At 54.4% G+C, this 57,671-nt stretch carries 47 protein-coding genes (1 of these 47 running past the window's edge); 21 read left to right on the plus strand and 26 right to left on the minus strand.

The genetic code is table 11. The features are described 5' to 3' along the window. Positions 1-209 precede the first annotated feature (209 nt). Both ACIQUI_RS18710 and ACIQUI_RS18715 read right to left on the minus strand, forming a co-directional pair. The gene (locus ACIQUI_RS18710; RefSeq protein WP_403201375.1) at positions 210-1,016 is read right to left on the minus strand and encodes a hypothetical protein; all 807 of its coding nucleotides are present in this window, start codon (positions 1,014-1,016) and stop codon (positions 210-212) included. A 126-nt stretch (positions 1,017-1,142) separates the two neighbouring features. Further along, a complete protein-coding gene (locus ACIQUI_RS18715; RefSeq protein ID WP_403201376.1) occupies positions 1,143-1,634 on the minus strand; it encodes a hypothetical protein in 492 nt (163 codons plus the stop codon). Positions 1,635-2,077: 443 nt separating this feature from the next. Between ACIQUI_RS18715 and ACIQUI_RS18720 the strand changes: the two genes are divergently transcribed. Genes ACIQUI_RS18720 through ACIQUI_RS18730 form a run of 3 tightly spaced genes read left to right on the plus strand, consistent with a single transcriptional unit; the run spans position 2,078 to position 7,685 of the window. After that, complete coding sequence (locus tag ACIQUI_RS18720) at positions 2,078-4,084, plus strand: ABC-three component system protein (RefSeq protein ID WP_403201378.1); 2,007 nt, start codon at positions 2,078-2,080, stop codon at positions 4,082-4,084. A 2-nt stretch (positions 4,085-4,086) separates the two neighbouring features. Then, entirely contained in the window at positions 4,087-4,674 is a 588-nt protein-coding gene (locus ACIQUI_RS18725; RefSeq protein WP_403201381.1) for an ABC-three component system middle component 1, read from the plus strand. Further along, positions 4,671-7,685 (plus strand): AAA family ATPase, encoded by a 3,015-nt coding sequence (locus ACIQUI_RS18730; protein WP_403201384.1) that lies wholly within the window; start codon positions 4,671-4,673, stop codon positions 7,683-7,685. Before ACIQUI_RS18725 ends, ACIQUI_RS18730 begins: the two co-directional genes overlap by 4 nt. 203 nt (positions 7,686-7,888) lie before the next feature. On the opposite strand, the gene ACIQUI_RS18735 is transcribed toward ACIQUI_RS18730, so the two are convergent. Beyond that, positions 7,889-8,467, minus strand: coding sequence for a hypothetical protein (locus ACIQUI_RS18735; protein ID WP_403201386.1), 579 nt, complete (start codon positions 8,465-8,467; stop codon positions 7,889-7,891). Positions 8,468-8,536: 69 nt separating this feature from the next. Beyond that, positions 8,537-9,166, minus strand: coding sequence for a hypothetical protein (locus ACIQUI_RS18740; protein ID WP_403201389.1), 630 nt, complete (start codon positions 9,164-9,166; stop codon positions 8,537-8,539). 592 nt (positions 9,167-9,758) lie between these two features. On the opposite strand from ACIQUI_RS18740, the gene ACIQUI_RS18745 reads away from it, so the two are divergent. After that, on the plus strand, positions 9,759-10,127 hold the full coding sequence (locus tag ACIQUI_RS18745) for a histone-like nucleoid-structuring protein, MvaT/MvaU family (protein ID WP_403201391.1): 369 nt from the start codon (positions 9,759-9,761) through the stop codon (positions 10,125-10,127). Positions 10,128-10,251: 124 nt separating this feature from the next. Here ACIQUI_RS18745 and ACIQUI_RS18750 read toward each other — a convergent pair whose 3' ends face one another. From ACIQUI_RS18750 to ACIQUI_RS18760, 3 genes are all read right to left on the minus strand, one after another. Then, positions 10,252-10,944, minus strand: coding sequence for an ImmA/IrrE family metallo-endopeptidase (locus tag ACIQUI_RS18750; protein ID WP_403201393.1), 693 nt, complete (start codon positions 10,942-10,944; stop codon positions 10,252-10,254). A gap of 182 nt (positions 10,945-11,126) precedes the next feature. Next, positions 11,127-12,470 carry an RES family NAD+ phosphorylase gene (locus ACIQUI_RS18755; RefSeq protein ID WP_403201396.1) on the minus strand — a complete coding sequence of 448 codons (1,344 nt, stop codon included), beginning with the start codon at positions 12,468-12,470 and terminating at the stop codon, positions 11,127-11,129. Between the two features lie 127 nt (positions 12,471-12,597). Then, positions 12,598-13,563: an ATPase gene (locus tag ACIQUI_RS18760; RefSeq protein WP_403201398.1), complete on the minus strand. Its 966-nt coding sequence runs from the start codon at positions 13,561-13,563 to the stop codon at positions 12,598-12,600. A gap of 327 nt (positions 13,564-13,890) precedes the next feature. On the opposite strand from ACIQUI_RS18760, the gene ACIQUI_RS18765 reads away from it, so the two are divergent. Continuing rightward, complete coding sequence (locus tag ACIQUI_RS18765) at positions 13,891-15,624, plus strand: hypothetical protein (protein ID WP_060483638.1); 1,734 nt, start codon at positions 13,891-13,893, stop codon at positions 15,622-15,624. Further along, complete coding sequence (locus ACIQUI_RS18770) at positions 15,621-17,321, plus strand: chemotaxis protein (protein ID WP_403201400.1); 1,701 nt, start codon at positions 15,621-15,623, stop codon at positions 17,319-17,321. Before ACIQUI_RS18765 ends, ACIQUI_RS18770 begins: the two co-directional genes overlap by 4 nt. Positions 17,322-17,326: 5 nt before the next feature. On the opposite strand, the gene ACIQUI_RS18775 is transcribed toward ACIQUI_RS18770, so the two are convergent. After that, positions 17,327-19,252 (minus strand): DUF4209 domain-containing protein, encoded by a 1,926-nt coding sequence (locus ACIQUI_RS18775; RefSeq protein WP_403201402.1) that lies wholly within the window; start codon positions 19,250-19,252, stop codon positions 17,327-17,329. A gap of 770 nt (positions 19,253-20,022) precedes the next feature. On the opposite strand from ACIQUI_RS18775, the gene ACIQUI_RS18780 reads away from it, so the two are divergent. The 3 genes from ACIQUI_RS18780 to ACIQUI_RS18790 all read left to right on the plus strand — a co-directional run bounded on the left by ACIQUI_RS18780 (position 20,023) and on the right by ACIQUI_RS18790 (position 21,500). Then, positions 20,023-20,424 (plus strand): helix-turn-helix domain-containing protein, encoded by a 402-nt coding sequence (locus ACIQUI_RS18780; RefSeq protein WP_403201405.1) that lies wholly within the window; start codon positions 20,023-20,025, stop codon positions 20,422-20,424. Positions 20,425-20,886: 462 nt separating this feature from the next. Beyond that, positions 20,887-21,054, plus strand: a complete 168-nt coding sequence (locus ACIQUI_RS18785) for a hypothetical protein (protein ID WP_403201408.1) — start codon at positions 20,887-20,889, stop codon at positions 21,052-21,054. 206 nt (positions 21,055-21,260) lie between these two features. After that, entirely contained in the window at positions 21,261-21,500 is a 240-nt protein-coding gene (locus ACIQUI_RS18790; RefSeq protein ID WP_403201411.1) for an aldo/keto reductase, read from the plus strand. 648 nt (positions 21,501-22,148) lie between these two features. On the opposite strand, the gene ACIQUI_RS18795 is transcribed toward ACIQUI_RS18790, so the two are convergent. Further along, entirely contained in the window at positions 22,149-22,970 is an 822-nt protein-coding gene (locus tag ACIQUI_RS18795) for a ubiquinol-cytochrome C chaperone family protein (protein WP_060483630.1), read from the minus strand. Continuing rightward, positions 22,960-23,568, minus strand: coding sequence for a helix-turn-helix transcriptional regulator (locus ACIQUI_RS18800; protein ID WP_339470258.1), 609 nt, complete (start codon positions 23,566-23,568; stop codon positions 22,960-22,962). The genes ACIQUI_RS18795 and ACIQUI_RS18800 overlap by 11 nt, the downstream gene beginning before the upstream one ends. A 169-nt stretch (positions 23,569-23,737) precedes the next feature. Between ACIQUI_RS18800 and ACIQUI_RS18805 the strand changes: the two genes are divergently transcribed. Further along, positions 23,738-24,115: a hypothetical protein gene (locus tag ACIQUI_RS18805; RefSeq protein WP_403201414.1), complete on the plus strand. Its 378-nt coding sequence runs from the start codon at positions 23,738-23,740 to the stop codon at positions 24,113-24,115. Between the two features lie 288 nt (positions 24,116-24,403). Here the strand turns inward: ACIQUI_RS18805 and ACIQUI_RS18810 are convergent, their stop codons facing one another. Further along, on the minus strand, positions 24,404-24,814 hold the full coding sequence (locus ACIQUI_RS18810; RefSeq protein WP_060483628.1) for a hypothetical protein: 411 nt from the start codon (positions 24,812-24,814) through the stop codon (positions 24,404-24,406). Positions 24,815-25,315: 501 nt separating this feature from the next. Here ACIQUI_RS18810 and ACIQUI_RS18815 point away from each other — a divergent pair. The 5 genes from ACIQUI_RS18815 (at position 25,316) to ACIQUI_RS18835 (ending at position 31,854) form a co-directional block, all read left to right on the plus strand. Continuing rightward, positions 25,316-27,133, plus strand: coding sequence for a hypothetical protein (locus ACIQUI_RS18815; protein WP_403201417.1), 1,818 nt, complete (start codon positions 25,316-25,318; stop codon positions 27,131-27,133). Between the two features lie 312 nt (positions 27,134-27,445). After that, on the plus strand, positions 27,446-28,096 hold the full coding sequence (locus tag ACIQUI_RS18820; RefSeq protein ID WP_403201420.1) for a hypothetical protein: 651 nt from the start codon (positions 27,446-27,448) through the stop codon (positions 28,094-28,096). Between the two features lie 228 nt (positions 28,097-28,324). Next, positions 28,325-29,536, plus strand: coding sequence for a hypothetical protein (locus tag ACIQUI_RS18825; protein WP_403201422.1), 1,212 nt, complete (start codon positions 28,325-28,327; stop codon positions 29,534-29,536). 192 nt (positions 29,537-29,728) lie between these two features. Then, a complete protein-coding gene (locus tag ACIQUI_RS18830) occupies positions 29,729-31,081 on the plus strand; it encodes an ImmA/IrrE family metallo-endopeptidase (RefSeq protein WP_403201426.1) in 1,353 nt (450 codons plus the stop codon). A 143-nt stretch (positions 31,082-31,224) separates the two neighbouring features. Then, positions 31,225-31,854, plus strand: a complete 630-nt coding sequence (locus tag ACIQUI_RS18835; protein ID WP_403201428.1) for a hypothetical protein — start codon at positions 31,225-31,227, stop codon at positions 31,852-31,854. Between the two features lie 51 nt (positions 31,855-31,905). Here ACIQUI_RS18835 and ACIQUI_RS18840 read toward each other — a convergent pair whose 3' ends face one another. The 5 genes from ACIQUI_RS18840 to ACIQUI_RS18860 all read right to left on the minus strand — a co-directional run bounded on the left by ACIQUI_RS18840 (position 31,906) and on the right by ACIQUI_RS18860 (position 34,704). Next, entirely contained in the window at positions 31,906-32,172 is a 267-nt protein-coding gene (locus tag ACIQUI_RS18840; protein WP_403201430.1) for an antitoxin Xre/MbcA/ParS toxin-binding domain-containing protein, read from the minus strand. Positions 32,173-32,290: 118 nt separating this feature from the next. After that, entirely contained in the window at positions 32,291-32,917 is a 627-nt protein-coding gene (locus tag ACIQUI_RS18845) for an HAD family hydrolase (RefSeq protein WP_403201432.1), read from the minus strand. A gap of 55 nt (positions 32,918-32,972) precedes the next feature. Next, positions 32,973-33,470, minus strand: coding sequence for a hypothetical protein (locus ACIQUI_RS18850; protein ID WP_403201435.1), 498 nt, complete (start codon positions 33,468-33,470; stop codon positions 32,973-32,975). A 152-nt stretch (positions 33,471-33,622) separates the two neighbouring features. Beyond that, positions 33,623-33,970 carry a hypothetical protein gene (locus ACIQUI_RS18855; protein ID WP_403201437.1) on the minus strand — a complete coding sequence of 116 codons (348 nt, stop codon included), beginning with the start codon at positions 33,968-33,970 and terminating at the stop codon, positions 33,623-33,625. Next, a complete protein-coding gene (locus tag ACIQUI_RS18860) occupies positions 33,970-34,704 on the minus strand; it encodes a metallophosphoesterase (protein ID WP_403201439.1) in 735 nt (244 codons plus the stop codon). Before ACIQUI_RS18860 ends, ACIQUI_RS18855 begins: the two co-directional genes overlap by 1 nt. A gap of 216 nt (positions 34,705-34,920) precedes the next feature. Between ACIQUI_RS18860 and ACIQUI_RS18865 the strand changes: the two genes are divergently transcribed. Next, positions 34,921-35,409 carry a helix-turn-helix domain-containing protein gene (locus ACIQUI_RS18865; protein WP_403201441.1) on the plus strand — a complete coding sequence of 163 codons (489 nt, stop codon included), beginning with the start codon at positions 34,921-34,923 and terminating at the stop codon, positions 35,407-35,409. A gap of 123 nt (positions 35,410-35,532) precedes the next feature. On the opposite strand, the gene ACIQUI_RS18870 is transcribed toward ACIQUI_RS18865, so the two are convergent. The 8 genes from ACIQUI_RS18870 to ACIQUI_RS18905 all read right to left on the minus strand — a co-directional run bounded on the left by ACIQUI_RS18870 (position 35,533) and on the right by ACIQUI_RS18905 (position 48,260). After that, positions 35,533-35,931 (minus strand): hypothetical protein, encoded by a 399-nt coding sequence (locus ACIQUI_RS18870; RefSeq protein ID WP_403201443.1) that lies wholly within the window; start codon positions 35,929-35,931, stop codon positions 35,533-35,535. A 118-nt stretch (positions 35,932-36,049) separates the two neighbouring features. Further along, the gene (locus tag ACIQUI_RS18875; protein WP_403201446.1) at positions 36,050-37,051 is read right to left on the minus strand and encodes a hypothetical protein; all 1,002 of its coding nucleotides are present in this window, start codon (positions 37,049-37,051) and stop codon (positions 36,050-36,052) included. After that, positions 37,026-37,892, minus strand: a complete 867-nt coding sequence (locus ACIQUI_RS18880) for a hypothetical protein (RefSeq protein WP_403201448.1) — start codon at positions 37,890-37,892, stop codon at positions 37,026-37,028. The genes ACIQUI_RS18875 and ACIQUI_RS18880 overlap by 26 nt, the downstream gene beginning before the upstream one ends. Continuing rightward, complete coding sequence (locus tag ACIQUI_RS18885; protein WP_403201450.1) at positions 37,892-38,794, minus strand: TniB family NTP-binding protein; 903 nt, start codon at positions 38,792-38,794, stop codon at positions 37,892-37,894. The genes ACIQUI_RS18880 and ACIQUI_RS18885 overlap by 1 nt, the downstream gene beginning before the upstream one ends. Before the next feature lie 429 nt (positions 38,795-39,223). Further along, on the minus strand, positions 39,224-41,152 hold the full coding sequence (locus ACIQUI_RS18890) for a Mu transposase C-terminal domain-containing protein (protein ID WP_403201453.1): 1,929 nt from the start codon (positions 41,150-41,152) through the stop codon (positions 39,224-39,226). Between the two features lie 740 nt (positions 41,153-41,892). Beyond that, complete coding sequence (locus ACIQUI_RS18895) at positions 41,893-43,977, minus strand: hypothetical protein (protein WP_403201454.1); 2,085 nt, start codon at positions 43,975-43,977, stop codon at positions 41,893-41,895. Next, the gene (locus ACIQUI_RS18900; protein WP_403201457.1) at positions 43,974-47,891 is read right to left on the minus strand and encodes a hypothetical protein; all 3,918 of its coding nucleotides are present in this window, start codon (positions 47,889-47,891) and stop codon (positions 43,974-43,976) included. The genes ACIQUI_RS18895 and ACIQUI_RS18900 overlap by 4 nt, the downstream gene beginning before the upstream one ends. 108 nt (positions 47,892-47,999) lie before the next feature. After that, positions 48,000-48,260: a hypothetical protein gene (locus tag ACIQUI_RS18905; protein WP_403201460.1), complete on the minus strand. Its 261-nt coding sequence runs from the start codon at positions 48,258-48,260 to the stop codon at positions 48,000-48,002. A 248-nt stretch (positions 48,261-48,508) separates the two neighbouring features. Here ACIQUI_RS18905 and ACIQUI_RS18910 point away from each other — a divergent pair, with 248 nt between their 5' ends. The 4 genes from ACIQUI_RS18910 (at position 48,509) to ACIQUI_RS18925 (ending at position 54,862) form a co-directional block, all read left to right on the plus strand. Then, the gene (locus ACIQUI_RS18910) at positions 48,509-50,926 is read left to right on the plus strand and encodes a TerB N-terminal domain-containing protein (RefSeq protein WP_403201462.1); all 2,418 of its coding nucleotides are present in this window, start codon (positions 48,509-48,511) and stop codon (positions 50,924-50,926) included. Beyond that, positions 50,923-52,218 (plus strand): ATP-binding protein, encoded by a 1,296-nt coding sequence (locus tag ACIQUI_RS18915; protein WP_403201465.1) that lies wholly within the window; start codon positions 50,923-50,925, stop codon positions 52,216-52,218. The genes ACIQUI_RS18910 and ACIQUI_RS18915 overlap by 4 nt, the downstream gene beginning before the upstream one ends. Then, complete coding sequence (locus tag ACIQUI_RS18920; RefSeq protein WP_403201467.1) at positions 52,193-54,457, plus strand: DEAD/DEAH box helicase; 2,265 nt, start codon at positions 52,193-52,195, stop codon at positions 54,455-54,457. The genes ACIQUI_RS18915 and ACIQUI_RS18920 overlap by 26 nt, the downstream gene beginning before the upstream one ends. A 72-nt stretch (positions 54,458-54,529) precedes the next feature. Beyond that, on the plus strand, positions 54,530-54,862 hold the full coding sequence (locus tag ACIQUI_RS18925) for a hypothetical protein (RefSeq protein WP_403201470.1): 333 nt from the start codon (positions 54,530-54,532) through the stop codon (positions 54,860-54,862). Positions 54,863-54,914: 52 nt separating this feature from the next. On the opposite strand, the gene ACIQUI_RS18930 is transcribed toward ACIQUI_RS18925, so the two are convergent. Then, positions 54,915-55,055, minus strand: coding sequence for a hypothetical protein (locus tag ACIQUI_RS18930; protein WP_403201472.1), 141 nt, complete (start codon positions 55,053-55,055; stop codon positions 54,915-54,917). 321 nt (positions 55,056-55,376) lie between these two features. Between ACIQUI_RS18930 and ACIQUI_RS18935 the strand changes: the two genes are divergently transcribed. Then, positions 55,377-56,816, plus strand: coding sequence for a PucR family transcriptional regulator (locus ACIQUI_RS18935; RefSeq protein WP_403201475.1), 1,440 nt, complete (start codon positions 55,377-55,379; stop codon positions 56,814-56,816). Positions 56,817-56,880: 64 nt separating this feature from the next. On the opposite strand, the gene ACIQUI_RS18940 is transcribed toward ACIQUI_RS18935, so the two are convergent. Continuing rightward, a protein-coding gene (locus ACIQUI_RS18940) for a CoA-acylating methylmalonate-semialdehyde dehydrogenase (RefSeq protein WP_403201478.1) crosses the window boundary here: on the minus strand, positions 56,881-57,671 show its 3' portion. 721 nt of this gene lie beyond the right edge of the window; 791 of the gene's 1,512 nt are visible here — the last part of the coding sequence; its start codon lies off the right edge, out of view; its stop codon occupies positions 56,881-56,883.

Here is a 57,671-nt window from a genome sequence, read left to right on the forward strand (position 1 = left end):
ACAGAATTCCTTTCCGTAGATGGCGGGCACTCTACAAAATCTCAGCTCCCGAGGCGCGGCGATCGGGTTTCTCGGGATTTCGTACAGAGCCTAGGCTGTGGGCTGCCCAACAGAATGCGTACGAGGCCCCAGAGCTCAACATTCGCTCGGTCTCGAGGAGCCCTTCAAGACCGCAGCTGAAGCCCAAGGCCCAAACGACATGTACCCACCTACCCTCGCTTGCGAAGGATGCGCTTCGCGGCTGGCTCATTTCTGACGATGAGCAGCTCGGAGTCCAGGACTGTGCGCGAAATAAATGCGAGCGTGCGTAGCGTGGGCTGGCCATCGATTGCCCGCGCGACTTCATCTGGATTGACCGACTTGTGCCCGATGAGGCGCCGGCTTCTGCTTTTACGAAGCGCGTCGACGATCAATTGGCCAAGTTGGCGAATCCCGCCCTCATCCAGATCCCGGATGGCTCGTTGATCCCGGGAGGTATCGAGAAGATCACCCATCATGTGGGTTTTGACTTGCGATGGGTCATCCGAGCATCGGTAGGCCACAGGGCGGCTATTGAACACAACGTAGTGCTCATCGTCGTCAGGCAGCACACCGATATCATTGGGGCGGAACCCGAACGAGTTGTCGACGATCTGCTTCGACAGGTAATGCGTATTGAGCTCGGCGCTTAGATGGAACGCAGGGGCCACGTAGTAGACTTCACTGCCCAGGCTTTCGAGCTCAAGTAGCAAATCATGCTGCGCGGAATGCCGTAACGCATGCAGGTGCCAACGGTAGTAGGCGCCCCCCATCAGCGTGTATTCCTTGCAGTTTGTGCGCTCCAAGCGATGGCTCAGCTTGAACTGCAGGAACAGTGGCGATCCGAAAGGAATCTTGACGTCGTAGCCACCACCCGGCTTTCCCTCCTTCTGCAGTGAAGGAAACTCGGGAGCAGCCACCACATGAGCACCGGGCGCTGTTATCAGCTCGTTGGTGAAGGCGAAGCCGTAGGAGAATTCTGACATCTCGGGTTTCATTGTTGCGGCGTCCTTGCTGTTGGTCGTTCATGGCAAAGCATCGGGTTTTACTGTTCGCATACTGGAGGTCGGTGACTAAGGGGCAGGTGCTGACGCTGCAAGCTCCAGAATCGACCAGCCAGCTTTCTAAAGAGCAGCTCTGTGCTTAACACCTGTAGCGCCCTCCCCCAATGAACTCTGGCGTATGGCCAAGCACAGCATGTGCGACGGACAGGTCATCCCGACGTACATCAGCATCATGTCTTTCTTCGCTGTTTCCTGAGGCCTCTTGGTAGCTGCTTTTTTGCCCTCAAGACATGGCATGAGTTTCTGGATGAAGTGACTGTCCCTGAAGGTCTCCAAGATCATCGTCGCTGCGTGTGTCTTGCCCTTTTCCGAGTGAATGGATGACATCCGGATATCGACGCCGGCGGAGATATCCTGGAAACGGTAGGTGTTTACAAGGGATCCCCTAGTCTCTCCGGCTTCGGTGACAACCGGAGCAGGCTCATAGGCAAGGTATTGGCGGCCCAGAAGTTCAGCTGCAACACCCTCAGAATCATAGAGCGCGGCAGCCAGCACCATGAGCTTCGGTGCGATGACCTTGACCCAGTCCTGCTGCGCGATTTCGGATGGCACAAACAGCATCTGCTGGAGGCACTCGCGGTACCGAGTGAAGGCTTCGGGCTTGGTCGTGAATTTCTCATGTACAGCGGGTTGGTGCCGACCTCGCATCTGAACCAGGCTACGAGGGAAAGCCACCTCACCGCGGTTGATCAGGCACGAGGCCAGTACCTCAACGGCCGCATTGGCCGTGGCTCCTTTAAAGATTTCTTGGTTTGGGCCGCCAACGCGGGCCCAGCCGGGAAAGCTAGCTATGGGTTCTCGCCTCTCGCACGTCGAATTCCGCCTATAGAAACGGTTTCATGTCCGAACCCCTAGGCGTGCCAAGTATCACGTTGAAGCAGAATCCGCTATGGCATCGGTTTACGTAAACCCGGTTCCTTGGGCGAAGCCGTCTCGCTATTATATGGCCAACTGCCAGTGGTGTCCGATGCACCGAGCGCTTGAAGGGATTCTCAATGATAAAAAGGTTCCGGCTTGAGCAAAAAGGCCGCTACGAAAAGCTGGTAATTGCTCGGCGTCTATCCGATATGTTGGACAAGTACCTGGACGGGCGTCCTGCCCCGATGTTCATAGGTGCCGAACAGGGCGGAATCCCTCAGTGGGACGACGTAGTCGTTCAGCACACTGAGGAGCACTGGGAACACTTACAAATCAAGAGGCAGACCACTTGCTTCAGCGATAAACACGTCGACAAAGACGCCTTCCTGAAGTCCCGCAAGAAAAGTGCAAAGGACGATAAGGCTGGTAAGGTCGCCAAGCCGTCTAATCCAGTTGTTGATGCCGAGGAGGCTGTCGATACCGAGGCAGCCAAGGAGCCTGCTGACGACGACTTCGATTCGGAGCTCGAAAAGGTAATGAAGAGCCTAGCGTCCTGGCAGGCGCCAGCGAGCGGCACAAAACCTTCGAAACGTACCTTCACGCTGCACCTCCCCGGCCTTGATGTAGCGATCAAAGGGCATAGCAAGGCACATATCACTACCATAAATCATCTGCGTGAGTTTTGGGACTCATGCAACAAAGACGGGCTCAGCGTCGGCGATTTATCCCAGCGTGATGACAATCCAACCCAGAGGGTTTACACCTGGCTTACGACCTGGTGCGGATTCAGGGACTGGTTGCACGTCGTTGAAAAAATGCAGATTCTCAGCATCGAATCTCTGGGGGATGAGACCGAGCTGGAAAGGGATGCGCTTGCTTCTCTTGACAGACATTTTCTAGATTCGCGCACGACTCTAAGCCTTCTTATCGACTACATCTCTGATAACACCACTGACACTAACGTGATCAGCTGCTACTCAGCTGCAAAGCAGCTACAGAAAATGCTTCGTCCCAGCTTCCAAACCTGGACTCAATACCTACTTGACCCTCTCGGTCATGATTGGACAGTCACGGGCACGCATGACCTCAACGGCCCTGTTATAGGTAGCTCTGTAAATCCTGCCAGCCAGGTAGTGGGTCATCATTGGAAGGAGGGTGCATTCAACAGGCAGTTTCGGGTGCACGCCAGCTACTGCTCTCCCTCCCCCGGGGTCAACGCCCTACCCTCCGCCATCCTTCGGTTGGCTCTGCACCTAAAAGCCGGCAGCCACGGTCTGCTGCTCGGCGAGCCTGTATGGCGTCAGGGCGTAGATCAAGAGCTAGGCAGCACACTCGGAATCGGGGAAACCGACCTCGATGACCTACCGTGGCTCCAAAATACTGAGTCACTCTCCTGCGGTCTAGGTCGGCCCATTACATCGCAACTAGACAATCGCCGAGAATCAGCGGCACTCCATGACGCGATGAACGAAGTGGTTTGGCAGCAGTTGCAGAACCGTGTCGATCAGAAAATGGCCAAGATCGTTGACCTGGATTTACTCGCTGCCATGGAAGCCATGTGGCGGGAATGGAATGTCGAGCTATCGGCAGACCAAACGGCCCGGCAATCCCTTTTCGAGCAACTGATGTATCCACAAACAGAGGGGTTGGATGCAAAGCATGCATTGCGCATCGGCCCTCGTACGCTGGAACTCCTTGAAATCGCAATCCTGATGCTGATGCTGACATGCGTGGGGCTTGGTGGCGCTGATGCGCACTGGCGCGCTATTCCACCAATAGGAGAAATTCTTAGCATCGCTTTGCGCCATTGGTCTGGCGGCGCTACAGACCGAGGCGGCCCGAGACTATTGAGTGAGGACAGTCTGCGGGTAGTGCTAGGTCAGTCGCCCGCTCCCGTGGTCATTTTGTCTGGAGTTGAGGCCTCTGCTACCTGTTTACGTGATTCAGGAATGGCTGACGATAGAGCAGCAGAAAATAGTATGGCAGCGGAGCGTCAGCCCCGCCTACTGATTACGCGTTTCCAGGTCTATAGCCAACTGCAAAGAGGCACGCTGACGTCGTTGCAAGACTATTTCAAAAAACAATGGAATGAATGGCGTATTGAGCGCGATGCGGCAATTAACGCTTGTGGGAAGGGGCAGTGATTATGATGACGCTTGAAGATTTAACGACGGCAATAAGCCAGCGCGCGCAGAACAGATACCAGGTGCAGGTTGCTGACGCATTCGAACTGCCGGCGGCCGACTATCCTTCAACCATTTTACGGCTCAAACGCCAACGGAGTACGAATGCCGGCTGGCGTACCGTTTTGTTGATTGAATTACCTTCAAGCTCTCTTCAAGCGGCCTACCAATGGTCTGCTGATGTCCGGGATGTTTTACCAGAGCCTGAGACATCTGATCTTTATATGTTCATGTTGATCGGAGACATCTCTGATAACGAGGCAGCTCGCATTGAGACCGATGATCGTTTCTGTCGCAAAGTCGTGCCGCGTCAGTCAGAGATTGCTCCGGATTTCCTTGATCGCACTTTCTTGGCCGCGCTAGATCCGCCTGGCAATGTAGAAACCTTGAGTGATCCTCTGGTTTCAGCATTCAAGGCAATGGTCAAATCCCACCCTTGGACAGGTCGGCACATGGTTGCTTGGAAGGCAGAACTGCTGTCTACAGCCAGCGGCGGTGATGTGGTGCAAATCATGAGCGATTCGGTGACCACCAGCGAGAACCCGCAATGAGCAAACTTGAATCCATCACCCTAACGAACCTGCGCAAATTTGGCCCTAATGTCACCATCGAATTGAGTCCTGGAGCGACCATTTTGCTCGCCCCCAATGGCACCGGAAAAACCACCGTTTTCGAAGCTATAGAACTCGGGCTCACTGGCAACATTTCTCGACTGGGAGACAATTTTCTCCATGCCGTGCGTGATAGCGAGTCGTGTGCCGAGGTTAGCTTGAATTTCGCTGGGCTGACGGTGAGTTCTCGTATCAGTGAGTCGGGTGAGGTCAGCCAAGATGGTGATCTCAGCACCATATTTCCTAACATCCCGCCTACTGATATACCTTTTCTCCTCCGATTAACTCACCTGCTAGACCAGCGAGAAAACGGTTGGATTGTACAGGCAGAGGAGAAGGAAGCAGGCTCGCAGCTGGCTCGTCTGCCACTTGGCCGGGACGGTGCAATGGCTCGCACCTCCCTTCCGGCGGTGCGTCGATCACTGACAGAGCAGAAAAACCGTGAAGAGGAGAACCTGCGTCTTTTTGAACAAAAGCTGATCGAATGGAATGGCGTTATCCAGGCGCGTGATGTAGCCACGGTTGGCGCAGTGGGCGCCTTACGGCCTCGCGATGATCTGGCAAGAGTCATTGCTCAAGTGGTGGAAAAGACTGAAAGTCATGATCAGCTCCCCTCAGGTTTACTAGTCCTGCCGGCGAATCAGGATAATTTGGCAGTCGCTCACTCTGCGCTCATCGAGGTTTTGCGTCAAAAGGTAGAGCGTACACAAGGACAGATCGCCGGCTTAGCAGAGACTGGTAATCTGGTCGAAAACTTTGGCTTGATGCAAGCTCGCTTGGCAGCACTCAATGAAGAGCTCAAATCCTCCGAGCTGGCCTTGGAGGGACACTCTAAACTCCGCTCTGATAATGCCATTCTTCTCCAAGAGCATCAGGCTGGCATGCTGGTTGCGCAGCAGGAGCGAATCAGAGTTGACCAAGCTCTGGAGCGCCTGGTCAATGAAGCAAGCGCACGCCAACAGATAGAGCATCGCAATGAAGCGTTGACCCAGGCCGGTAATGCCGTAGCTGCGGCGGAACTGCAATGTCGGACATTGCGTGAGCGCCACGAAAGCAACCAAATGGTTCGCAACCAACATAGCCAATTCGATAGCCAGCTTGTATCGCTCGATCAGGCAGAGCGACACCTCCGTGACGGTGAGCGACTTGTTGTCGAGTGGGAGCTGTCGGAACAGTGTTTGAGGGCAAATCGCAACGAGGCAGACCAAGTAGAAGAAGACTTGGAGCGTCTGGGCACAGAGCTGGCTGAGAAACGAGCTGCGCTGGAAGAGTTCAAGGCAATAGAGTTGACCGCCAGGGCGCAGTATCAAGCCTTGAGCTCTTCTGCCGACGCGATTCGTCAGGCAGTGGCCTCGATTGCCCAGCATCTGCCTCCCGACCTAGAAGATTGTCCGCTTTGCTTGGAGCATCATGGGGCCGCGAAGCTGCAAGATCAGGTTGCCAAGGCGTTGAAGGCTATCGATCCTAGTCTGAAGGTCGCAGAACAGAAGTTACGAGCCGCCGCGCAGGATGTAAATTCCAACGAATCCGTGGTAAAAACTGCGCTTGAGGCATTTCAGGCCTGTCAAGCTGCACTTGCCCACCTGGAAGAAAGCCGCCAAGAGTTTGAGAGGGAAATCCAAGCGTTCCGTATTGATCCGATTCTCGCCAGCGATTCGATTCCCTTGGCCAAAGAGTCCTTGAGGGTGCAGTTGGAAGGTGTCGCTGCGAGTCGACGTAGCCTCGTGGGGCGCCGCGCTGACCTTGCGCTTTTGATCCCGCAAGAAGAGTTTGACCGGGCTCGCGCCGAATTCGAAGGTTCAGTCCATGCGCTTGATCAAGCACGCATCCAGTACAGCGACGCTCTGACCCGACGCGATCAGGCAGTCGCCACGCTTTCTAATTTGACAGCAGGTGCTCCTCTCGTTCGCACGCTAGAAGAGCTCACCGTTGAAAAAAACGAGCTAGATCTCCGTGTTAGCGATCTCAACGGCAAAGCGGGCACACTTCAATCGATACTCGAGACCCAGCAAAACCAAGTGCTTGAATTAAGTAGCGCGGTTCGACTGACTGAGGAAGCCATACGGCAAGTCCAGAGTCAGCTCACGTCGGTTCGCGCCAGCTGGCAAGCGCTGGCACTTGAAGGCGATCCCCTGATTGAGGCAGCTCAAGCTAAGGGGGACAGATTGCGATCCGCGATCAGTGAGCTTCACGGTCACATCGCCGAGCTGGAAATTGTCGGCATTGAAATCGCATCATGGGCCAAATTAAATGACTCGCAGATCGCGCAGCGTTTTATTGATCGCCTACGCCTGGATCGTACGGAGGAGGCATACGAGGCCTATCTCAAAGGGGCTATTGAAAATGCTCAGAGAGCCTTCAACCGGTTGTCCGAGCTCGCAGACGCCATGGATACCCTTGATGGGGCTCTGAAGAAAGAAATCGCCAATGTGCAAAAGCATGTCAGGAAAGTCGAACCAAGATGGCGGGCCCTGCTTAAGCGTGTCGTTCGTGAGTCAAGATTCCATGACGCGAGCCTGAAATTCGTCAACACCTATAACCGAGATCGAGCTGGCGTATCGGTGCCATTGGGTAAGACCTCGGCGCCAGTACCTAACATTGCAAGCGAAGCTCAGCTTACGGATCTCCAACTGACGTTCCTGCTTTCGATGGCCATGAGTCATCAATGGTCGCCATGGAAAGCACTATTGCTCGATGACCCAACACAGCATCACGACTTGGTGCATGCGTCCGCAGTCTTCGACCTATTGCGTGATTATATTGTTGACCACGGTTTCCAAGTCGTCATTGCGACCCACGACGCTTTGCAAGCTCGGTACTTCCTGCGCAAGCTCCAGAACGACGGGATCGAAGCAAAGATCTGGTCGCTCGTGCCTACGGACAACGGCGTGATTGCTGAGGAGGGACAGCGCAGGCAGTCAGTGGGCGTAGCTCCACCTACGGCGGGTTAACTCGTGCCAGCTGGTCAAAACCAAGCCCTCGGCCTAGTTGCGGACTGACCACGAGAGCGTCACTTATTGCATTCATCGCTGGTAAAGGCCACTCCCAGCCAATGGAAGTACAGACATTGTCGCCCCCGCGCCGGCCACCGGCGAGTGGGCGGCTATTGCATGGCTAGCTAGTAACTCACCCTCTCACCGCCTGCCGTTCAAGCCTACGTTTGTTTTTTTGCAACGATGAGGTACTCGAAGTAGTAAATGGACTTAATGAGGTGATGCAAATAATGCATCTCTCGGAATAGCACCAAGATCATCCGCATGAAGGCCAAGAATGAGAGCTCGACACCCTCCTCACGCTTTAGCCCTTCTTTATTGGGGTAGCAGGTGATGATTTGGGTGGTTTCATCATACTCGAAGGAGTAATGGGCGATTGCATTACGTACGCCGGCGTTCAATACACTTGAATCGATCTTATACCAGCAGTCGTCCAGGTACTTGAGCTTGTCCGAGAGGTTTTTGTCAGTGAATTTGGCAAGACTAGAGAGGGCGCCCCCGTCATTCGCCAAAAACGCATTATGGCCACCTCGGTGCATCAGGTTATTGATACCGGCGACCAGTGAGAGCTGTCGACCAAAAACCTCTGCCAGATCCTTATAGATGTCCTTACAGTTATCAAAACCCAGACGTGAGATCTTTGCCGAGGTCTTAAGATGTTCCTGGCCCGTGCAAAAATCCAGAAAAATGGCTGGACGGATGTAGAGCTCAAGCTCGAAGATTTTGCCGTACAGGCCCAAGCAATCTTTTTGCAGGTTGTACAGGAACCCCGAGTCGCAAATTTCGCCGTGAAAACTGGCGTAGGCGGCCTAATCCTTCTGGGCAAGCCCCATGATGATCTCGGGATAGCCACGCACGATTTGGAGCACCGTATCGTCTTCCAGAAAAGCTGCCGTTACAGTGGACAACACTTGGTAGAGGAGTACGTTCAGGTCTTCCGGTCTGAGAGACGGACTGTGTTCTCCTCCGAGAAACTCGGATGCTCTGCGACGGAACAGTTCCTTGTTGGCCCTCGGATACAGTTTCAGCAGCTGTTTCACCTCCTCGAAGCGCTTGCCATAATGATTGAGAACATCCAGACGATCTCTAAAGAGCGCGCCTGCATGAGCACCGCTTGTCATGAGTTTGTCCCGATCCACCATTCCCATGGCAGTCATGAACGGCGTGTTGCCAGCCACATATTCTTTGCTCCAGATTGGAAAATCCAGATGCAAATCCTGAAATAGGTAGCCGCCTGCGAAGGCTTTCTCGCGATCCAGCGCTCCCTCTGTGGCATTGGTCAGCTCAATTGAATGACCTCCTCCCAAGACAATGCTGATTTCACTGGTACAGCTTGGGCAGAGAAACGAAAGTGGTTGTACGTCTCGGTTCGACATGCCTATGCGACAATGAACCTCTACCCCACAGGTGTCACACATCAGTAGCATATTGTGGTTCATTCGATGTCCGTTCCGTGGTGCGAGGGTCATAGAGGGAGCCGCGAACAGTAGCCGTTTTCGGGCTGTCCTTCCAGCAGATAGCACCCTTGATCAGTAGCCCTTGAGATGGAGCGAACCGCGACGCTTTACGCCACGATGGTTCCTCTTTCTGAGCGGATATCGGGATATCCTGAGGTCGACGTAAACGAGCGACGTTATGATGGGCATTCCGACTAGGGCAATTGAGGCTACATGTGCCCTTCTCCACCATGACAAAGCCTTGACCGCATACTGATTTTCAGCGGCACCGTCTGCCCCAGCGCGTGGGCATCATTTAAACTTCGAAAGCGCATCGCTTTTTTCTTCTCAATTTTCTACCAGTTATACTTGAAGTGTATCGCTGATACTCCGCTGCTATGGTTGCCTGGCGTCGAGTCCGTTCGTCCTCCTCGCGCCGACGGTATTTGCCGTCCAGGGATGGTATTCGACCGTTCTCGACAGCTCAGCGCTAGGTCTTGTTGCTCTATCGGCGCTCAAGCGCCAGCTTGAATCTACACATTGAAGGCATGTAACCCAGCACCTATACTGGACTCACTACATACAGGAGTGTCAAATGTCCAGGCTCGCAGAATTCCGTGCCCTTGAGCAACAACTAGCTGCTCAGCTCGCCGAACTTGAGTCCCTCAAAAACGATGATGGTCTGAAGCGCGAAATCGAGTTTGAAAAAAAGCTTCGTGATCTCCTCAATCAGTATGGTTACAGCCTGCGCAATATCGTGGCCATTCTTGACCCACAAGCTGCTACCCGACGTGCTCCAGCCGTTGCATCTGAAAAGAGCAGCCGCAAGCCGCGCCAGCTCAAGGTTTACAAAAACCCTCATTCGGGAGAACTCGTGGAAACCAAGGGTGGTAACCATAAGACCCTAAAAGAGTGGAAAAGCCAGTATGGTGCCGAGGAAGTCGAGAGCTGGTTGGCTCAGTAAAACCTCCTGATTCAAAGAAACGGGGCCCTTTTGAGGGCCCTTTTTTATGGATTTGAGATGATCGATGGACGCCCCAAGCGCTTCTCAAACCATCGACACGAACCCTACCAGAGCCCCGCCCGCTCTAAGGCCAGAGCACCAACTCCAGCTCCTTAATCCGGATGGCCATGGCCGAATCCGAGACGCCGAATTGCTGAGCCAGTGAAACCAGGTTCTGGTTGTTGAACCGGGTGCACCGCGCCAGCGCCAGCTCGCGCTCACCGGAGTCTTTGGACGCGTAAAGCAGCCGATCAGGATTGATAGGATCGAGGTGATACGCGATCACGTCGCTGAAGCGCAATTGCCCCCTGCCGCAGAACATGAACTCGAACCGTTCCCTCACAAGCTTCTGAGGCATGAGAAAGCAGGCCGCAAAGCGATCTGCTTGCCGCTCTGCTGGTGCACGTGGTGTTTGCAGCGGGCTGCCATCAAACGCGCGGTCGCGATGCATGACGGTGTCCTCATGCAGCACGAGGTGACCGATTTCATGGGCACCAGTGAACAATTGGACTTTGTCACCAAATTCGGTCGCGACCGCGATCTTATTCGATTGACGATCAATCAAGCCCGCGATGCGAGTGCCTGTGTTATGCCGGTTGAACTGGGTATCTCCCAGTGTGTGATGCTCATGATAGTCGTAGCCACAAACCATGGCAGCGATCCGGGGGCTGCGCATCATCATCGGCGGAATATCTTGATCTGGCCACAGGTACCGGCGATCACGGTAAATCTGCATGAGCAGATCGGTCGCTGCTTTCTCGATATGGGCTTCATTCATGGCAAAACACCACATGTAGGCTCTCAAGCACAATCTAGCCCAATATGTAGTGGTTTCAATATGTGCTTAACCCAACATATAGGCTTTGCCGACGAACGGTACGGCTGTAACGGTTGCCCAAACCCAAATGGGCTTAGAGATCTGAAACAGGATCTGCTCTCTCTCGTTAGATAGCAGCCACGCTATCGAAACCCATGGTATTTCCTGTCCTTCGACCAAGGAACATAGTGGACTGGGTCAGTCTCGGTGCTGAAGCGGACTCCCTGGATTTTGTGAATCACAATGCCGTCTCGAGCTAGACGCAGGCTTGGCTCCGGCGGAGGTACCAGAGGGACGTACTGGGAGAACTGATCTGAGTCTTTAGGTTCCGCTTCCCAGAACTCTGGGTAATACACCAACCTATCCTCATCCGGCTCCCAGAGACTCACATACTCAGCCTTTTGCGTGTCCTCCAACCTTTCTACTCCACTGGCCTTGTGGAAAAGAATGACGTTCTGCCCTGGTGACGTATCCTGTTGCACCTGCGCAGAGGGGAATAAGATACCGTCGAGATTCAACTTTTCATGGGTTGCTAGGAAATCGGCAATAGCTTGCGTGATCAGATACCCACTTTCCGCCGAGTCCGGCATCACGGGCATGGTCAGTTGGCGCTGAAAGTCTTTCAAAAACGCGCAGCGTTCGGTGAAGCTCCTGCGAATTGGATTGAAGTAGCTCAACCCCCGGTGCGGACGCATTGAAGCCAGGTCGTTCAGGTTGAGAAGCCTCAGAGGCCGAATTACGTCGAAACGCGCGGTGACCACCACGCTGCCAACGGGAGGGCGCACCTCCGCAATTGCGGTCTGGTCATCTGTTGCGCCGTAAAAAACTGAAATTCCCTTGGCGTTCATTCGGCCAGGAGATCCCTTGCCTCCTGGTACCGGGCCGAGATGCTTTTCAGGGTGACTCAGCGCTTCCTCCATGCTCTGCTCATCCTGGAACACCCTACCCCGCTGGAATGAAGAGATTTGATAACCTTGGCCTGCGATCACAATGGGTGACCGGTCGTCCTTCGAGCGCAAATCTTCTATGCCGTCGAAGACCATAGTCAGGATTGAACCCACCAAGGGATTTGCCAACCGGGATTCAAACTGCAGGCTGTGCTCCATTTTTCGCCAGCCTACAGTCAGCTCCGACGATGCCTCTGTTTCCTCTTCGAAATAAGGATCGTCATCATCTGGAAGGCTCCAAGAGTCGAGCAAGCGCTCATGGATGTCAGAAAGAAGGGTCTCATCGGAACCCAGCATGCGCTCCAGAACGTCATACAGACTTTCACCGATCGGTGGGTAACCGTGATGAATCACTGAGCCAGGTTGTTGGATAGGCCGGAACGAGGCATGGATTGCTGTTTCGCAAAGCTCTACCAGCTCTTCCATGTCCATGACCGGGAGCTCTCGGTCGCAGTAGTCACATTCGCTGATGTCGTTGTCCGAAGCGTGATGCTGCAGGAAGGTTTCGGAAAGGCAATCGGTACACACCACTTGACGCATCACTTGCTCCTTGGCTGCATTACACCGCACTTGTCTACGGCCAGGCGAAGGCCTCTCGCTAATTTAAGCTTTTACCCATCGGGTGCCGCCCTTGCCAATGGTTAGGAGCTGCTATCTCGACTGAACCTCAGCTCCTCAACGGCCCCAAGTCAATCGCCAGGCAGCGAAGGTCAGTAACCTGTGCAACCATGGTGTCGCTGGCCTCGTGATAGGTGAAGGTACCCAGGAAATAGAACGTGAAGTACTTTACTAGACGTGCCTGATCGAGAAGCTCATTCACATAGCGCCTCGATCGGTGCTGCGTCATCACTTCATCTGAGACGTGGAGGAAGGCGTCCTTATCCGCGACCTTGTCAAAGAAACTGAATACGAAACCAGCCCCTTCTCTCCGCTCAATGCGTCCTCCACCGTTGTAGACGTACCCTGCAGTATCAGGCCTGGCCCAAACCACCTTTTTGAAGTACGAACGCAGCGGAATCACGCCACGCCCTGCTACGTTGATGGTCACCTCGGGGAAGAGGTCTTTCAGGGTGTCGCGGCTCTCCTGGTAGTAATCCACTAGCTCTCGAAGATCGCGGGTACGGTGTTTCCGATCGGTACGGGTGCCTTCTGTGCCACCACCGTCCCGTCGATGATCGGGGCCTGCCTCGTCGTTGCCTGGAGCGACTCGAGGTGGACGTGCTACTGGTTCTTCTGGCTGCGTAGGAGGAACAAAGATATCGATGACTGAGGTGAGATGGCGTTTAGCCAAACGGGTGCGGGTCTGCAACTCCGTTTCTCCTGGCAATGGTGCATCGCTCCCCTCGTCCTCATCGGGCAGCACCCACTCGCACTCCGCATGGTGGGCGTAGTGCTCGTTATCCTTGTAGTGCGGAGATTTGACACGCGATTTTTCGGTCGGGTGGATGTCGTAATTGACGCCTGTGATTTTAGGCACCACCTTGAGAGCCCTGCATTCGGGCGATGAGCACTGGAACAGAAAGCGGCTGCGTGGCTGGTTTTGATTGAAATAGGCCTGGCGTGCACCGCCAATGGTTAACTCCTCGCCCAACTCCACACAGTATGCCCGGGTGATCCTTCGCTTCGTTCGCATCGGCAGTCTCAACCAAAAAACTTGAGACTAACGCGCTGGGCCTCAAGCGCCAAGGCCCGAGCTAGAGCTGTTAGCAACGACCTTTGTCGCGCTATACCTAACTGTGAATCTTGGGTACAGGCTAAGAATTGGCCAGGTGAAGTCCCGTGAAGATGCTTGAGGCGCGCGTACAGTTTGACTGCAGCCCAGCAATCATCGGTTCAGCCTTCGCCATGGATTGAGTTTTGACAAGCAGCAACGACTGAGCTCCTGTGCGGGACACAAAACCGGGCGTGCTCGCCAACTTTGAATGTATCATCAGTCGATACGGACAGACGGAGACTCAGCATGGCAGTGCCCTCATATGCCGAAATCATGGAGAAGGTTCAGGAAGGCACGTTGATTGACGCCATCTTCAACAGCTACTGGAATAGCGATTACGGCGAGTATGGGCCGTACACCGATACACTCGCGCAAGTCCACAATGACGGCGCCATCGATTTGGTTGAGGGGGTGTCCGAAGAGTTCTTGAGCCGGTACACCGACATACGAAGAGCCATAGGCAAGATGGTCTATGCGAGTCTTTTGGGGAAGCTGAATATCGATCTGCCCACTTTACTTGATGTCATCGAGCGTCTGTACGAGCCAGTGGCTGACAGTGACGACGTTTCTCAGGTACTTGAAACCTGGTGTCATGATCGTTCAGACCGCGTTGAACAAATCTTCAAGTCCGTGGATGAGATGGACTCGCGCTGCGAGCGCTTCCAAGCGCTGACAGCAGCCATCTCGCAGGGCATGCGGTCGGATGCGCAAACGCATGGGCCAAGAGTCTTCGCTTATCTGTCCAACCCCAATCAGACTCTCAGGGATCAAGCCTTAGTAGGGCTTCGATACGCAAGGTACGATGACGACGAGAAATGGCTAAGCGCGATCAATGCTCTGAGAGCTACTGCCGAAGTAGACAGGTCAGACTCGCTCCGTGCAGCTCTGCTGAAAACTATCTTCTGCTGGCTTGAAAAGGCTCCGAAACCTGCTCATGTTGCTCTTCACGATCTCGCTTTCGAGATCTTGCTCCCTGTGACCCCAGCGGTAACTAAAGAAATAGCCTATACGCTTGCCCACCGCTCCAGCTGCCTCACGCCCCCGCTTTGGCAATCTTTGCTTAACGCGGTGGAAGGGGCCACGCTTCAGCCCTACGATTGCTCAAATTTAGACTTGTTCCTTGGGCGGTTGATTAATGCAGGCGGCGCCAATCATGCCCAAGACTTTCTGCAGAGTTTGTTTCTAAGAGATGACCAATCAGAGCACACGCTTAGCCAGTTCATCATGACGGTAGAGGAGCTGCTCAAGGGCAAACCAGGTGTGCTCAATTCATGGGTCGTAAGATGGCTTAGAACGGGAGATCAGCGACTCTGCACAGAGCTCCATAAAGGATTGCTGCTGGGCCAGGAAGAACCCCACCAGTTCGTCTGTGAAGGTTCTTCGTTTGACCTAAAGCCAGAAGAGTACGGCTTCATCGCGCGTAAAGCGGTGGGTAACTTTTTCGCCTACCCGATACCTCTGGCGACAATCCTTGTGTTGTTGGGCACAGCAGCTCCTTCGACGCAGCGGGCAGAGATCGGTGACCTGCTGTACGATCCTGTGCTGATTAACTATCCAAGCCTTGCCCAAGGTTGTCTAGCTCCTATGGCCAATGGTGATGGTTCGACAGCAGAAATGATCAGCGCTGCGATCATCCGCCTAAATCGCTATATGAATGGCATCGATAAAGCTAAGGGGTTGAAAGAACTCTTGCCTCCAGCACATCACCGGCAGATGGAGTTTGAGCGTTACAGTGATCAAGTTCAGCAGGCTATTGATGAAGGCAAGAAAGGGTCGTTCCTAGCTGATATATTCGTCGAACGGACTCTCCTTTATGGCAATGGACTCGTCAGTCTGAGGCCGGTTGACGGTAATTATAATACTGTCGAGACCAAGGCTACCCCATTCCAACACAATCTCGAAATCGCCCGTCAGTATTTTTTTGCGCCCATTTCGCTGCGTAAGCAACTGTTCCTATACAGGATGGAGAGTCACTCGTGAAGCTCGTGTTTAAGCAATATGTCGCTTCGCTGCGCGAGCGTGATGAGCTCGATGTCGTACTGCCTGACCTATTAAGTGAGTTGGGCTACAACGTAATCTCACGCCCTGGTAGAGGAACTGACCAAGCGGGAGTAGACGTCCTTGCAGTTGGCCCTGCTGATAAAAACGGCAAAAAGAAACTGTACGCTTTCACCTTGAAAAAAGGAGACTTGACGCGTGACGGTTGGGATAGAACCAACCAGTCGTTGGTGAGTTCCGTAAGCGACATTGTCTTTGTCTACTTTCGATCCAGAGTGCCGCCCGAATTCAAAGACTTGGAAAAAGTAATTTGCATCTGCTTTGGAGGTGACGTCGATGAACCCATGCGCAGTCGCATGACAGGTCTCATGGCCGAACTCACGGAACGCTATGGCGTAAGCTTTGAGGAGTGGAATGGAGACAAGCTTGCTGACCTGTTAGCTGCAGGAACGCTGCGTGAGCAACTTGTTAGCAAAGATCTACGTGGTTATTTTCAGAAGTCGATCGCGATGCTCGATGAGCCGGAGGTTTCTTACGCAAATTTTGTTCCTCTGCTGAAGGGCCTGTTACTAAATGAGTCAAAGGGTCGAAAAAGTGACCTGAGCTCCCTGAGGCGCACATATATTTGCCTATCAGTTCTCTACGTCTGGGCGCGAGAGGCCAAAAACCTCGAAGCCCCATATAAAGCCAGCGAAGCAACAATTTTGCATGCCTGGGAATTTATAAGAACTAAAACGACAGGTGAAGAGTCAAGAAATCTGCGCAGCACTTTCGACGAGCTCATAAATTTGCACTTCAGAATTTGGGATGAGTACTATGGCGATAAAGTGATACCGATTATAGGTTTCAGGGACGCCGTTTCTGCGGCCGTGAGGCCCGACAGCCCAGTGGATACCAGTCTTAAGCTGTTTGACACGCTTGGGAGGCTCTCTCAACGAGGGCTGTGGATGCTTTGGAAAGCACAGCATGAGACAGACTCAGACTCGAAAAAATTACACCAAGCCAGTGCCAAAGAGCTGGCGGAAAATATCTTCCATCTGATCAACAATAACGACGCGCTTTTCAGCCCATGTGCGGACTCCCAGTCGACTGACATTGCTACAGCATTGCTTTTTCTTTCCCAAATCGAAGGGTTTCGAGAACTGATTGTTGGCTACAGCCAGGAAACCCTAGACCAGTACCAGTTTGCTTTTCGCTGTCATGATCGTTACCCAACTCACGTTTCTCGTTACCGTGATCTGATCTCTCATCCCCAGGAGAAAACGGAAGCTTATCGACAGTGGCACACATCAGGTAGTTCGTTGATCCCTCTGCTCATACTGTGGGCAACCATTGATGGTGCTAGCAACTACACCGAGAACTTCGTAGCCTTCGCAAATGAGTCTTTAAGGCACTGTAACCACCAGCTCTGGTTTGTCAGGCCAGATTCTGAAGAGCACCTGTATAAAAATGATCAGTCGCATGGCGCGGTTTTTACTGAAATCCCCATTACCGCTGACGGTGATCTCGCTATGAAACTGGTGGAGGCCGTATGCCTCGATGGAGAGGCATACTCTACTTTGTCTGTTATCCAGCATGGGTACGATCCCATCCTCGTAATGGCATGCCGGCACTACCGTCTTCCGCTTACCCCTCACGCCTGGATTCCAGCGTTGAAAAAGTTGAGGTCAAGCAGGTAGCAAGATTAGGTAACGTCTGGTTCTGGTTCCTCAGCAGGTGCGCTTTCGCCATTCGAACTGGTCGGGTGAGCATCGCCTGAGGCGTTGTTGCGTTGTGCTGACTGAGCCCAATAAACCATAGCTACCCATTTCAACATGAACCACCAGGCGTAAACCGCATCCGCAGAATAGAAATCATCGTCGTCCATCAGGCCATGAGCGAACGCGTTGCGTAGGTTCGGCCCGAATGCGCTGCAAAACAGGGCTTTCATCTCGAATACGATGTCGGCGCCGAAGACAGCATCGACACCCTCGACGTCCAGAAGCGTGCTCAGGCCATTCTCGTTCTCGATACCCTCCAAGTCAGTGTTGGAGGTTTTCAGTTCCGCGCCTTTCATGTGGAACCGAACGATGTTCTCCAGTTGCGGGATGAGGAAGTGCACTGCCATGCCAAAATCACCCACCACCCCCCAATACAGACCTTTGCCGACCATGAGCGCCCGCTCAGGCGGAACCAGAGCCGACGCCTTGGCAAGCCCAACCAGATCCTGCTCTTTGTAGCAGTGTTCGCGCTGCATAACGCCCAGTGCTGGGATTACGCCGCCTTGCACGGTGAGATTGCGTATGAAGCCGTGGTTTTTGACCATCTCTGCCCAAATGCGCTCCTCGTGATCTTGCGAGGGTTCAGCGCCTAATGACATAGGTTTGGTCTTGGCGATCACACGCCCACCCTTGTCGAGGTATGTCGCGCCACTCAGCGCACCGATCAAGCCTACACGCAACGTGTTCAAAGCTGCCTGGCGAGCGCCCTCTTTCTTGGCAAATGGATACAGCGTGGCTAACGCATGGAGTGCTTCAATCGGGGACTTGCCCGAAACCTTTTCCAAGGCGTCATTGACCAGGTCTGATATGTCCGTAGGCGGCGATGAGATCATGCGCATCATCCCCACCGAACGATTGCCCGCATCTGCGATGCGTTGAGGCAAGCGAGTCAGTAGCTCGGTCACGCCAAGCTGATTCCTGAATCTCTGCGGTACCATTCTGTAGATCTGCAACGCCTTTTCGAGGTTGTTCAGGGCGATCAACGGCTGCGCGCCCTCTCCATCTCCAAGCACCTCCGCTTCCGCCACCCACGTATTGGCGAGGGCTGCTGTCATACGGGCCGATGAAACAGGGTCTTTAGCAGCACGGTACGCGTCCATGCTCAACTCATAGCAACGCCGAGCCCGTAAAATATCACCGGCGCGCTCTGAGTTCCGGCCAACCTCCTCCAACCTGGACGGCAGATCAGCTGCTTGGCTGTGCACCACGCGATTCTTGAGTACCAAGGCCGCTATTGGCGCCAGCATGGGGGACGGATCTTCGAATTCTTTGTCGAGTGCCTCGAACAATCGATTCGATAGTTGCTCCGCGATGTCCTGGCCGGCTTTCCCGAGCCTTGGCGCCAGCATTAGCGCACGCCCCCAGCAATCTTCCCCACCTCGCCACCAGGTATCTTCATTCAAGGGGACTGCCTGATACCCCGCCAAAGCCGCCTGAGCCTGCTTGATATGACGTCGTCCTGGGGTGATCCATAGAACTTCTGCAACGCGCGCCTTCACGAGGCCAGTATTGAGCTCATCCATCGCGGATTCGAGGAAGTCGAACTCGTCTCCCGTTACATCGGTGATGGCCAGTGACCGCTTGCCTTCCAGGATGGCGAAGGGCCTAAAGAGGTCGTTTGGATTAGAGGGGTTGAGCATCATGGAGCAAAGGTCGGACAGGAGCCAGAGTACCCGGGCTTGGGCGAACTCTTGTCTGGCCAGCGTTGTTCTTGCAGCGTCAGCCAGTGCATGCCAAATGTCGTCGTAGCGAGGTGCCACACCGTTCAGCACGGTGGCGAAATCAATGGCATGTAGTGCTTCTAGGGTGAGTGGTGTGGCTTCAGGGTAACGGTAGAAGTCTTGCGACACAGCGAATCCTCATGAGGGGCGATTTAGAGCGCCTTGCGTGCTCATAGCGTATATGAAGATAGAGCTGAACCGCGTGGTCAGACAGAGCAAAGCTATGGGGATTTTTCGAAGGGGCTGATTGAAGATTGCGATTGCACCGAAGCCTACGTGGAGCCCGGTTCACAAGCGTCAGGCTTCATAAGCTTGCATGCTCATACTTCACGCACGGTGAACTGCTGACCGCCTGTGAATTTTTAAAAAATCGGGGTCTTTGTTTGTAGTCAAAGCGTAAGCGCAGCCAAAGGCTGCGAAGAAGGCGATTTCCCCTCAGACCCTGCGGGGCTATGCAAGTGGAGGCCTGGCAACCGAGGCCAAATCAGGAAACCGTCAGAAGCGAAAGCAAAATGGCAAAACCGAACGGCAAAACCGTCTGTGACCCTGGCAGATCACCTGCGCCAGTACATCACTACTCGCTTTTTTCTTGTGCTCAAATATAGAACTCCGTCTCGCGAAAAAATTTTCAAGGGGGCATGCAGGAAAATAGTTTAAATACAGAACAAAGCACTGAAAACCTAGGTGAAACCAGTGGAAAGCTCTGCACTTGCTCTCCACCAGGCACGAGCGTATCGCCTGCTCAGGGGGGGAGCCGGGTCTCAGCGTTGAACACCTGTGATCCCTCTGCTTGGTCGGAGGCAAGAGTGGCTGTGGTACGCTCTGATGCTCTACGTCGGGTCTTTCTGCCGCAACTGATGTGCGTGGGCCCTTCCACCTCTCCTTGGCCAGGAGCATTGATGTCGCTCAAATCAGGATTCGCCACTGTACTGAAAGCCATTCGCCTCAGCCGCGGGCTCACGCATAAGAACATGGCGGGTGCTAGCAGCCGTGGCTACATGCTGAAGCTGGAGCATGGGCTTTCAAGCCCAACGGTCGACAAGATGATAGCCATCAGTGAATCGATGGGGGTGAGTCCTCTGACTCTGTTCACATTGACGTTGAGCCTGGATAGCGACCAACCTGTTGATGCCCTCGTGCAGCGGCTCAAAGCTGACGTTGCAGACCTCGAAACCAAGGGCGTGCTCAAGAGCCTTGGCGTCTCGTCGCTTCCAGATGTACGCGCGACAAGTCCTGCTACTTCCCGCCGGCACAAAGTTGCCAGCAGCGCCTCTCAAGCCGAACTGTGCTTCGCTGAGTAGTAGGCGCCACCGCTTTGGAGTTAAAGCCCAAGCTCAATTGAGAGCAAGGTGTCCCTGAGTTCAGGGGGCACGGCTTGGTCATCGACAAGGCGTTTGAGCACGTGATAACTCACGTGAAACCGCAATTGCTGCCGGACGGGGATAACTGCTATCCGTGCGTGGCACATTCGCATGAGGCAGGGCTCGCTCAAGTACTGCGAAGGCGATGGCACCCACGTCTTGCTCGTAGATGCGAGTCAAACTGTCCAGGCTAGGTTTCCGGCGGTAGTTGGTCACTGCATCAGTCACTATCGACGTGAGAGCCTCGCGATAAAACGCAGCGGCGCAAACCCACACCTTCGTCTCCTGTTCTACCTTCAATCCCCTGCCCTCATGGCATTCATTCGGCCCGCAATATTCTGCGAAAGCGCGCTTGAGCGCCAGGACGCCAGTGGCACCTCAACCCTATCGGAAACCTTGAACATGCACATTCAACTGGATCTGAACCACAACGATCGCGACGCGCTGCTGCGCCACTGCCGGGAATTTGTTCCTTCGAGCGGAGACGCCCGCGAAGATTCCCGTCTGGCCGATGCCTTGGAAACGCTAGCCGTTGCGCTGGAGCAAGCCCTGCTCATGAAGCATGAGTGACGTCCTCCAACGCTGACTCCGCAAGGGCGATCAGGTGGGGCTACCGTGTGCCTGCCGTCATTGCGCCCCAAGGCCTCAATATCTGGCAAAAACGAATGAATGAGCCAGTATTGAACGACAAGCCCCAATCGTCGCGGGTACAAATGTCTTCGCCCAAGCGATTAGCCGGGCGCTAGCGACTCCTGGGATTACAGGAGCATCACCACTTGGATAGAAATACTGTTATCCAGCAAATTGCAGCGAAGCATAATCGTACAGCCGCCCAGGTGATCATTAAGTGGCACTTAGACCAAGGGCTCATAGCGATTCCGAAGTCAGTAACCTCGGCGAGGATTACCGAAAACTTCAAGGTCTTCGATTTTGAACTACCGCCTGATGATGTGCAGCTCATCAATAGATTGAATCAGAACCGGAGGCTTGGCCCCGATCCGGAAACCTTTTCGTAAAGTCTGCTCCTCTCATTTAGGCGCTGGTTTCGGCGCCTTTTTTTCCCATTAAGATGAGAAGGGCTAAATCAAACTCAAGCTCCAGCGCCAAGCTACTGGCCTCCGCCTAGGCGGGCTGCGCATGGTAGGTGCATTCAAGGCTAAGCGTCCTATCAGATTCATCCTCATGAAAATGAGTTCTCGATGTTCAGGCATGCCAACATCCGTACTTTGCCATGCCATCTCGGCCCTTTTTCCAAGAAACCTGAATCATGGTGCATAAGAGACTGAGAGCGTTCGAAGCGTCCCGATCCTACGTGGCTACGAAAACGTCCCGAACCCGCAGGCTCTGCACTTTAACACGACGACAGGTTACTCAGCGCAGCGTCAATCAAATCGACAATTTGCGCGGGGGACTCAAGGAAGTGTAATTCCTCAGGCACTCCGCTATCTGCGAAGCACATGAAACCCCTTACGCACCTAAAAACAGTGGCTCCAATTCGGATGGGCTCATCCGATTCTGAGACGATATGACCCCGGAAACGCTCAAGGTCTTCCCGTGTCATTTCAAATGAGTCGACCCTATGCCAGTAGGTCGCTAACTTGATTGTTCCTTGCATGTACTTCCTCTTGTTGGGGGTAGGCACCCCTACCCTAACGAACTAGTAATTAAGCAGCCGCAGCCTTGCCACATTCTGAGCAAAAACGCGCTGAATTCGCGATCGGATGCTGGCACTGACTGCAGGTTTTGACGGTACGTGCCATGATCGCTTTCTGGCGCATGTAGGCCAGCTGAACAACGCATGGAACCGTAACCCTGTAGGCAGGACTGGCAAGGTCAGCGGCTGTCCACAGTGCAGTAATCGCCCACCCGACAGGCCCAATCGCAACACTTATACTCCTCATAAGCTGGCCCGTTGCTACAAACGAAAGCCCTTTGCCGAGAATGGCCTTAGCAATGGCATTCGCCACTATCGCTGCGATCTTGTAGGTGGCAAAGCCTCCAGCTTTCGCGGCGCAAATGGTGGCGATCGCTGCTGCTGGGCCTGCAGTCGAGTAACTTGCGACCCCCAGTTCATCCAAGATCGCTTTGCGTTCCGCATCAGTCATTTGCTCGAATGCACGAGACAGGATTTTTCCGAGAATCTCCTGCTCAATCACGCTGACGGGATCGTCTGCGAAATTGACCTTGAGGTGCTTGGCTACATCTCTGACGATTTCGTCATATGCAACCCCTTCTTTGCGGAACAGGTTGAGCAGCGAGTTGCCACCAAACAGGCGAATCTCTTTTGCGATCAGCTGATGATCGGACTCTGTATAGCGACCTGCATCACGGGCAGCCACGAGACGCTTGCAGACGTCACCATCCAACGCTAGTCGACCTTCCCCGTTGTCGGTGAGGTAATTCACAACAGCACTGATATCCTCGGCATCAGAGACCAATAGAATAGCCTCGATGCTGGAGGTCGATAGGATTTCATCAAGATTCATGGGCTACTCCCCGGTCAATGATCCGTGCACCCATCACAATGCACAGAGGTAAAAGGTGTGTGTAGATGCCTTGCTCGAAATCCGGATGCGCCGGCATAGCAGCGGTGGCGAGAATGCCCTGCTGAACCTTCCTTCCCAAGATCGAATCAGAGCGATTTTCGACGCCCACGTACTTGGCCATACGTAGCACCGTGGCAGCCCGGGTCATAGGGCGGTTATTTTGCTCATTCCCCAGCGCCTCAATCATTGAGCTTATAGACTCGTTATTCCGCACATGACCGACTTCGAGTAGTGCACGTGCAAGCTGGAGCCAGTCCTCTTCACTCATCAGAAGCAGTGCTGGAGAAATGTTAAGCGCGGACGCCAAGCGGCAGAGTGTCTCAAGGTCAGGGTTGGCGTCGGTGTGCTGCGTCAGATACTTACTGATCGTGGATCGCGCAATGCCTGAGTCTTTGGAGAGGTGCTGCTGCGTCAGTTTCTTGGGCTCGCCATTCTCGGTGATGCCGGAAACCTGCATGGCACGAAGCAGGTTTGCGCTTAGCCCGCGTTGTGTCTTCTTGAGGATTTCGCTTCCTGGTGCGATAGCGTCTGTTGTCATGCGGCCACGTCCTTACTGGTGGCGCAATGATATCGTCCGCTTTTGACCTGTCCAGCACGAATGTCCTCTGACGCGGACAATCCACGGCGTGCGCTTACTTTGTAGCGTACGGAGGACATTGTGAGCTCAGGCACTCATCAGTGCTGGAAAGTGGAACAAAGTGTCTGACATGATCTTCTCGAACTTGCTGCATCCCGGTAGTAAGGTCGTTAAGGAAATCGAAATGACTCATGTAACACTGTCGCTTGACATTGAAAATGCGAACGCTGTTCGCAAGAAGGCTTACAAGTTTTTCGCCGAAGAAGAGTGGGTGAAACTGGATAGCGTCGATACTGTTTGGGTGATTGACTACCCAGAATATAATTTCAACTATTCTGAGGATGTACGAAAGATCCATTACAATATCGCAAAAACGCTAAAGCAGTGCGCCAAAGATTTGGACATCGAGCGCATTAATTACATGATTCAAGTAGGTGGCCGCCAGGCGATTCAACGCCAAGTAACCTACCAGTTTGGGGTTGCGGAAGAGAAGGCTTACGTAAAGTAGGCGAGATGACCAAGGGGCTGCTATCGCAGCCCCTTGATATATCTAGCAGTAATCCAGCTTATCCATGGTTCATACGCAATGAACGCTCTCAATTTTTTGGCGATTATTCCCACTTCCAAGATCCGGGGCACATAGCCCCCTTGCTGAAGGCCATGCTGCGGATCGCCACAATAACCTACGATCACGTTTGGAGCAGTCGTGCGCGAGCCCCGCTTGTTTGAGCCGCTATCAGGCTGAGCGCCAACATGCCTTTAGCTCCTGGTGCGCTTAGCAAGCGTCAACCAGACTTTACTCATATGCTGTCCCAACCTCTTCCAGCATTTTACTGTGCCACTCCAGCAGTACCGCGCCAGCCTCACATGCCACACGCTCATGCCTGGATAGCTGAGCGAGAATCTCAACCGCTACGACCTCTGGCTCATCTGTCGCTTGAAAGGTCAAGTAGCCCACGAGAAGAGCATGAACTTCCTGCTGAAGGTCTTCGTAGAACGCGGAAATCTGGCCACCTGAACAGTACCGAATCAATTTAAGCAATTTGTTTTGCGCAAATACGCTGACGGGATAGCTATCATTGAGGTAGCCGAGGGAGCACAGGGTCAACGCTTCTCTGATGAGCTTTTCGCCCCGTTCAGGCGTGTCATAGGGCCGGGTGAAAAAGCGCTTCACAACCACCTTTGAGCTGTCGTACCTCTGTATCATGAAATTCCTTGGATGATGGAGGGAAAAGACGATTCATATTGAGCCGCAAAACCCTACACTCCACAACCCGAATTCAGGACGCGAAATCGCCGTTCCTCTCCTGCTCACCTTTGATTGAAGCTGTCGGCTACGTCTGCCCACAGAGCGTTACGCTGTGCGGGTACTATCGATAGGCAGACACCAGGGTGCCGACCTCTCGAACAGTCGCGAGAGCAAAGAAGGTCGCCACCCCATTGGCATCCGCTACTCACACCGCAGAAAGTCGAGAGTCTAACAGGCGAAAATGCCATCGGCCTGAGCATCATCTCTCTGCCGTAGGGCTTTCCAGGCAAAACGAACTCCAGAAACTGCGACCGCATAGGGTGGGCTGTCTTGTCGCCCTTTTTGAAACCGTGTAGAGGGGGGAGTCAGTATCCGTGTCCGCTGGACAGCCGTAATGGCACTGGGCTACCGTTCGGTCTCACGGACTTTACGGTTCATACCCGTCGTAGGGACACGGACATGATTGACGAGCTTCAAGCCAGCAAATCTTGCTACTTCTACCGCCAAAAAGCACCGATCACAGCAGTCGCGATCACAGGCTTGTTCCGAGCAATCAGAGCAACCCACACGTCCCCCTCGAACAACCTTTTCTCGTTCATTCGTGAGCCACAAGGAGCATCCTTCTGGTCTGCTCTGTCCTTCCAGTTCGACAAGACACCCGCTTTCCTACCTGGCGCAGATGATGTGATCGATCGGGTAACCGGGTATTTGCTGATCGTGGAGCACCGTGATTACGTCGCCATTTTCAAATCCCAGCTCGAAATCCCCGCTGATTTCGCAAAGCGTCACCTGCAGCGTATCAGCGCTCAGGATGTCGATCGCGGGCTCACCAGCGAGGCCTCCGTTTTTGCCAAGGTTCGGCTACGGCATATGACGTTGTCTCGCTTTGCGTTGCGCAGCAAAACGCTCGAAGGCGAGAATTTGCAGAACAATGTGGGCATGGCCTCCTCGGCTCGATTTGCCCCTCTGGGCTATAGCTTTACTGAAGCGGACGAGCACTTCTCTACGACACCGCGAACCGGTCGAATTTCGCTTCGGGCAGATCGTGCTGGATATCTGGGAATGGTTGATTTTGCGTGCAGTATCATCGACCGCCTGCAGCCTCGAGCTGGAGGGCCATCGTCGTCTCCTTTCCTGGAAGCGTTCGCGCGACCACTGGAGTTATCGGATCTCACGGCCAACCCTACGCAATTGGCAGTAGACACCGCCATCCTTGGGCAGGCCATCTTTGATGGCAAAATCATCCGCTTGGTAAAGCGGGATGGTGGAGTCTATCGAGAGCTGCCGAAGCTAGAGGTCGATCCGATACTCGCCGAACTGACTGAGGTGTTGGGGGTCGCTAAAAACGTCAGCGGTAAGCTGCTGCTGTCAAAACTTGCGACAGGCGTTGAAGTCGGTGAGATCGCTATCAACAAAACACGAATCGCCTTGAAACGCCTCACGCTCCCGTTGCTCGCCGATGTTTACGTCGAAGACACCCAGTTTGCTCTCGGGGCCGACGAGGATCGCGTCCAGCTTAAGCAGTTCATCGACAAACAAGATATGTTCATCATCCTGTTCGACGAACCACGGTTTGCCTACCTGGACGGCAGCCTTTACCAGGACGACTCCTTGATCAACGGTGGCAGCCAGTTCCTTGGTTACCTGTTCGAAAATGCAGAACTCGCGACCGTGACGGATGAGAAAGGCGCATTCACTGCTGCCCAACGGATGTTCGATCCTGACTCCACTTTCGGCGCGGTGCTGTCGACGGTCGCTCCCGATGACGATGTCATGGTCTGCGATGACCTCGGTGATGAGTGGGCTGACTTCATAGGATTTCGCACGGATCCTGCTGCCCCAAGGATCACGTTCTATCACGCAAAGCATGGCGATCTCACGCTCGGCGCCGGCGCGTTTCACGTTTCTGTGAGCCAGGCCATTAAGAACCTAGGCAATCTCGCATTACCCGCTGCCGCCATGGCCAACAAGTTCGCCCTTTGGGATCGGCTCTATAGCAATGGTGGAGTGACGACGCGGATTCATCGTACCTGTCGCGGTACACCCGCGGCCTCCAGAACTGCGGTTGAGTTCTGCCGGAATGCCCCTCATACCTTCAAACGGGTGGCCATCGTCACCTCATCACTGAGCAAAACTGCTGTTGAACAAGCCTTCAAAGACATCGAGGCGGGGCGTACCCCAAGCCCCTACTTCGTCCAGCTTTATTGGTTGCTGTCGTCCTTTTTTGCTGCCTGCACCGAGGTCGGTGCTTTCGGATGCGTGATATGCCAAGAGTGAGCACGAAAGCTCACACTCACTATCTTGTCACGTTACCAGCATGAGCCTCGGGTTTCAGGCTTAACCGTTCCGTCTTTGAGTTCTAAAGAGCGTATGCACCAAAGCCAATACACCACTGGACGGATCGTCGATTTTATCGAATGGCTGGCACGCAGACTGGACGGCGCTCCTATCCATTTTGCAGTCCCGGACACTGCGTCCTATGTCCATCTCCACGATGCCTTGAGCGCGTACCAATGGCCCCCCAGGGCTAAAGCTCCACTTCCGCCATCGGTTCCAGGATTCCCGTATCGACACCCTGTCGTACCTCCGATGCTACGCAATAGCGGCCTGGCCACAAACGCTGCCGTCCTTAGGACGCTTCAGCATGAGCTTCGCAAAGCCTACACCGGCGGTGCTGCCAAGCACGTTGAGCTCGCAGGAGCAGTAGCCGCCATTTTTCACTGGGGAGGTGTCTACTCCAACAAAAACAACAAAGGTAATAAGCCCTGGCTGCTGCACAACCACGTTGGATTACACGCGATTCTCAACACTTTTGTTTTCGACCACTCACGGGACGATGACACCACAACCATTGCCAACTTGCGCTTCAACTCGGGCATGACCAAGGTCTACGCTCTTCTGCTTGAAGATTTCATCATCTACGACAGCCGAGTCGCCGCTGCTTTGGTCTGGCTGGTACGCCGCTGGTGGGTAGACGATCTGAGGCAGCCAGTGAACAGCTTGCCATCGTCGCTGAGATTCGGCTGCCTGCCAGGGAACGGAAAAATGGCGCCCTTTAGGAACCCCGATAGATCCGTCTTCACCACACTGAGAAGCGACCCTGCTGACCATTACCTCTGGAACGTGAGGGCCAATTGGTTACTGGGTGCTGCACTTGCCAAGGCTGAGCGGCCTGTCAATTTCCCGGATCTACGATCTATAGAGGCCGCGCTCTTCCAGATGGGGCGGAAGGTTTCATGAGAAACACCTTCGCGTGACTCAGTGCCGCGGCGTCTAGGCGCACCCCGTCGGTGGCCCTATCACCTCTCCGAGTCCTTACCCCGGATCTTCAGTCTTTGGGTTTGAACTGGACGTACTCTGCTGCCAGTAGGTGCGCCTCCTTACGAGCTCTGAGTCGGTGAATTCAACGTCCGCACGGCGCGGCGACTAAAACTCGACCTGGAGCTAGCGATTGAGCTTGGAGCGAACATGTATCTGACCATCATGAGACCGGAACTCGCGGCTTCCGTTGCGACGTTCTCAGGGGGCTTGAGTGTCCTAAGTAGCCAGCAGTCGGGGCTGAACCGCACAGTGCTCATCATCAAGGCGTCGAAAGAGAGCATCCTAACCGCCAAGCTCGAAGGTGAGTTCAAGTTCTACCTGGCGCCGGCGCAGATCAGCGGACAGCCCTGCATGGCTGTAGTAACGGCTTTTTTTGACAACGCCGACAGCCCCCTCACTATCTTGTCTCCACTGATCGCTGGTGAGCGATTGCCAGAAGCGCTCGAGAAATTACCGAATGCATTCGATGTTTGCTTTTTTGACGAACACAATCGTGAGGTGTTTGCCTGCAACGCTTACGCTGAGCTATCCGCTTTCCGAGCTGCTTTGCAGTCCTGTGCAAAAGCTGCCCGAAGCGATGGTGTTGAGTTGATGCAGCGCGCGCACGAGTGGTTCGCCTGGCGCAGTGACGATGATGACTGCAGAGCCATTCCAGTGAAGCTGAGCGACACCCTATTACCGGTTGACCTCGTTCATTACAACATGCGCGAAGATGCGCATGGCTATCTGGGATCTCCGGGTTTCTCACGCTCCACGCTTCAGCGCCCCGAGCCGGGCGCTCAACAAGAGTTAGATATCATCATGCTCCTGCAGCGCGCCTACACACCTAGGCAGATTGTTCACTCACCCGTGAAGGTGGCCGACAACGAGGAACTCGTCGACATTGCAGTGGCTGGGACTCACTGCACCTTGCTCATCCAGGCGAAAGATAGCCCTAACACTGATCAAGGCCTTAGAACTTCACTCGAGCGAAAGCAAAGCAAGTCGGTGAGTCAGCTTAAAGGGGGGCTTTCACAGGTCGGGGGCGCAGTATCGTGCATTCGACGAACCACCGGCCTTGAGCTCAAGCTCGCGGATAACGAGAAGCTCGACATTGATCTGTCTGCCCGCCCTTTGGTGGGTGTGGTCGTGGTGAAGGAGCTTTTTCTCGACAAGTTTGATATCTACAGCGATCTGGCCATCAAAACCATGGAAAAATTCGGGTTGCCGGTAGTTTTCTTTGACTATGCGGAGTTCGAGCGAATGACCCGGTATTGCTCGTCTGAGGCCAAGTTGCTTTCGGCCTTTGATCAGATCCTAAGTGTCGCCATTGAGACCGGCCATTATCCCCGATTAAGCTTCGATACATCCCAAGCTTGACCGTCGCCAGATCCAGGAACGGCATCCTCGACCAATGCTCTGCTCGCCTGTGTTGGTGGCGCGTTGGTCGCTGGGCCGAGCGGATAAGAAGATGCCCTACCCATACCTGTGGAGCCAGCTCTAGGCTTGGATGCGTCATGGCTTTTAGCTATTGTTCCGGCCTAATGACTTGGAGAAGGCCTGCGGAACGGAATGACGCCTCCAGTATCGGATACACCGAAGCTAAGCACCTATGCCAAAGGAGAGATATTTGAGCAAAAGGTGTTTGATTTTCTCTCAGGTGAGCTAGCAGCCGGCAGACTCCTCTTCGCGCCTCAGTTCAGTAAGATCTTTCGCAAGAAAAAGTATTTCTCCCGATATCGAGAGAGCTTCATCGTGTTCGATATCGCTATCGAGGTGCGACTTCCGGATAGGGAGGATCCCTCAGTGATCGTGCTGATCGAATGCAAAAATTACGATGGCACCATCCCAATCGACGACGTAGAAGAGTTCAGCTCGAAAATCGATCAGGTCGCGAGCCTTAACGGTAAAGGTATTTTCGTATCCGCAAGTGCTTTCCAGTCGAGTGCACTGAATTTCGCCCGCAACAAAGGCATGGCTGCGGTTAGGTACCTTGATGAAGGCAATTTCAAATGGGAGCTCTCTCGTTCATTGCTCGCGGGAACGATGACTGCCTCTGAGCGCAGGAGTGCAGCAATCCGCAACGCAATGATCGAGCAATCGTACGAGCCAGCACTGCATAGCACCTACGCCACCACCCCTCTCGGCTTCACAAATTCCTGGAGAGGGGTTCTCCAGGGGCTGCTGGCGGCCCCTGACGGCGAGAACGCGAGACTGGAGCATGTGATACAGCACCGGCCCGCTGTTAGGCAGCGGGTTACGTATCTCAGGGAGCATCAGATTGAGGCGAAAGCAAATGAGGTACTGCAGGATATCGGTTACACCTGCGGACGTGTGAACCTGTCCAAACTGATCGATCACGAGCTCAAAATTAGCGGATTGGGAGTTACTTTCAGCCGAGCATCTATGTCAGTCCTTGGCGGTATCTCGTTCAATCCACCCCTAATCCAAATCTTCGCTGACGACAAGAACGAACCAAGAGCGCGTTTCACCTTGGCCCATGAGCTAGGGCATTTTTATCTGGAACACGGTCGCTACCTTGAGCGCGAGTTGCTCCACCCTCGAGACTTCGAACTGCAGCAAAGCACCCAAATGCCTACCGCGGATGTGGAGCGACTGGAGTGGCAAGCCAACGTTTTCGCAGCCCACTTGCTCATGCCGAAGACGGCCTTCCTTGAGAGGCTCGCGCGGCTTGCTCTGATTTACGATATCCGTAACCGCGGGCATGGCTTCCTCTACCTCGACAGCCAGCCTGTCAATCACCGCCTCTTTTATCTGGTTTCGGAGAATTTGAGCGTACATTTCGGCGTATCCAAGGCAGCCGTACGCTTACGCTTGAGCAGCTTGGGACTTCTAGTAGAGGCCTCTGCGGCCAATCGATCGCCTTCCATTGCCCAGATTGTCAGCCGAAGGCGATGGTGCTAGTCTCGCCGCGCAAGGTGCTCGGTAGGTGCCTGCAGTCCACGCTCGCGAAGCTCTAGCACTATCGTGACAGTTGAAACACCCCGACCTGAATATCATCAGGTTGCCTTGTAGTGGACGCCAGGCCCGTAAGCAGGAGCTGCACAATGCAGGTTACCTACAGCCACATCAAGCAAGTCAAACGTCTCGCGAAAGCACTGAAAGACACCTACCCCTCCCTCAAGCTCTGTCAGCGTCAAGACAAGGCTGCCATCCAAGAGCTGGGGGTCAGGAACTACCATGAAGCGACCCGCCTGTATGACCAATGGCTCATGCTGCATGTCCACACCTCCCCTGACTCTGATGGCGTGAGCAAATGCTCATTCTGCGAGTTCAGCTTCGCGGCTGACCTCAAAGAAGATCGCGAAGCCCACCGAGAGATTCATGAGCGTTTCCATGAGGCGAGCGAAGCTTTGAGCTACAGCCCTGCCCACTATGCTCAGCGTGAAGTGATGAAGCGTGATGGTCGCAACCAGGCGCTCTCCGCAGAGAGCCCTGAGGTACGACTCGAGGGCTTGCTGTTGCTGCTGCGCGGATGGTTCGATCGCTCGCTGTCGAAGGCGGTCTACAGTGACTACTGGCGCAAGCACCCCTCGTTCGACCTCTATGTGTCCATGATTCAGGACACCCTCTCCGGCAACTATACCGAACTGAAGGCCGTGCTCAAAACCCGCTATGGCTACAATCCCGGCGAAATCGCAGCAGGTGACAGCAACTGGTATCCGAAGACCCGGTAACCCGTGAAGTAGGCCTCATCTTACCGATGAGGCCTTTTACATCTCCATTAGTTAGATGCAGATCCCGTGATCGAGGCGCATGAGCCATTTATAGATCACTGAATACCCTGATGGAGTGGAGAGTAGGAAGCATGGGGCTTGATCGCCAAATTCTACTCTTGAAGTTTTCATCCAATCAGCACTGAGCGCGGAGTTACCAAAGACCTGGTTTGCGACCCAGCATATCTGCTGGTACCGAGCAATGTGACTGCGATGATCAAGACTCCAACAACTGATCACTTCAGTGTTGCATGGCGCTACGATCTCAAGCATGTTCATGCTTATACCTCAGGATGAGTAAGGGCCATACTATTCCGGTTGAATATCTTCACTCGCTTGTTTCGTTACCCGCCCGCCATCACAGAAGGCGCGTGCAAAAGGTGGATCGGGATGAACTCTATATGACGATTGATTTGGCGAACTCTAGCAAGTTCTGGAACCGTCCCGCCCCGTAGCGATCCAGATGTGTTCCCACAATTCCGCACGCACGCGGCCCTTGTTCGTCACATTTCTTTGAGTCGCCCACCATGTAGACCTGCCCATGTTTCGGATCGGATAAATTCCCGGGCTCAATACCAAGCATTGAACATACACTTCGGTAAATGATTGGGTCGGGCTTCATCACGCCGCACTCCGCGCTAAGGGCATAGGCATCAAGGCCCGGAAGCAACCGCCGCACCTCTCTGCAATAAGGCCCTGCCAGATTTGAACAGACGCCAATTTTTGTGCCCGATGCTCTGAGCAGCTCAATCGCGGCCCAGGCATCATCAAACACCTGGATCGACTGCAGCTCGAGCTCAAGAGCATCCTTCAGCAGAGCCAGATCTCCAGAGCCCAAGTGGATTCCAAGGGCATCCGCGGCTTCGTGGAGCTCAGTGTCATGGGTCATGATCCATTCCAGATCGTTCGAGGATGCCGCGCGCCCTTGCTTTGCACCCAGGCGCAGGAGCTGCCGGTACGGATTCTGACGGTTCCGAATCTCGACAACTGTACCGAACACGTCAAATATCACCGCCGCGATCATCAATATTTCCTAGAATATTTGAGAATAGATCATAGCCGACATTAAGACTCTGCGACTAGCGGACGATAACTCCATGCTGAGCCAAATCACTCACCAGCGTCTTACGACGCAACATACGCGGAATCTTGAAGACAGCCCTGCAACTGTAGAAAAGCGCCATTGGAATGAACAACAGACCGAGACCGTATGTGGCAGTTGCAATAATAACCCCTGCAGGAATCGCAGCCACAGCCATCGTAACTCCTTTCAAAACGCTAGACCTTGTCACCAGCTTCATATGATCAAGATCATACTCCACTTTCCCATCCGGCTTCCCGACTGCCACCAAAACGATAGACTTCTTGGTCAGGTGCTTGAAATACCAAATTCGCGGAATATCAGTCATCATGGCGCCATGGCGTTTGAGGTAGTTGAGCATCACAACCTCTTGGAAGTGAAACGTAGTTCCTAGGTCATCTTCGCAGCGAACCGTGTCATAAAGCGTATCAAGATCGGCACTAGCTTTGACATTAAAATTCTTGACTGTCAGCGTTTGTTTCTTGAGGTCGGACATGCATCTTCCTTAGGCGCATTAATCTACGGAGCAGCAGCTAAATCACCTTAGTGGCCCCGAAATTGAGGCGAGCGAAACCCGTGATTTGAATCACTCGCATGAATCCCCCACCCTGGTTGAGCAAGGGAGGTCAAATTAAACGCGGTTACTCTTTATCCTTGACCGAGCGTGGTACCGATCGGCTGTGTGCCTATCTCGCTTGTAATCACGAAGTGATCGTTCCCGCTAACACTACGCATGAGCTTGAACCCAGCCCTCTCCTCTACAAGCTGCAAAGGGGGTGTAGCAACGGTCATCCCATTCGCGTTGACGCCAGATAGATCGCTAAAGACCGTGGCTGCATATCGCTGGCCAACGCGCCCAGCCTGGGACAAGTACGCATCAATGATGACGCCCCAGTCCTCGCGCTGTGCCCGAATGACTTCCAAGGGCACATCCGTCTTCAGGAACGTGCCTTCTCGGAGCTCAAGAAAATTCAGGGCTTTCGCAGAATCCGACATCAAATTTCAATCTCAAAGAAAGGGTCAAAACCGGTGCTCTCCCCAGGGTAGCCAAGGGGGTTTGAAATCACCCGGCAGCCGGCCAGCTCAACATCTGTAGCCTCATGCGTGTGACCGAACACCCACACATGGGCCTTCTCGATCAAGCGCGGCCAGTCGTTGGTGTACGCTGCAGTAAGATGCCCTTCATGCTGCTCACCAATCACCACGGGAGATGGTGAGTGATGGGTCACCACTACCGTTTTGCCGTCAAATGGTCGAGCAAGCTCTTGGGTGAGCCAGTCCTTGGCGATGCGGTTCCGGGTAATCAGGTCGTCCGTTCGAAGTCGTCTGTAGTTGGAATCACATCGAATGTACTTAAAGTCGTTCATGCACTGCCTAGCGGCACTGCTAGCCGCGACCCAGTTCCCTGTTGACGTGAAGTCAGTCCATGCTGTGCTGCCGAGGATTCTGACATCCCCCAGAATCAGCGATTCGTTTTCCAGAACATGCACGTGGTCGGCCGCGGCGTCCTTCATCTTCTGCAAGGTGCGATCAAGGTGCCCATCGTAATATTCATGGTTCCCTGCGACGTACACGACCTGGGAGGCGAACGTCTCGTTGGCCCATTGGACGCCCCTGGCCTTTTTGTTGATGTCGCCGGCGAGGATTACCAGGTCAACCCCGGCGTCGAGGGGCGGCGGGTCGAAACGGCGGAACTCGGCGTGGAGGTCTGAGTAGATTCTGATTCGCAAAACGCTGGCCTTGAAGCTTTAGCTATAAATTGACGCAGCTGGATCACAGGGCGCATGCGTGCCGGGACTACCGGCGCAATGGAGCGGAAGCATCCCGGTCTTCACATCCTCGATCAGAACAGCGCGCAAGCGTGCCAGCCAGTTCGTTTCACAGCACTATATTGCATTGAGTCGAACCGCGCAATATGGCTTTATCCTCGCATTTGGATATTCCAAATGTCGTTGAGAGAACCGCTGGCCGCAGTCTTGAGGCTGACACGTACCGCCCGAAACCTGTCTCAAGAAGACTTTCATGGCAGGGTCGAAGCTCGACAGATGAACAACATCGAGCGCGCGAAAAGCAGCCCTACCCTGTCCTCGCTCGAAGACATCGCCATTGCATTGGACGTTGATCTTGTAGCGCTCGTGGCCGTGGCCAGCGCTCATGTCCGTAGCCAGACCCCGAGGGAATTATTGAAAGACTTGGCCGGCGAGATCACTAAGCTTGAGAAGCTAGGTGTCCTGGGCAAGCTCGACGGCGAGTTCACCGACGGCAAACTTCAGTCAGTTCACGGTCGCATTCGATCAGGCGCTGCCAATCGAGCAGCGGTGCTTCAGTGCAAGGCTGAGGGAAAGACGCAGAAGGAGACTGCGGAGCTGCTGGGGCTTGCCAAATCGACGGTGAGCAAGCTGTGGAAGACGCTAGAGGGTGGTTTGATTCAGTAAGGGCGCTTGGCCCGATGCTACGGCGTCAACCATCTTGCGAACCCCTCATAGAGATTAGCTAGGCTAGCACAGCCTAACATTAGTCAAGCAAGCTGGTGGGATCCCATGTCGGAAAGCTCGGGCTCAGGCGTCAAAAAAGTTGACGACACCGGAGTCAACCGCACTATTGAAGCGACTTACTAGACGATCCAAAATCCGGACAAGCTGGCTCGAATTAATTACCTGGAAACTATCGAGCTCGTTGAGCACTGCATAGTCCCAATCATAAAACATATGGGCCATAAGTACACCGGCTTTTGACCAGTCAAACGTATTAGGCCTAGGGTACCTGTGTGTTTCAAGAGATAACTGGTACGCATCAGTCTGTACCTTGCGCTTCGCTAAAGGTATGTCCCCTGAGGCACTCCTGTACAAATTTTTAGCTGCTGCTGAGCGAATAATTTTTTCCTGAAATGCGAGCTGTGCAAGGACGTGCAATTTGCAACGTGGCAGACCATAGCTGAAGCTGTATGAAATGATCATGCCAGTTGCACTATCAATCAAGAAACAGACTGGCGTGATAGCGTAGTCGTTAGCGGGCACCGTACGGACGCGCAAACCGGGAGCCCAGTAAAGGGGTATGAGATATTTATACACGCGCTTACTTCCAGCTTTTCAAAGAAGCCACGCCCAGAAAATCAGTGCTGTACAGCTGTAGCATTGTACGAAGGCCCTGCGACAAGTTAATCCGTCGCCACAAAGAAGATCCCGACGTGCTCAGATAAAGGTCATGATCTGGCCGAGCATCCGCAGCTTGCTCGTCGGTAATCCACCCCAATAGCAGGCCTACCAGATAAAACGCCCGAGCGCGAGCGATCGCCGTTACGCGCAATGGCAACTGATGAAACAGAGCAATCCCGCTTACATTATCAAACTCGCTACTCGACTGAACCCTAAACTTAAGCACTGACGTGTAATCGCCCACGACCTCGGTCGTCAGTGCAAGACGAAGAAGCGTCAACAGAAAGTGTTCAGCGTTACGCTGCACTACCTGATCATGAGAACCTTTTATTAGTTTGTCTGCGCGTTCAACGACCATTCTGGCAAGTAGCTGTACTTCCCTGTCCTTCTCGAGCCATTTCGTTTCCCGCTCCAACTCATGATCGCGCGCGCTGTCGTATTCGAAAACATCCATCGCAAAATCCACTGAGTCATGCAGATAATTCCCAGCACTACGCAGAACACAGCCATGCACCTCACAAAAGGGCTTCAATAAGTATCGCCAGCTTTTGAGATACACTGGAAAGCCAGTTGCCGTCACCGATTCTTCCATACAAGCAAGGCAGTAATCTGATCGAAAGTAGATTGGTATGATTTGAGTCTCAGAAGGACGGAACATGGATTCGATCCACTCCATCGAGATCTCATAGCATTCTGCAAACGCCTTGACCCCTGGTAGACTGAAATCAAAGTCATAGTCATTACCTCTGCCCCCTAAAGCTTCGATGTAGGGCGCGCGGAGCGTTGAGCTTTCCCATGCGTCGGAGGGCATGCTCCAAAGCGCTCGCACTTCAGGCTCAGGCTTGACCTCACGCACCCTGTACATCCAAGACGAAAACGTTTCATCAGGATAAGGCTCAGGTATAGAGAAACTGGAGGACATAGCTTTCGTACTCATTTAAATCATTCGTCGTGCTGAGTGTCGCCACTGCGCCTTGCTGATAAAGGAATTGCTCTACTAGCTTCAGCCTGAGAGACCTATTGACGTCCTGAATGTCTAAGCCAAATTGTGGTTCAGGGGCTCTAAGGCTTTCTGTAGTAAGGCTGAGCGAGTACTCACGATTCAATCCCTCCCATAGGCGCCTCGCGAAGTCATGGTATTCTTCATCCGTCAGCCGCCGCCTAAAAGTGTAGCGGCGCCAACCAAGCCGCAAGTACCTGGCAAACCTATTTTGGAGTAGAGCACTGCGCGTTGAGATTACAAATTTGAGATCTCGAATTTCTTCTGTGAGAAGACAGATAACACCGAAAACCGTGTCATAGTCCTCAATATCACTTGCCAATACATCTAGATCATCGACCAGAATCATTTTTTGAGATGCGAGCGACAAAGTCCGTACCAAATTCGGCGCCAACACTCTCTTTTTGGGATGGTGCTTGCGCCTGACATGGAATGCATCAGACAAATGATCCAAAAATTCAGATCCGCCGATATACATATCACCCTGCAGGAGCTGAATGCTACTAGGGTGACGTTGATGCAGCGTTCTGAATAACGTTGTGATGCCGCATCCTGAAATACCATCCATCAGCATCACGTTTGCCTCTGTACTTTCTTCTGTTTTTGTATGTGCCTCTGCCTTTAATTGAGTGAGTGGGTCTCTGGGGCAGATGGATTGTTCTAAAGTCTTGATCATGTCCCGCTGTTCCGCTGAAAAATACGGGAGGACGAAATCGTCCTCCAATACTTCCCGAGCTAGAGCTTTAGCTTGAGAGGGCGTCATTACGCGCAGTCCTTCTCCATGCTCACGTCGTGCAGGCCCTGCAAACTCGTTCCCAGTTCCATCGACATAATGGCTTCTACGTCACGAACATGCTTCAGGGTGATGCGTTCGGTACCGTCTGCGATCGCAGCCCAAGCCGATGCCTGCAGAATCTTGACGATGTTGTCGGTGATCCCCAGCGACTTCTCGACAATGGCCAAGCAGAGTTCCTGGTCACGAAAATCCGTCGGCTTTTTCAGGGGCAGCCGGTGGATATAGCTGAACACGAAATTCCGAACATCTTGGCCATTCGACCAAGTTTCCAAGTCGTGAACTGCATAACGACGAGCGAGTTGCGGATCCTCCCTTAAGAAACGGGCGGCGTCAGGCACACCAAAGGCGAATACCGAAAGGCCATAAGTGGAACCTGAGAGGTTCTTCAACAGCGACAGGTTGACCTTTCGCTGGAAAGGCGAGAGCGTAAGCGCATCATGCACCTCATCAATAACAATGGCTTTGATGTTCTGGCTCTTGATGAGATGCTGGAGATCCGGACTGATCCTCCGAGACTGGCGGGCTCTCCGGCTCGTGTCCAACCCCATCTCGGCAAGTATCAGCTCCTTCAGACCCATATTGTCCGCGTTTTGGTGCATCGTTACGGTGACAATTCGGTTCACAGAAGTGATATTCCTGCGTCCAAGCTCCTCGATCATGCTCGTCTTTCCGACGCCCCCCTGACCCAAACACAACAAGCAAGGGGCAACAACCTTCCTTGGCATGGACATAATCATGTCCATCTTTTTGAACAACCGCTCGGCGGAGGGGTGCGGAACGAAAAAATCTTTCAGGCAGAACATAGCCCGATCATGATTGCTCAGCTCAAATAGTTTGTGGCAGCTGAAGTGCACATGAGAAAGATCCATAATTTATCTCCAGATATATATGTGCAATAGGTATTGATGATTACAAGGCACGCTGAAGCCTAAGCTGTATCTTTAAACTAAAGTCTTAGGCCGCACCGATAAGTTTCCGGACTTGTTTTTTGTAGCGCCCTGCAGATGCGTTGACTAGATGCCGACTAATTCTTATAGTTATTCCGTATCTAATCAGCAGCATGGGCTGAGCAAGCAGGCCGAATAGGTGATAACCACGATCTTAAGCACCCTGCATGCAGGGTGTAGAAGTTGGAAAGTAACTATTGTGGTTTCTTTACCTCACACTTGTTGATTGGATCGGGGATTTGGAATCTGATTTTGAATTCTGGGACTGGGCTTGAGGTTAGTCTGGGACGGAGTCTTGACTGAATCCCAGTCTGAGGCCTAGTCCCAGTCGTTCATAAGCTCAAGCCAGCTTCAGTAGAGAGTCGGTGGCGCATCAAAGTCGATCTGCTCTGCCACGTTGCTCCTCGAAAAGCCGTGCCAGGAACGCTCGGAGGCCTTTGGCTCTCCCTCTACAGCTCGAAGTGCTGCACGCCCTTTCCGAACTTTGGAATCTTCGGGTTTGGGATTTGTGGTGTTTTTGGGCGTTTTGGGGTTTGCGTTGCTGGCCGGCTTGGCAGTTGCAGCATTGTCAAGGAAGCTATCCAAGTGTTCCGTTTGATCCCTAAGCTCAGGTTCGGCTTGCGTGGTGACTTGAGACCTGGAATCAAGCGACTCGGTATAATTCCGCTGATCGCGTTTGCCTGCCGTTTTGGCAGCTTGGCGTTTGCTTTGAGCAGTCCGCCGATACTCTTCTTGGACGATTGCATTGCCCAAAGCAAGAGACGCGGTCGCGTCAGCAGAGTAGGTGCCATCCCGCTCACCCTTCGCCTGCCGCTCAACCCTGTACAGGGCATAGTCGTGGCTACGCCGCATCTGATTTCTGTACTCTGGTATACTTACGTAGTTACCATCTCCTTCAAGGTCTACGAATATCCTCGAAAGATCATTTGGGTCGTACTTAACTACTAGTTCTTCTCGCACTTTGTTCTGCAGGCACGGTGCATAGTAGAACCGTCCGTGCATTTCGATCCCGCCTGCGCGGATGAGCTTCGGCCTTTCTGGGTAAAGTGCGTACCGAAATCCTTCATGCAAAGAATCGTCGATCTGACGAGGCTGTGAATGCTTCCCAAAATGCTCATCCCACTTTTGGGAGGGAAACATCTTTATCGCCGGATGCTTGCGATCGTTATAAGCATGAATGGCGCAGACGAAAAACTTCCTAAGTGCAGTGATAGAGATGGATGCCCTAGCCACACTGTTCTCATCACCTCGCTGCTGTGTATTGGAATAGGTTGTCCCCCTCAAGAAATGGATATGAGATCGCATCATCGTACCTATCAAGCGCTCAATGTGCCCTCCCTGATGTTTTTTACCGACGTCACGGTGTTCAACTCTCACACCAAAACGTTTTAACCTCGCCTTCAGCACCTCTGAGCGAAACTCAGCCGCATTATCCGCGTGTATGACCTCGGGCACGCCGTGCATAGGCCAGACGCTTGCATCCAGCCCAAGACTGGCGAGCATGGCCGTTTTGGGAAGGACGCAGTTCTCGATCAGCATCGCTACTGTTACAGAATTGGGCGGAAGTAAGCTCAGGTAAAACCCGACAATCGCCCTCGTATGAATGCAGATAGCAAAGCTAACCCAAGGGCGATCAATCACCGTCCGATCATGCTCATCCACGACAATCATGTCGACACGGGTATGGTCGATCTGAACCCATTCAAGCGGGCGGGACGTAACCTTGTACCCGGGGCGAGCCTCGAAGATGTCAGCAGCATCAACCTTCCCTAGCTTCATGTTAGCCAGGAACCGCTTGCCCTTCTTCAAAAGCCGCCGTCGTACAGCATGATAGCTAGGCCGTTTGAGACCACGCTCGTCAGCAAGCATTTGGGCGGTCACCCAAACACGTTCGATGGTTGCTGCCTTCCCTGCATAGGCCTTGATGGAGTCAACGATCAACTCCTCAAGTTCTTCCCCAAGCTCGGACGGCGTCGGACGACGTCCGGGCATGCTGGACGTAACGGCACTTAGATCACCGCCACGTGCCCTCACTCGCCGGATAATTTTATGGAAGCCTGATGGCTTCATACCGATCGCCCTCGCTGCATCAACAGCGCTGATTTGACCGGAAAGATAAAGCTTAATCGTCGGAATCCGGTCGCTGGCAAGATCGAATCGAGCAATGGTCTTATCCGAACTATCCAGGTTTAGCTTTGAGCTCGATTTGGATTTTGCGACCAGCACGGGCGCTATCGTTGGCTCACTGTCTATTTCAGATTTTTTATTGCGACTTGTCATTCCGCCTACCATTTGACGAGTTGCCATTGGTGAATGGCATCTGCCCGTTGTTTATGGGTAGTGGTTATCACTTGATGGTTTTTAAAGAGCGGCACTGCGAAAGCCGAGCTAGTTTTGCTTCCTAGACCGGCAAGGTCAAGCCCCACTCCGAAGAGCGTGAAAGTTGAATTAGTCATATATTGACTGGCAATTTAGGCGATTTTATTTTGACCGCTGTCAACGCCTAAAAAACACTGGGGGGCCGATGGCGTCAGGCTTTGATAGGTTGAGCTGGGCTTATGAGAAATTTGCCAAACGAGACGAATAATGGAGTATTATTATATATATTGACAAAAATCATATCTATGCCATCGATATGTGCTCAGTGATTTCGCCACATTCGCATCGAAATCACAAATCATTTTTGTGCAAAATTTTTCTTTAGACTCTATCTTCTTGGCCAGGACGGCAAAAAAAGCGTAAGGTAATTCGGACACTTTCCGCAGTTTGCGCGGCTAATGCGGACACTTTCAGCTGGATCTACCAGTTAAATCGGACACTTTCTGGGAAAACTTTGCAAACAACCTGGACACTTTCCGTCAAAAAGTGTCCTGAGTGCAAATTGGAATGCTGGAGGCCATGGATTTCGGGGCTTGCGGGGAGTGTCCACGATTCGCGAAGGTCACACACGCTATGGGCTGCATTCGCGGCGGCCCGTTTCGCGCAGACCCCGATACTCAGCCAATCTCCCCTAGCAGCCGCTAGTTCAGCAAGCAGAGTTCAACGATCTTCTGGAAGATCGAGGTCTTTGCCGCTTCTCGCAGCCTCACGATGTCATAGGTGAAACTGGAGAAGAACAGCTCGCCCAGGGGATGATCCAGAACAGTCAGGCGGGTGCCGGCATCGTCGGTGATCACGACGTTGTACACGAGGTTCTGCTTGGCAATAGTGCCGTTGGTTGCCTGGTTGGAGGACACGAAGAACCATGCGCCTTCCAATCCATTGTCCTGGATGAATACGCTGTGCCGCTGCTTCTGCCTCCTTGGCGTGAGGTAGTAAGGCAATGACGCGAGCTCTGGACGCTTTACTTCACGGGTTGGCGACTCACCATTGTCCTGTCGCTCTTGATTGTCGAACAGGGTGTTGCCGATGATCGAAGGCACGCGATCTGTGGTGTATGCATTCAGCCACGTGTCCGACCGCTTGTCCCGGATCACGAATGCACCATCCCACAGCACGTCGAAGGGCTTTTTGCCTGTTTTTTTGAAAACCGCGCCCAGCGGTTTGAACTCGTAGTTGAACTCGCCTCTGCAGGTCTTATCAAACCGGCGGGAGCTCTCGATCCTGATCGCTTCGCCACTCACGCAAACGTCAAGCACCTGGATGTAGGTGTTGTCGTCACGGTCTTTTCGGCAACTGAGCAGCTGCAGCTTGTGGTCGGCCAACGCAGCGCCGCTGATGGTCACAGCCTTGTCGCGGAAAATTGACTCCTTCAGGGCTAGTTCCTGCAAGCATTTCTCGATCGCCGAATCTGAAACCGGTTTTTTCGGCGTGATATCGAAACCTTGGCAAATGCTGTCGACTGAGGCTGTAAAACGATGCAGCTTGACTCTGGTGTAGTAATCGAAATCTTCGGCTGGTTTGCCTCGACTGTCGTTGAGCGCTTGCCAGAAGTTGTTGAACTGCTCTGTGCCCTCCTCCTTGCTCTTGGAGATACTGGAGCCGTTTTTGCTCCCACCTTTAGTGATGACCTTACCGCTGACCACCAGGTAGTTGATGCTGCCTACCGCGAGCTCGGTAGGGATCGGCAGCTTGTCGCCGCTCAGCACTGCGGATGCCCCGAATTTATCCGCCAATTTTTCAATGGTGTTGAGCCAGCTTTTGTTTTTGGCGGTTTCTTTAGCGGTATCGAGCAGCCACAGCGGATTGGACGTGGTCGGCAGCCCTTCGAGGAACGCTCGAACCTGATGGGTGGCTTCATACACAACAGGGCTAAACTCGATCCCCGCGCGCGTCAGCAGCCGCTGGATACGGTTGAGGCAGTCTGTCTGGTGATAATTGATGCTGTTCTGGTACAGATCGATCGCCTTCGCCTTCGGGCTGTTGGTGGCAAACCCCATGTACTTGCGTTCTGTATTGGTGACCACATTGAGGGAGCGTGTACGCTGGAAGCGCTTGCCTTCCCAATCGAACATCAGCATGCCCGCGTCGGTAACCGGTCTGCTCGAAGTGTCCGAGGACGCAGCGCACTCCATGACAACCCGCTTGAGGTTAACCACGAGCTCCTGTTCCGTGGAGAAATACAATTCGTACTTCAGGGCCTCGAATACGTCGGCTCCGTTGTAGCCGGGACGGCTATAGACCAGCCCAAGGTACAGACTCGCATTGAACTCGACAGGGGCGATCTCGTATCGCTCATGCACCTCCAAGAGGTAGCTGAGCTTGAGCTTCAAGTCCAAGAGTGCCTGGATCACGTGATACGGATAGAGCGAGTGCTCGGCGATCACCTGACGTACATGGCCTGGTGACGGTGCCTGGGTACTCAGGTAGAGAAAGCCGAACACGCCCTTCCTGCCGAATTTGCTGTAATGCACTTTGGTTGAGGCAGGTACTCCCAGCGATTTGCGGATGAAGTCCTTGATGGTGGCGTCGACCCGTGGGTAGTACACCTCAGATGGCTCACCAAACTGTTTAGCGACCTCCACTACCGCCGCATGAACGTGGCCATGCCCCTCCTCCAGGGCTGACAATCGATCGATGATATCGTCAAGGTCACCCGGCAGCCTCAGCATGTTTGTACGGGCCTTGGCGACAGCACCCTGTTCCAGAAGGTTGATAGCAGTCATTGCACGTTCCTAAGCAGCTTTACCAAAGTGGGGTTGATCATCAGGCGGTCGTCTACCCGGTGGATGGAGTCTGGGCCAGATTCCGGGACGTAACGGGTAATGATCTTGAATGCATTCAGAAAATGGATCGACTCACCGTGACTAAACTCGCGCTCAGCGTTGAGATCGTTGTCATCGGGTTGCGTATTGACGTAGAGGAAACGCGGCGTGAGCTCCAAGCGTTCGCAACGGGCAATCATTTCCTCGCGTTTGGCTTGTGATCTTTGAAGCGTTTTGACGGACAGTTCGTGATTGTCCAGGGTGCCGGACCACCGCTTCACGTCAATGCAGACAATGGTGTCTCCCACCCGCACAAAGGTGTCGTAGGTTTCGTACACCGCAGGGCCCAGCAGCTCGACTAGCTGATCGAGATCAAGCGGAATGACTGCCAGAGCAGCTAGTACACGGGAGAAAATGAACTCACCGACGTTACCCTTAAGCAGAGGGATCAACGCGGGGTTAGGCAGGTGGACATCAATCCCTTCAGTGGCCATGTTGCACGCCATGTTGATGATGCCAGTGCCTGGATCCTGGTCGTCACCACCGTTTCGAACGTAATCGGGCACCAGCCACTTCCCAGGTTGATAAACCGCTTGTCCATGCAGCAGATCGCTCAGTTGGTTGAAACCCTCCGAGGTGGTGCAGACAGTGACACGATCCGTGACGGCCCTGGGCAGATAGAAGGTGCTGATGATCTCTTGGAAGTAACCAGAGGCTCTCACGATCGGCGAGCTCATCAGCTTTTGTACGTACTTTTGCGGCGCCATGACACTGTCCGGCGACCGAAGCATCTCGTTGAATGCCATGGCCTGCCGGTCACCTTCGCGAGCCTTTCTGAGTATCTGGGTTCTAAACGCGCCGTCGAAGAAGTTGTCGATGTCCTCGGCGGCGGCAGCAACCGTGGCGGTGAACTGTTCCCGCTCTTGCTCCGAGGCAAAGCTGCGGCTTTGCGCTTGCTGCAGACAGAACTGCATCAGGTTGTGATTGAGCAGCGAAAGGCTGTTGATGAGCAGGTCATTTCCTTCTCGGCGGAGCCGACTGTATCTCACTACCAAGTCGTCGATGACGTCACCGGGCAGGAAGATCTCGCTGTGCAAGTAGGTGTCACGTCGCTCGACCCGCCCGATGGCCTGGATGATCGCTTTGAGTACTGCCAGGTCATGCTCCCGGTTCAGGATGCGTCGATTCTTAGGCTGCATCAGGTTCGAGTCGAACTGCGACAACTTCACCACCTCATGCTCTGCGGCAGCGATGTGCTTGAGCAGCAGAATGTGGTTCTTGACGGTATTGAGGCCGGTGTCCCGTTCATGAACGGCGCTGTAGAAAGGCGTATTTACCAGGACAAGGCGATCAAAGTCCTGGTGGAAACCATCCTCGGCTCGTTCTACAAACAGGTTAAGACCCGTACCCGCACTGCCGTAAGAGGAGATGAGGCAAACACGGGTGCCTGCATCCACCTTGAGGTACTCGTCGACGTTGACCTCTCTGGCCAGCTTTGCACTGAACAGAATGACCCGTACCTTGGTTTTGCCTTCGAAGGGTTTCAGCTCGAAAATCTTGTCCTGGTACTGGCACCAAAGCCCCTTGATACGTCCATCAACGCTTTGCGAAAAGAGCGCTGCGAACCGCTCTGCAAAGCGGTTGTTAAGGGAGAGCACAAAGGTGTTTTTGCCATCCCAAGCCGCCATCAGCATCGCCTCGATCTGGCGACGATAGGCAGACATCCGATACTTGTTGTCAGTGAAGCCCGGGGGCAGCAATGAGGTTGACCAGAACCTGAAGACACGCTTGAAGACGGGATCACTGCGTAGGCCGCTGATGTCGTCAGCAGACGTATTGAAAAAGGGCCTGACCGCCATCGTTCTGGCCTTGGCTCGGGCTGTACGCAGGTCGGCCATCGCATCCACGTCAGCGGCAGTTCGCTCAACGACTCGCACACCGAGGTTGTCAGGATGAGACTCACCATATCGGGCCAGCATTTTTCTTGAAAAATTGCCGGAGTAGGAATGCTTGAAACCCGTCGTTGCACTCAAACACATCGCGCTGTTTTGCGTGGCATGCAGGTTCCTCAGCAGCTTGACCTCAGGAAGCTCGAGGATCAGATCAAGGTGAAAATCCACGAATACCCGATTCATCACCGCATCACCCCCGAAGGGCAATTCGTTCACCTTGATCAGAGAGAAGACAATCTTTGGGGCGAAGAACGTGAAGAATCCATCAACGAAGATCTCGGCGTCCCGGGGGCGGTCAAACACCGAGGCCACGTAAGCATGGTGCTGTCGGGACGTCTTGATGAAATCCAGGAGAGGCGCGTTCTGCGTCGCCTCACGGCCCAGTTCCAATAGTTTTCTCAGCGGGCTTTTCTGGCCCACTTTGGAACAGGCGTAGAGCGCGCAGAGCATAAGCTGCAGAAAATCGTGGAGGGTAGGATGCTCAGACGGCCCTCCGTCGTCGAAATAGAGACGGATCTCACTCCTCCCGCACATCGACTTCATGCGGATCCGCTTGAGTGCTTCTTCGTTGTAGAAGCGTCGTGGTGAGAGCGAGAAGATGTTTCGAGACAGGGCCAGGATCTGTTCGACATCGCGATTGTCGATGGTGATGTGGCCGACGTTACCCGAACACATTTCGAGAATGACATCCAATGGAACGCTGGCCTTGCAGTCCTCCCGATAGTGCCGGTGCAGATCTTCCATGAGCTCAACCGTTTCCTCAAAAGCGATCGGAAGCTCATCCTCACTGTCGTAGTCTTCAGTAACCACCTCCAGCAACCGGTGCAGACCGGCGATGACGTGAGGGGGCTTCATCCGCTCATTGACCAGCTTCTTCTTGCTCGCGTCGAAAATCCGGTCGTAACTGTCGTGCTCTTCATCGATGACAAGGTTGAACGTAATGCCGTTGGCCCTGAAATAGTTCGATTCATCGGTAATGAAGAAATCGCTCTTGAGGTAGGCGATCTGCTGCTGATGGGACAGGCTACAGGCAGCGCCGATGGGAGCAATGCTGTCTTCCTCAGCATTCGTGGGCGAGCGCTTGGCCCCCAATATGGCATCGAAGCTCAGCTTCTTGATGTTCGGCTCTTGCTTCTTGTCGATGTACACGATGAACGCGCGTTGCAGGAACCTGGCCGTGGTAGCAAGGAAGATGGTTGGGCTCACCTTGGCCCGCTCAAACGGTAGCAAGTGATCGATAACTTCAATCTTCGCGCGCTCCAGATCGGTTCGGGCGTCCTTGAAGCGGTCTTGCGTGGCAACGAACTTCGAGCCGACTTTTTCCCTGATCACGGATTTCGCCAGATCTTGCAACGCAAAGAGCAGGCGCAATTTCGACGCCTCGATGCGGCGCTGCAACTCTCCCTCCCGAAGGTAGTCAGCGACTTCCAGCTTCAGATAGCGCGCACGCTCGGCTTCAGTCGCCTTGAGTCCACTGATCGCACTGTTCAGCTCTCCCACCACCTCCCGGTAGTAGTCTGTGTTCAGCGCCTTGACCCAGCGGGTGTAACGGTCTTCGTTGCGAACCTTGGAAACCCAGCCAAGGAAATCGAGGTCCGTTAGATCGCCTTCGGCCAAGAAGCTCAGGATGCAGATGCCCTTCGCCGCAGCTTTTTCCTGAGTGATCTTGGCGACGTCAATCTGTGCCTTGTGCGGGGTGATGAAGAACAGGTTGCGATGGGCACCGCTTTCATCAGGGGCAGTGGCGTGTTCGACGAACTGATCGAACACGTTGTAGGACTTGCCGAAACCAGTCCCATCATTGGCGAAACTGACCGATGGATTGTTTTTCGCATCGCCGTTGAAGAACGGCGCCAGGCGGGCCCGATGCGAGTTGATATCGTGGCTGAGTGCAGCGCTGATGCGGCCGTTCTTGGCGTCCATGGCTGAATCCAACATCCTGTTCATGGGGGCAATTTAATACATACTCGTCAGCGAGGGTGATGGCAAACCGGTTTAAATGCAACCGCGCTGGCCGCTATGGACGTCGTGCTACAGCGCTTGAGGAACTGACCTCGCATCCGCCCTGCAAGGCCATCGAGCCATTCGCAGCGCTTCCCCGCGCAGATGAGGATCGCCTTGAGTCTGGTCCCACGCCATAGCGAAATCGATCAGTCGCTGGTCTGCGATTTCCTCGATGGACTGGTAGGCACCGCGTGTAACCTTTTCGAGTTCGTTACAAGTGCTACGCCAGCAGTAAATAGCAGCCGTCGACCCAACACGCTCATCCATTGCGTCGAAGAACAGGCTCATAGAGCTTTCCTTGTCACCCGCTCACGATGCATCAGGTCCTCTAGTATTTCTCCCGCCCAGTGCACCATCGAGACTCCGTCCGGAAGGCCTGGCGAGGATGGCTGGACCTGAGGCTCGTCAACCAGCCCACAATTGCCCGTTCGTATGAAGATCCCGACGGACACGTCCCTTCGTCTAACAAGCTTGGCCGGCCAACAAAAATCCGTGAGAATGCCATTTGGCCATTACCTATTGCATGGAACACTCATATGCCACGGAAGCGAAAAGGGAGCGGCGGCGGGCCGATCGCTCTATACGCCTTGTTATTCGTCGTTGCCCTTTTGGCACAAATTCCAAAACAGGTGTGGATCGCCCTTGGAGTCATCCTTGGCATCGGCGTGCTGGTATGGGCAGTCAGGCGAGCCACGCAGGACAAGCCCTCCGATCATGACGAGGACGATCTAGCGGCGGAGATTGCTGTCGCGACCCAACGGGCCCTATCGCCCAGTGTTACCGTTCAATTCAGCACCGCGGCGCAGGAGCGGGAGTTTCACACCGTCCAGGTGGGCTCCTCGAGCAATAGTCAGAGCTTTACGATTCCAAATCCAAGCACAAAACCTACGGGTGTGCGTTGGCTGACCGAGGGCGAATCAGTGAACGTTGCGGGCTTGGCCATTCCTGGTGGTCTGATCTACCTCAGCGAACGCGCCACTGGGTTTGGTAACAGCGAGCCATCACTTCTAGATGCCACACTGCGCGTCGCCCGCTCCACCATGAGTCTGACTGATCGGCAGATGTCGTACTGGCCTAGCTACAAGACCATCACGCCAGAGGCCCGACGAGCGTACCTGCAATGGTTGGCAGGGGGACGTCGTCAGCCAGCCGACGTTGGTTACGTGTTCCTGTTTTTCTACGGATTGGAACGTCGCGCGCTCATTGATGCACCTAACGACCCACAGGCCAAGGCTGAGATTCCGGCCATCAAGGCAGAGGTCGAGCGGTTACTTGAGCTTTATGGCGACAACAACAGTTTCCGCGGTTACGCCACTCGCTTCCTTGCCCATGTTGATACGGGCGCCGTTGTACCGCAGAGCTATCTGAGCGAACCCACTGCATTGGGCGTAGATGGTTATGAGCTGCCCATGCCGGTGCGCATTGCCCTGGGCCAGATGGCCGTCGACAAGTACCCGCTCAACCCGAGCTGGGCCCTGGCTTGGGCGTTGACCGAGCCCAACATCTCCCGCCGCACTCCAGTCACCCGTTGCCCGGACCAATTCGCGGCACTTTTCAAGCATGAATTTGCAAAGCGCTATCCCAACGGCATTGCACTGCCCCAAAACAAGACCAAGCTCAAGATCGCTTATCGACCGGCTTCTGCCGGGTTGAGCATTCCCGCAGTGGCCGTGGGCGATCTTCCGGACGTAGCGGCAACCTCAGGCACGCGAAACAAGCTGCAGGTCATTGTCGAGGAGTGCAGCACGGTACTGGATCCCTACAGTCGATACTTGGGGCGTAATCCTGACGCGGCTTCAAGCCTGGAAGCCATCCTGCAACTGCCGACAGAACTCTGGCCAGGCGAGGCCAAGGCAGAACTGGAGCATCTCGAGCAGCGCGTAGGTGGCGAAACACTCTGCATGAGTTTCGGTGAGCTCGCCGGTCGTTTCAAATCTGCCGGGGCCCTCTCACGCGACAAGGTGATCGCTCTTGCGCGTGCCCTCGAGAGCAAACGGATCGGTCTTGAGCCCGATGTGCTGTCAGGGAGTCGCACACCCAAGGCGGAGGACACCATTGCCCTGTTCGCGGCAGATGCCGAGGAAGGCACCCTTCGCTCGACTGCCGCCTACAGTGCCGCAGCGGTGACGCTCGATCTTGCAAGCGCCGTCGCTGCTGCGGATGGCGATACTTCACTGGAGGAAGTGAGCCTGCTTTCCGGACACATCGACTCCTGGGATCACCTCTGCGTCGCGCACCGAAAGCGCCTGAAAGCCCACCTGCAGATTCAGCTCAAGCAACCCCCTACCTTGGCGAGCCTCAAGAAAAAGCTTGAGCCGTTATCAGTCGAAGCCAAACGCAAAATCGCTAGCTTCCTGGCCCACCTCGCACAGGCTGACGGAGAGGTCACACCACAGGAGGTAAAGCTGCTTGAGCGCGTTTATAAAGCTCTGGCCCTGGACCCTCAGTTCGTCTACAGCGACCTACACAGCGCAGCGGTTCGCCCATCTCAAGCCGCGCCAGTAACCACAACAGATACCGGTATTGCAGAGCCGACGGCAGCAACGTCGGACGCAGGCTTTGCACTGGACATGGCGAAAGTTGCTCGGCTGCAGCAGGAAACAGCCGAGGTATCCTCCCTCCTCGCCAGCGTCTTCAGCGAAGAGGCGCCCAGCGAAACTGTTCAAAATGTGCAGCCCGATACTCCCGACGACGCCGCGCAAAACGCAGCGCAGCAATTGGCGACAGTACACGGGCTGGATGTAGAGCACTCAGCGTTTCTGCGGCTGTTAATCTCAAGGACTGAGTGGAGCCGCGCTGAACTTGAGGATGCTGCCAGCGATATGGAGCTGATGCTGGATGGCGCTCTGGAGCGAATCAACGACACCGCTTTCGATCTGTTCGACATGCCTGTGACCGAAGGCGACGACCCTATCGAAATCAACCCCGAAATTCTGGATGAATTAGCCCTATGAGTAAGATACGAGCCAAAGATCGCGATGCGGTCATCCAATCGTTGCGTGCGGGCGTGGTTCCGCGGGTAGGACAGCACCTGATTCAGGTTGGTCGGGCGGGAGAGCTCGATTCCCTGCTGAAGGATGTAGATCGCCTGGCAGACGGCGGCTCAGCCTTCAGAGTTGTGGTGGGCGAATATGGCGCGGGCAAAACGTTCTTCCTCAACCTGGTGCGCGGCATTGCGATGGAACGCAAACTGGTAACCATGCATGCTGACCTCAATCCGGACCGGCGCCTGCATGCGTCTGGAGGCCAGGCACGATCCCTCTATTCCGAACTTGCCAAGAACATGGCAACCCGCACCAAGCCTGATGGCGGTGCACTCCAGGGTATCGTTGAGAAATTCATTTCCCAGGCCAAGACTGAAGCCAAGGCCAAGGGTGTCGAGAGCGAGGTAGTCATTCGCGAGTACTTGGCCGAGCTCACGGAAATGGTCAATGGCTATGACTTTGCGGATGTGATTGCCGCCTACTGCCGTGGGTTTGAAGAAGGCAACGAACAACTCAAGGCCGACGCCATCCGTTGGCTGCGCGGAGAATTTTCCACCAAAACCGATGCACGGGCAGCTTTGGGCGTGCGGACAATCGTCGACGATGCGTCGGTTTACGACCAGCTCAAATTGCTCTCCCGATTTGTGCGCCTTGCCGGCTTTGGCGGCGTGATGGTCTGCCTGGACGAGCTGGTCAACCTGTACAAGCTCGCGAACACTCAAGCACGCAATGCCAACTACGAGCAGATCCTGCGCATCCTGAATGACTCCTTGCAGGGATCGGCTGAAGGTCTGGGCTTCGTGTTAGGTGGGACCCCCGAGTTTTTAATGGACACACGCCGCGGCCTCTACAGCTACCCTGCCCTGCAGTCACGCCTCGCTGAGAACACGTTCGCCAAATCCGGCCTGGTCGACCTTTCCGGGCCCGTGATTCGCCTGAGCAGCCTGACACCTGAAGACTTCTACGTGCTGCTGCAGAAGCTTCGCAATGTGTACGGCTATGGAGAGCCCGAAAAGTTCTTGCTGCCTGACGAGGCAATCCCTGCATTCATGGCGCATTGCAATCAGCGCTTGGGGGAAGCGTACTTCCGCACACCGCGAACGACCATCACCGCTTTCATCAACTTGTTGGCCGTGATCGAACAGAACCCCACCGCTGATTGGCGTACCTTATTGGGTGCCGTTGAGCTAACCAAAGACGACGGTGGACAGCAGGATCTTGAGGTCGAGGCCGACGATGAGCTCGCCAGTTTCAAGCTCTGACTCTTCCTCATTCGAGCGCTTGCACCCTGAGGTTCAGCAATGGGTCTGGTCTCAGGGTTGGACAGCGCTGCGCGACGCCCAGGAGTGGGCGGTACCGCCCTTGGTGGAAGCCGATCGCGATGTGATCATTGCAGCATCCACCGCGGCAGGTAAGACCGAGGCCGCATTCCTGCCCATCCTGACCAACCTGCTCAACCAAAGTGACCCTGCCGGCGCCGTGCTTTACATCAGCCCGCTGAAGGCGCTGATCAACGACCAATGGGACAGACTCAGTCGGCTCTGTGAGCGGCTGGAGATCCCAGTGGTCGCCTGGCATGGCGACGTATCCGCGAGCAAGAAGCAACGGTTTCTCAAGTCGCCAGAAGGCATTCTGTTGATCACCCCCGAGTCCCTCGAGGCGCTGTTCGTCAACAGAGGCTCGAGCCTATCGGGCGTCTTTCAAAACCTGCGCTACATCGTCGTGGACGAACTGCATGCTTTCATAGGAAGCGAGCGCGGCAAGCAGTTGCAGTCACTGATGCAACGGGTGGAAATTGTTGTGGGAAGAGCGTTGCCGCGAGTGGGGCTGTCGGCAACGTTGGGAGAGATGTCATTGGCGCGTGTGTTTTTGAGGCCAAATCGCCCAGATGACATCGCAGTCATCGAATCCACATCCTCAGGTCAAGAACTTCAGGTGCAAGTGCGCGGATACATTGAGCGCCCGATGCCAGAGGTGGTCGCCACGCTAACCGAACATGCGGGAAAGGCTGACGACCATGATGGAGACAACGATGCCAGGGAAGACACTTCCGGGTCCAAGGTGGCGATCGCAAGCCATCTGTACAAGGTACTCAGAGGCCATAACAACCTGATCTTCCCCAACAGACGGCAGGACGTCGAATGGTTCGCTGATCGACTTCGCTCACTGTGTGAGCAGGATGGTGTACCTAACGAATTCTGGCCACATCACGGCAGCTTGTCCAAGGAACTGCGAGAAGACGCTGAGCGTGCCCTGAAAGCCGGTGACACCCCTGCGTCTGCAGTGTGCACCACCACCTTGGAGCTTGGCATCGACATCGGCAACATCAGGACCGTTGCGCAGATTGGTAGCCCTCCATCCGTGGCGAGCCTGAGGCAGCGTCTTGGTCGCTCTGGTAGACGGCCAGGGGAACCTGCCACGCTGCGGGCGTACTGCCGTGAACGCCCCCTGACAGATCGCTCCGACCTCTCCGATCGGCTTCGGGAGGGTTTGGTTCAGACGATAGCCATGATTCGTTTGCTGGTGGCCGGGTGGTTCGAACCTCCCCGCTCGCAAGGCATGCACGCGTCGACGCTTGTTCAGCAATCTCTTTCTTCCATTGCTCAGCTGGGGGGAGCTTCGGCGGCCCAACTGTGGAATAACCTCATTGCCAGTGGCAGTTTTGCAAGCATTTCGAAAGCCGACCTGATGTCCTTACTAAAGGGCATGGGGGAGAAGGAGCTGATTGTCCAGGACAGCTCGGGGCTGCTGCTTCCTGGCGAACTGGGCGAGCGCCTGATAAACCACTATGAGTTCTACACCGCATTCACCAGCGATGAAGAGTTTCGCTTGCTCCGGGATGGCAAGCCACTCGGCTCATTGCCTGTTAGCAAGCCCCTCACCAAAGGGCAACGTATCATCTTTGGAGGTCGTCGCTGGCAGGTTCAAGATGTGGACCTTGAAGCCAAAGTGATCGTTGTGACGCCCGCCCGCGGCGGAGAGCCGCCACAATTCGATGGATTGAGTGCTCAGGTGCACGACCGTGTCAGACTGGAAATGCGCGATGTACTGATGGAAACCAGCCCGTGCCCTTTTTTGGATAAACAGGCTCAACACCTGCTTCAAGAGGCCCGCAGCACTTTTCAAACACTCGGCCTGGCCACGCAGTCCATCACCGGGTCATCCAGCTTCAGTCATCTTCTGACCTGGCAGGGTGACCATACCAATGACGCATTGGCGCTGTTGCTTCGACATGTAGGCATCCAGTGCGAGAACAATGGGCTCTCGCTCGAAGTCGCGTTTGGTCAGGAGGATTGTCTAAGCGCGCTTCGCGTCGTCGGCCAGCTGGATGTGTCGGATCCTGGCCCCTATCTTGAAGACGTGGAGAACATGATCATTGAGAAATGGGACTGGGCCCTTCCCCGCCCTTTATTGATGAAGTCCTATGCCTCCAGCCATTTGGACCTTCAGCGTGCAGTTGAAGTCGCGAGTGAGCTTGCCAATCGCCTAGGCTCTGTCTAAAAAAAACCGTCGCGTACACCGCATGACACAGGCCAGCGAGAGCATCGCGGAATAACTTTTACGAGGCTGCGTATGACCCAACATGACCGCCACGGCACATCATCAGGCGCGCTGACTGCCCGGGAGGTCTGCCAGGTGCTGCGAGAGGTCGTGTTCGAACGCCGGGCAATAGCTAAGTTAGTAAGCCAGTCTTGGGAGCAGGCGTACGCGCGCCATTTCGAAGTCGACGTAGAGGGATGGCGGCTCACGATCTACAACGACTGTGATGGCCTGGACTACTGCGAGCGATGCGTGAGCCCTGAGGGGAAGCACTGGGGTTTCGATTCAGGTGATCGGACAGATCCGATTGCTCTGCTTTCGACGTGGGAGCATCAGACCCTGGAGCGAATGTTGAAAGCCCTGTAAAGCGATGAGGCGTGCCCTGCCAAGCCTGGCTGTCAGTACACAAATCCCTTTATCACCACGGTGTGATCGACTTGATGATTTCGGTGATTTGCCGCCAGTAGTGAAACAGCAAATATCCGCTGATGATGACGGCCTCTGGGAATGCAATGTAAGCCACAACGGGGCTCACAAATCTGTCGTCGATGCCGAGCACGAGCAACACTCCGAGACTCAGGATCATGCACGGTAAAAAATGAACGCGAGTACAGTCACAGCCACGCCCACCACAAAGATCAAATCCATGAACGCCCTGAACACCAGGTGTTGCTCCTTGAAATGCGCCATGTGACGGCGACAAATACAGCCGGAACGTCGGCTCAAAGGATTTTACAACGACACGTAGCCCCTGCAACCCTACCCGTATAAAGCGGCAAGCCTTATGTGGTGGAGTTTCTCTCTTTACTCAGAGAAACTACTGCGGCAGCGATCCCTGATGCAGATTGCGTTGTTCCACCCGCGTGACATGAGAGCTCCTATGCTGACGGTGCAAACCCTGATTGCCATTGATCCACTGAAACTGCAGGTTGCCGCCGGCATGGCAGGTATAGGACGAACCATCACCTGGGCGCATACGGTTGATCTGCCCGACCCTTGGCGCTGGGTGTCACCGGGTGATCTGGTGATGACTACCGGCGTTGGCCTGCCACAGGCCTCGCAGGAACAGGTTGAATGGCTGGAGCAACTGGTTCAGAGCAACGCCAGCGCATTGGTTATCGCGCCCAGGCAAGATGCCCCAGGCGTGACGCAAGCGCTGCTGGAAGCTGCCGACAGACTGCATTTTCCTGTGCTGCGCGCAAGCTTTGAGCTGGAGTTCGTCAAGCTTTCACACCAGGTTATCGAGAGTGTGCTGCAGGCACAGCGGGAACGGTTCAACGCGAGCGAACGGCTGTTTCAGACTTACGCAGAGGCACTACGCAAACAACCAGAAATGGCAGGAAGGCTGTCGATCCTTGCCAATGCCTTGGGTATGAGCCTGAGCATCGAAGATGCCGTCAGCGGGCTCAAGATCGTCGAAACCCAAGGCATACCTCCGGAAGACTGCAATCACATTGAACGCATACCCATAGGCGGTCGGGCCCGCGCCAATCTCATTATCTCCACCAGCGCCAGGCGTACGTCCGATGACTCCATACTGGTGAGGTCATTGGCCGGCTTGCTGGGTGTCGAACTGGAGCGACTGATGATTCAGCGCGACCTGCAACGCGAAGAAGGTGCAGCGCTGCTACGCCGCCTGGTCGACAGCACAACCGAGTTCTCTTTGGCATTGCCGATGCTGGAGCGCCACGGGCTCACAGGCACGCTGGTAAGTTTGGCAATACTGCCAGGGCCGGCTGGCCCATGGTCAATCGACGATGTGCATCACGCCCCTGCCCTGTACCCGCTAACGCCATTGATGTTCGTCGAGAACGGATTGTTGATGGCGCTAAGTCGTAATCAACCGTCCGTTCCAGAGGCTTTGCGCACCAGTCTTGGTAACGGCACCGTGATCGGTGTCAGCGGCCCGATCTCAACCGCAACAGGCCTTCAGGAAAGTTTCCGTCAATCCCGCCTGGCACTCACCCAAGCCCGGGAAGTCGGCAAAGACATCCTGGCCTATGGCGAGGCAGAGACCGGGTTGATCATGGCGCCGAAAACGATGCCTGAAGCACGGGCGCTGGTAGGTCGCTATCTGGGCCCATTGATTGAACACGACCGTACCCAGGGTGCAGCGCTAGTGACCACACTGGCCACCTTCCTGAAAAACGACGGTAACTGGAAAGCAACCGCCTTCGACCTCGATGTTCACCGCCAAACCCTTGTCTATCGTTTGAAGCTGGTTGAACAACTCACCGGGCTCAAACCCACCACTACCACTGGCATCACGCGTTTCTGGATTGCGCTTCAGGCGGGCAAGAACACAAACCTGATCGACTGAAACCGGCGGAATGTAAAAGACCCCGCTGCGTGGGCGGGGTCTTGGCGTCAGCTAGCCGATAGCTTTAATGGCTGGTCGGCATCGCGAACTCTGCGCCTTTGGCGATGGCTTGCGGCCAGCGCTGCATGATGCTCTTCTGCTTGGTGTAGAAGCGCACACCCTCCTCGCCATAGGCGTGCATGTCGCCGAACAGGCTCTTCTTCCAGCCGCCAAAACCATGCCAGGCCATCGGCACCGGAATTGGCACGTTGATGCCGACCATGCCCACGTGGATACGGCGACCGAACTCTCGGGCAATGTGGCCGTCACGGGTGTACAGGCTGACGCCGTTGCCGAACTCGTGGGCGTTGATCAGGTCGACCGCTTCGGCAAAGTCCTTGACCCGCAGGCAGGCCAGCACCGGGCCGAAGATTTCTTCCTTGTAGATGCGCATGTCCGGGGTGACATTGTCGAACAGCGTGCCGCCCAGCCAGAAACCATCGCCGCAACCTTCACCGGCGGTTTGACCGTTGAAGGTGCGCCCATCAACCAGCAGGGTCGCGCCCTCTTTTACCCCTTGCTCGATGTAACCGGTGATGCGGTCAAGCGCAGCCCGGGTAACGATCGGCCCCATTTCGGCTTCGAGGTTGGTACCGTTGAGCACCTTGAGTTCGCGGGTGCGTTCGATCAGCTTGGGCATGACCTTCTCAGCGGTGTCATCACCCACGAACACCGCCACGCTGATGGCCATGCAACGCTCACCGGCCGAACCGTAGGCTGCACCGATCAGGGCATCGACCACCTGGTCGATATCGGCGTCCGGCATCACGACCAGGTGGTTTTTCGCGCCGCCCAGTGCCTGGACGCGCTTGCCAT

This window comes from Pseudomonas sp. NPDC090592 (assembly GCF_044769185.1).
Classification (GTDB): domain Bacteria; phylum Pseudomonadota; class Gammaproteobacteria; order Pseudomonadales; family Pseudomonadaceae; genus Aquipseudomonas.

Excerpts from the sequence above, each read along its gene's own strand:
- ACIQUI_RS18850 (WP_403201435.1), bottom strand. The coding sequence starts at position 33,470 with ATGTCCGACCTCAAGAAACAAACGCTGACAGTCAAGAATTTTAATGTC.
- ACIQUI_RS18830 (WP_403201426.1), top strand. The coding sequence starts at position 29,729 with ATGACGCCTCCAGTATCGGATACACCGAAGCTAAGCACCTATGCCAAA.
- ACIQUI_RS18865 (WP_403201441.1), top strand. The coding sequence starts at position 34,921 with ATGTCGTTGAGAGAACCGCTGGCCGCAGTCTTGAGGCTGACACGTACC.
- ACIQUI_RS18730 (WP_403201384.1), top strand. The coding sequence starts at position 4,671 with ATGAGCAAACTTGAATCCATCACCCTAACGAACCTGCGCAAATTTGGC.
- ACIQUI_RS18885 (WP_403201450.1), bottom strand. The coding sequence starts at position 38,794 with ATGGATCTTTCTCATGTGCACTTCAGCTGCCACAAACTATTTGAGCTG.
- ACIQUI_RS18855 (WP_403201437.1), bottom strand. The coding sequence starts at position 33,970 with ATGTCGGATTCTGCGAAAGCCCTGAATTTTCTTGAGCTCCGAGAAGGC.
- ACIQUI_RS18785 (WP_403201408.1), top strand. The coding sequence starts at position 20,887 with ATGCACATTCAACTGGATCTGAACCACAACGATCGCGACGCGCTGCTG.
- ACIQUI_RS18825 (WP_403201422.1), top strand. The coding sequence starts at position 28,325 with ATGTATCTGACCATCATGAGACCGGAACTCGCGGCTTCCGTTGCGACG.
- ACIQUI_RS18910 (WP_403201462.1), top strand. The coding sequence starts at position 48,509 with ATGCCACGGAAGCGAAAAGGGAGCGGCGGCGGGCCGATCGCTCTATAC.
- ACIQUI_RS18915 (WP_403201465.1), top strand. The coding sequence starts at position 50,923 with ATGAGTAAGATACGAGCCAAAGATCGCGATGCGGTCATCCAATCGTTG.
- ACIQUI_RS18795 (WP_060483630.1), bottom strand. The coding sequence starts at position 22,970 with ATGAATCTTGATGAAATCCTATCGACCTCCAGCATCGAGGCTATTCTA.
- ACIQUI_RS18765 (WP_060483638.1), top strand. The coding sequence starts at position 13,891 with ATGGCAGTGCCCTCATATGCCGAAATCATGGAGAAGGTTCAGGAAGGC.
- ACIQUI_RS18815 (WP_403201417.1), top strand. The coding sequence starts at position 25,316 with ATGATTGACGAGCTTCAAGCCAGCAAATCTTGCTACTTCTACCGCCAA.
- ACIQUI_RS18925 (WP_403201470.1), top strand. The coding sequence starts at position 54,530 with ATGACCCAACATGACCGCCACGGCACATCATCAGGCGCGCTGACTGCC.
- ACIQUI_RS18905 (WP_403201460.1), bottom strand. The coding sequence starts at position 48,260 with ATGAGCCTGTTCTTCGACGCAATGGATGAGCGTGTTGGGTCGACGGCT.
- ACIQUI_RS18835 (WP_403201428.1), top strand. The coding sequence starts at position 31,225 with ATGCAGGTTACCTACAGCCACATCAAGCAAGTCAAACGTCTCGCGAAA.
- ACIQUI_RS18810 (WP_060483628.1), bottom strand. The coding sequence starts at position 24,814 with ATGATACAGAGGTACGACAGCTCAAAGGTGGTTGTGAAGCGCTTTTTC.
- ACIQUI_RS18755 (WP_403201396.1), bottom strand. The coding sequence starts at position 12,470 with ATGCGTCAAGTGGTGTGTACCGATTGCCTTTCCGAAACCTTCCTGCAG.
- ACIQUI_RS18750 (WP_403201393.1), bottom strand. The coding sequence starts at position 10,944 with ATGAATGAAGCCCATATCGAGAAAGCAGCGACCGATCTGCTCATGCAG.
- ACIQUI_RS18780 (WP_403201405.1), top strand. The coding sequence starts at position 20,023 with ATGTCGCTCAAATCAGGATTCGCCACTGTACTGAAAGCCATTCGCCTC.
- ACIQUI_RS18740 (WP_403201389.1), bottom strand. The coding sequence starts at position 9,166 with ATGAACCACAATATGCTACTGATGTGTGACACCTGTGGGGTAGAGGTT.
- ACIQUI_RS18745 (WP_403201391.1), top strand. The coding sequence starts at position 9,759 with ATGTCCAGGCTCGCAGAATTCCGTGCCCTTGAGCAACAACTAGCTGCT.
- ACIQUI_RS18875 (WP_403201446.1), bottom strand. The coding sequence starts at position 37,051 with ATGTCCTCCAGTTTCTCTATACCTGAGCCTTATCCTGATGAAACGTTT.
- ACIQUI_RS18710 (WP_403201375.1), bottom strand. The coding sequence starts at position 1,016 with ATGAAACCCGAGATGTCAGAATTCTCCTACGGCTTCGCCTTCACCAAC.
- ACIQUI_RS18840 (WP_403201430.1), bottom strand. The coding sequence starts at position 32,172 with ATGAACATGCTTGAGATCGTAGCGCCATGCAACACTGAAGTGATCAGT.
- ACIQUI_RS18800 (WP_339470258.1), bottom strand. The coding sequence starts at position 23,568 with ATGACAACAGACGCTATCGCACCAGGAAGCGAAATCCTCAAGAAGACA.
- ACIQUI_RS18870 (WP_403201443.1), bottom strand. The coding sequence starts at position 35,931 with ATGATCATTTCATACAGCTTCAGCTATGGTCTGCCACGTTGCAAATTG.
- ACIQUI_RS18760 (WP_403201398.1), bottom strand. The coding sequence starts at position 13,563 with ATGCGAACGAAGCGAAGGATCACCCGGGCATACTGTGTGGAGTTGGGC.
- ACIQUI_RS18725 (WP_403201381.1), top strand. The coding sequence starts at position 4,087 with ATGATGACGCTTGAAGATTTAACGACGGCAATAAGCCAGCGCGCGCAG.
- ACIQUI_RS18920 (WP_403201467.1), top strand. The coding sequence starts at position 52,193 with ATGAGCTCGCCAGTTTCAAGCTCTGACTCTTCCTCATTCGAGCGCTTG.
- ACIQUI_RS18895 (WP_403201454.1), bottom strand. The coding sequence starts at position 43,977 with ATGACTGCTATCAACCTTCTGGAACAGGGTGCTGTCGCCAAGGCCCGT.
- ACIQUI_RS18805 (WP_403201414.1), top strand. The coding sequence starts at position 23,738 with ATGATCTTCTCGAACTTGCTGCATCCCGGTAGTAAGGTCGTTAAGGAA.
- ACIQUI_RS18845 (WP_403201432.1), bottom strand. The coding sequence starts at position 32,917 with ATGATCGCGGCGGTGATATTTGACGTGTTCGGTACAGTTGTCGAGATT.
- ACIQUI_RS18900 (WP_403201457.1), bottom strand. The coding sequence starts at position 47,891 with ATGGACGCCAAGAACGGCCGCATCAGCGCTGCACTCAGCCACGATATC.
- ACIQUI_RS18935 (WP_403201475.1), top strand. The coding sequence starts at position 55,377 with ATGCTGACGGTGCAAACCCTGATTGCCATTGATCCACTGAAACTGCAG.
- ACIQUI_RS18820 (WP_403201420.1), top strand. The coding sequence starts at position 27,446 with ATGCTACGCAATAGCGGCCTGGCCACAAACGCTGCCGTCCTTAGGACG.
- ACIQUI_RS18720 (WP_403201378.1), top strand. The coding sequence starts at position 2,078 with ATGATAAAAAGGTTCCGGCTTGAGCAAAAAGGCCGCTACGAAAAGCTG.
- ACIQUI_RS18890 (WP_403201453.1), bottom strand. The coding sequence starts at position 41,152 with ATGACAAGTCGCAATAAAAAATCTGAAATAGACAGTGAGCCAACGATA.
- ACIQUI_RS18880 (WP_403201448.1), bottom strand. The coding sequence starts at position 37,892 with ATGACGCCCTCTCAAGCTAAAGCTCTAGCTCGGGAAGTATTGGAGGAC.